Source organism: Bosea vestrisii, from assembly GCF_030144325.1.
Classification (GTDB): Bacteria; Pseudomonadota; Alphaproteobacteria; order Rhizobiales; family Beijerinckiaceae; genus Allobosea; species Allobosea vestrisii_A.
The window spans coordinates 2,639,711-2,696,183 of sequence record NZ_CP126307.1 but is presented as its reverse complement, the minus strand read 5'-3'; the positions used below and the strand labels follow the sequence as shown (position 1 = coordinate 2,696,183).

The 56,473-nt window shown below is 66.3% G+C and carries 49 protein-coding genes and 5 pseudogenes (2 of these 54 cut by a window edge); 32 read left to right on the top strand and 22 right to left on the bottom strand.

Features of this window, described 5'->3' with window-relative positions; translation table 11 throughout:
- Nucleotides 1-972, top strand: partial view of a TRAP transporter large permease gene (locus QO058_RS13375; RefSeq protein WP_284172893.1) — the 3' portion only. The gene continues 348 nt to the left of window position 1, outside the view; 972 of the gene's 1,320 nt are visible here — the last part of the coding sequence; its start codon lies off the left edge, out of view; its stop codon occupies nt 970-972.
- Nucleotides 973-976: 4 nt separating this feature from the next.
- On the opposite strand, the gene QO058_RS13370 is transcribed toward QO058_RS13375, so the two are convergent.
- Entirely contained in the window at nt 977-1,504 is a 528-nt protein-coding gene (locus tag QO058_RS13370) for a hypothetical protein (RefSeq protein ID WP_284172507.1), read from the bottom strand.
- 199 nt (nt 1,505-1,703) lie between these two features.
- On the opposite strand from QO058_RS13370, the gene QO058_RS13365 reads away from it, so the two are divergent.
- A complete protein-coding gene (locus QO058_RS13365; RefSeq protein WP_284172506.1) occupies nt 1,704-2,015 on the top strand; it encodes a hypothetical protein in 312 nt (103 codons plus the stop codon).
- A gap of 79 nt (nt 2,016-2,094) precedes the next feature.
- On the opposite strand, the pseudogene QO058_RS13360 reads toward QO058_RS13365, so the two are convergent.
- Nucleotides 2,095-3,520: pseudogene (locus tag QO058_RS13360) on the bottom strand (M20 family metallopeptidase).
- A 228-nt stretch (nt 3,521-3,748) separates the two neighbouring features.
- Between QO058_RS13360 and QO058_RS13355 the strand changes: the two are divergent.
- Together QO058_RS13355 and QO058_RS13350 are read left to right on the top strand one after the other, a co-directional pair.
- Nucleotides 3,749-4,966: a glycosyltransferase family 4 protein gene (locus tag QO058_RS13355; protein ID WP_432212046.1), complete on the top strand. Its 1,218-nt coding sequence runs from the start codon at nt 3,749-3,751 to the stop codon at nt 4,964-4,966.
- Nucleotides 4,963-5,634: a class I SAM-dependent methyltransferase gene (locus QO058_RS13350; protein WP_284172505.1), complete on the top strand. Its 672-nt coding sequence runs from the start codon at nt 4,963-4,965 to the stop codon at nt 5,632-5,634. The genes QO058_RS13355 and QO058_RS13350 overlap by 4 nt, the downstream gene beginning before the upstream one ends.
- 17 nt (nt 5,635-5,651) lie before the next feature.
- On the opposite strand, the gene QO058_RS13345 is transcribed toward QO058_RS13350, so the two are convergent.
- From QO058_RS13345 to QO058_RS13330, 4 genes are all read right to left on the bottom strand, one after another.
- Nucleotides 5,652-5,867, bottom strand: a complete 216-nt coding sequence (locus QO058_RS13345) for a DUF1059 domain-containing protein (protein ID WP_284172504.1) — start codon at nt 5,865-5,867, stop codon at nt 5,652-5,654.
- Between the two features lie 227 nt (nt 5,868-6,094).
- Nucleotides 6,095-6,805: a L,D-transpeptidase gene (locus QO058_RS13340; RefSeq protein WP_284172503.1), complete on the bottom strand. Its 711-nt coding sequence runs from the start codon at nt 6,803-6,805 to the stop codon at nt 6,095-6,097.
- A 140-nt stretch (nt 6,806-6,945) separates the two neighbouring features.
- Nucleotides 6,946-8,013 carry a patatin-like phospholipase family protein gene (locus QO058_RS13335; RefSeq protein ID WP_284172502.1) on the bottom strand — a complete coding sequence of 356 codons (1,068 nt, stop codon included), beginning with the start codon at nt 8,011-8,013 and terminating at the stop codon, nt 6,946-6,948.
- A complete protein-coding gene (locus QO058_RS13330) occupies nt 8,010-8,795 on the bottom strand; it encodes a 3-hydroxybutyrate dehydrogenase (RefSeq protein ID WP_284172501.1) in 786 nt (261 codons plus the stop codon). Before QO058_RS13330 ends, QO058_RS13335 begins: the two co-directional genes overlap by 4 nt.
- Before the next feature lie 117 nt (nt 8,796-8,912).
- Between QO058_RS13330 and QO058_RS13325 the strand changes: the two genes are divergently transcribed.
- The 3 genes from QO058_RS13325 (at nt 8,913) to QO058_RS13315 (ending at nt 12,928) form a co-directional block, all read left to right on the top strand.
- On the top strand, nt 8,913-9,446 hold the full coding sequence (locus tag QO058_RS13325) for a transcriptional repressor (RefSeq protein ID WP_284172500.1): 534 nt from the start codon (nt 8,913-8,915) through the stop codon (nt 9,444-9,446).
- 67 nt (nt 9,447-9,513) lie between these two features.
- Nucleotides 9,514-10,791 carry a flavodoxin-dependent (E)-4-hydroxy-3-methylbut-2-enyl-diphosphate synthase gene (gene ispG / locus QO058_RS13320; RefSeq protein WP_284172891.1) on the top strand — a complete coding sequence of 426 codons (1,278 nt, stop codon included), beginning with the start codon at nt 9,514-9,516 and terminating at the stop codon, nt 10,789-10,791.
- Between the two features lie 151 nt (nt 10,792-10,942).
- Complete coding sequence (locus tag QO058_RS13315) at nt 10,943-12,928, top strand: potassium transporter Kup (protein ID WP_284172499.1); 1,986 nt, start codon at nt 10,943-10,945, stop codon at nt 12,926-12,928.
- 183 nt (nt 12,929-13,111) lie between these two features.
- Here QO058_RS13315 and QO058_RS13310 read toward each other — a convergent pair whose 3' ends face one another.
- A complete protein-coding gene (locus QO058_RS13310; protein ID WP_432212045.1) occupies nt 13,112-14,065 on the bottom strand; it encodes a polyprenyl synthetase family protein in 954 nt (317 codons plus the stop codon).
- Between the two features lie 86 nt (nt 14,066-14,151).
- On the opposite strand from QO058_RS13310, the gene mtgA reads away from it, so the two are divergent.
- The gene (gene mtgA / locus QO058_RS13305; RefSeq protein ID WP_284172498.1) at nt 14,152-14,853 is read left to right on the top strand and encodes a monofunctional biosynthetic peptidoglycan transglycosylase; all 702 of its coding nucleotides are present in this window, start codon (nt 14,152-14,154) and stop codon (nt 14,851-14,853) included.
- Between the two features lie 153 nt (nt 14,854-15,006).
- A complete protein-coding gene (rpmF, locus tag QO058_RS13300; RefSeq protein WP_057189713.1) occupies nt 15,007-15,192 on the top strand; it encodes a 50S ribosomal protein L32 in 186 nt (61 codons plus the stop codon).
- A gap of 78 nt (nt 15,193-15,270) precedes the next feature.
- On the opposite strand, the gene QO058_RS13295 is transcribed toward rpmF, so the two are convergent.
- Complete coding sequence (locus tag QO058_RS13295) at nt 15,271-15,486, bottom strand: hypothetical protein (RefSeq protein WP_284172497.1); 216 nt, start codon at nt 15,484-15,486, stop codon at nt 15,271-15,273.
- Between the two features lie 165 nt (nt 15,487-15,651).
- Here QO058_RS13295 and QO058_RS13290 point away from each other — a divergent pair, with 165 nt between their 5' ends.
- Nucleotides 15,652-17,349, top strand: a complete 1,698-nt coding sequence (locus QO058_RS13290) for an EAL domain-containing protein (RefSeq protein WP_284172496.1) — start codon at nt 15,652-15,654, stop codon at nt 17,347-17,349.
- Nucleotides 17,350-17,403: 54 nt separating this feature from the next.
- Here the strand turns inward: QO058_RS13290 and phaR are convergent, their stop codons facing one another.
- A complete protein-coding gene (phaR, locus tag QO058_RS13285) occupies nt 17,404-18,042 on the bottom strand; it encodes a polyhydroxyalkanoate synthesis repressor PhaR (RefSeq protein ID WP_432212044.1) in 639 nt (212 codons plus the stop codon).
- Nucleotides 18,043-18,246: 204 nt separating this feature from the next.
- On the opposite strand from phaR, the gene QO058_RS13280 reads away from it, so the two are divergent.
- The 5 genes and pseudogenes from QO058_RS13280 (at nt 18,247) to QO058_RS13260 (ending at nt 23,932) form a co-directional block, all read left to right on the top strand.
- Nucleotides 18,247-19,425, top strand: coding sequence for an acetyl-CoA C-acetyltransferase (locus tag QO058_RS13280; protein ID WP_284172495.1), 1,179 nt, complete (start codon nt 18,247-18,249; stop codon nt 19,423-19,425).
- Between the two features lie 13 nt (nt 19,426-19,438).
- Complete coding sequence (locus QO058_RS13275) at nt 19,439-19,654, top strand: DUF1737 domain-containing protein (RefSeq protein WP_284172494.1); 216 nt, start codon at nt 19,439-19,441, stop codon at nt 19,652-19,654.
- Between the two features lie 40 nt (nt 19,655-19,694).
- Entirely contained in the window at nt 19,695-20,417 is a 723-nt protein-coding gene (gene phbB / locus QO058_RS13270) for an acetoacetyl-CoA reductase (RefSeq protein WP_284172493.1), read from the top strand.
- Nucleotides 20,418-21,239: 822 nt separating this feature from the next.
- Nucleotides 21,240-22,823 (top strand): annotated as a pseudogene (locus QO058_RS13265) (autotransporter-associated beta strand repeat-containing protein); the annotation flags it as partial.
- A 47-nt stretch (nt 22,824-22,870) separates the two neighbouring features.
- Nucleotides 22,871-23,932, top strand: a complete 1,062-nt coding sequence (locus QO058_RS13260) for an autotransporter family protein (protein ID WP_347976570.1) — start codon at nt 22,871-22,873, stop codon at nt 23,930-23,932.
- Between the two features lie 28 nt (nt 23,933-23,960).
- On the opposite strand, the gene QO058_RS13255 is transcribed toward QO058_RS13260, so the two are convergent.
- Both QO058_RS13255 and QO058_RS13250 read right to left on the bottom strand, forming a co-directional pair.
- Nucleotides 23,961-25,157, bottom strand: a complete 1,197-nt coding sequence (locus QO058_RS13255; RefSeq protein WP_284172492.1) for an MFS transporter — start codon at nt 25,155-25,157, stop codon at nt 23,961-23,963.
- Nucleotides 25,158-25,252: 95 nt separating this feature from the next.
- Nucleotides 25,253-25,924, bottom strand: coding sequence for a GntR family transcriptional regulator (locus QO058_RS13250; RefSeq protein WP_284172491.1), 672 nt, complete (start codon nt 25,922-25,924; stop codon nt 25,253-25,255).
- A 101-nt stretch (nt 25,925-26,025) separates the two neighbouring features.
- On the opposite strand from QO058_RS13250, the gene QO058_RS13245 reads away from it, so the two are divergent.
- Nucleotides 26,026-27,135, top strand: a complete 1,110-nt coding sequence (locus QO058_RS13245; protein ID WP_284172490.1) for a pyridoxal phosphate-dependent aminotransferase — start codon at nt 26,026-26,028, stop codon at nt 27,133-27,135.
- A gap of 61 nt (nt 27,136-27,196) precedes the next feature.
- On the opposite strand, the gene QO058_RS13240 is transcribed toward QO058_RS13245, so the two are convergent.
- A complete protein-coding gene (locus QO058_RS13240; protein WP_284172489.1) occupies nt 27,197-28,183 on the bottom strand; it encodes a GlxA family transcriptional regulator in 987 nt (328 codons plus the stop codon).
- Between the two features lie 121 nt (nt 28,184-28,304).
- Between QO058_RS13240 and QO058_RS13235 the strand changes: the two genes are divergently transcribed.
- A complete protein-coding gene (locus QO058_RS13235) occupies nt 28,305-29,135 on the top strand; it encodes an alpha/beta fold hydrolase (RefSeq protein ID WP_284172488.1) in 831 nt (276 codons plus the stop codon).
- A gap of 122 nt (nt 29,136-29,257) precedes the next feature.
- On the opposite strand, the gene QO058_RS13230 is transcribed toward QO058_RS13235, so the two are convergent.
- Nucleotides 29,258-29,419: a hypothetical protein gene (locus tag QO058_RS13230; protein ID WP_284172487.1), complete on the bottom strand. Its 162-nt coding sequence runs from the start codon at nt 29,417-29,419 to the stop codon at nt 29,258-29,260.
- Between QO058_RS13230 and QO058_RS13225 the strand changes: the two are divergent.
- Nucleotides 29,352-30,077 (top strand): annotated as a pseudogene (locus QO058_RS13225) (DMT family transporter); the annotation flags it as partial. The gene QO058_RS13230 and the pseudogene QO058_RS13225 sit on opposite strands and share 68 nt — an antisense overlap.
- Nucleotides 30,078-30,185: 108 nt before the next feature.
- Here QO058_RS13225 and QO058_RS13220 read toward each other — a convergent pair.
- Genes QO058_RS13220 through gloB form a run of 3 tightly spaced genes read right to left on the bottom strand, consistent with a single transcriptional unit; the run spans nt 30,186 to nt 32,191 of the window.
- The gene (locus tag QO058_RS13220; protein ID WP_284172486.1) at nt 30,186-30,962 is read right to left on the bottom strand and encodes a GNAT family N-acetyltransferase; all 777 of its coding nucleotides are present in this window, start codon (nt 30,960-30,962) and stop codon (nt 30,186-30,188) included.
- 2 nt (nt 30,963-30,964) lie between these two features.
- On the bottom strand, nt 30,965-31,420 hold the full coding sequence (locus QO058_RS13215) for a cupin domain-containing protein (protein WP_284172485.1): 456 nt from the start codon (nt 31,418-31,420) through the stop codon (nt 30,965-30,967).
- A gap of 6 nt (nt 31,421-31,426) precedes the next feature.
- The gene (gene gloB, locus QO058_RS13210; RefSeq protein WP_284172484.1) at nt 31,427-32,191 is read right to left on the bottom strand and encodes a hydroxyacylglutathione hydrolase; all 765 of its coding nucleotides are present in this window, start codon (nt 32,189-32,191) and stop codon (nt 31,427-31,429) included.
- A 123-nt stretch (nt 32,192-32,314) separates the two neighbouring features.
- Between gloB and QO058_RS13205 the strand changes: the two genes are divergently transcribed.
- From QO058_RS13205 to QO058_RS13190, 4 genes are all read left to right on the top strand, one after another.
- Nucleotides 32,315-33,085, top strand: coding sequence for a class I SAM-dependent methyltransferase (locus tag QO058_RS13205; protein ID WP_284172483.1), 771 nt, complete (start codon nt 32,315-32,317; stop codon nt 33,083-33,085).
- 109 nt (nt 33,086-33,194) lie between these two features.
- Nucleotides 33,195-34,148 carry an acetyl-CoA carboxylase carboxyltransferase subunit alpha gene (locus QO058_RS13200; protein ID WP_284172885.1) on the top strand — a complete coding sequence of 318 codons (954 nt, stop codon included), beginning with the start codon at nt 33,195-33,197 and terminating at the stop codon, nt 34,146-34,148.
- Between the two features lie 197 nt (nt 34,149-34,345).
- Nucleotides 34,346-35,758 (top strand): hypothetical protein, encoded by a 1,413-nt coding sequence (locus tag QO058_RS13195; protein WP_284172482.1) that lies wholly within the window; start codon nt 34,346-34,348, stop codon nt 35,756-35,758.
- A gap of 212 nt (nt 35,759-35,970) precedes the next feature.
- Nucleotides 35,971-36,885 carry a TorF family putative porin gene (locus QO058_RS13190; protein WP_284172481.1) on the top strand — a complete coding sequence of 305 codons (915 nt, stop codon included), beginning with the start codon at nt 35,971-35,973 and terminating at the stop codon, nt 36,883-36,885.
- Nucleotides 36,886-36,975: 90 nt separating this feature from the next.
- Here QO058_RS13190 and QO058_RS13185 read toward each other — a convergent pair whose 3' ends face one another.
- Both QO058_RS13185 and QO058_RS13180 read right to left on the bottom strand, forming a co-directional pair.
- Complete coding sequence (locus tag QO058_RS13185; RefSeq protein WP_284172480.1) at nt 36,976-37,401, bottom strand: helix-turn-helix domain-containing protein; 426 nt, start codon at nt 37,399-37,401, stop codon at nt 36,976-36,978.
- Between the two features lie 124 nt (nt 37,402-37,525).
- Nucleotides 37,526-37,798: pseudogene (locus tag QO058_RS13180) on the bottom strand (AraC family ligand binding domain-containing protein); the annotation flags it as partial.
- Nucleotides 37,799-37,902: 104 nt separating this feature from the next.
- Here QO058_RS13180 and QO058_RS13175 point away from each other — a divergent pair.
- Entirely contained in the window at nt 37,903-39,108 is a 1,206-nt protein-coding gene (locus QO058_RS13175; protein WP_284172479.1) for an MFS transporter, read from the top strand.
- Nucleotides 39,109-39,207: 99 nt separating this feature from the next.
- Here QO058_RS13175 and secA read toward each other — a convergent pair whose 3' ends face one another.
- Entirely contained in the window at nt 39,208-42,054 is a 2,847-nt protein-coding gene (gene secA / locus QO058_RS13170; protein WP_284172478.1) for a preprotein translocase subunit SecA, read from the bottom strand.
- A 306-nt stretch (nt 42,055-42,360) separates the two neighbouring features.
- Between secA and QO058_RS13165 the strand changes: the two genes are divergently transcribed.
- From QO058_RS13165 to mutT, 5 genes are all read left to right on the top strand, one after another.
- Nucleotides 42,361-43,209: a peptidylprolyl isomerase gene (locus tag QO058_RS13165; RefSeq protein WP_284172477.1), complete on the top strand. Its 849-nt coding sequence runs from the start codon at nt 42,361-42,363 to the stop codon at nt 43,207-43,209.
- A 135-nt stretch (nt 43,210-43,344) separates the two neighbouring features.
- On the top strand, nt 43,345-44,595 hold the full coding sequence (argJ, locus tag QO058_RS13160) for a bifunctional glutamate N-acetyltransferase/amino-acid acetyltransferase ArgJ (protein WP_284172476.1): 1,251 nt from the start codon (nt 43,345-43,347) through the stop codon (nt 44,593-44,595).
- Nucleotides 44,564-45,727, top strand: a complete 1,164-nt coding sequence (locus QO058_RS13155) for a DMT family transporter (RefSeq protein WP_284172475.1) — start codon at nt 44,564-44,566, stop codon at nt 45,725-45,727. The genes argJ and QO058_RS13155 overlap by 32 nt, the downstream gene beginning before the upstream one ends.
- A complete protein-coding gene (locus QO058_RS13150; protein WP_284172474.1) occupies nt 45,672-46,010 on the top strand; it encodes a peptidase associated/transthyretin-like domain-containing protein in 339 nt (112 codons plus the stop codon). The genes QO058_RS13155 and QO058_RS13150 overlap by 56 nt, the downstream gene beginning before the upstream one ends.
- The gene (gene mutT / locus QO058_RS13145; RefSeq protein ID WP_284172884.1) at nt 46,006-46,422 is read left to right on the top strand and encodes an 8-oxo-dGTP diphosphatase MutT; all 417 of its coding nucleotides are present in this window, start codon (nt 46,006-46,008) and stop codon (nt 46,420-46,422) included. The genes QO058_RS13150 and mutT overlap by 5 nt, the downstream gene beginning before the upstream one ends.
- 132 nt (nt 46,423-46,554) lie before the next feature.
- On the opposite strand, the gene QO058_RS13140 is transcribed toward mutT, so the two are convergent.
- Nucleotides 46,555-47,979 carry a glutamate synthase subunit beta gene (locus tag QO058_RS13140; protein ID WP_284172473.1) on the bottom strand — a complete coding sequence of 475 codons (1,425 nt, stop codon included), beginning with the start codon at nt 47,977-47,979 and terminating at the stop codon, nt 46,555-46,557.
- Nucleotides 47,980-47,983: 4 nt separating this feature from the next.
- Nucleotides 47,984-52,738 (bottom strand): glutamate synthase large subunit, encoded by a 4,755-nt coding sequence (gene gltB / locus QO058_RS13135; RefSeq protein ID WP_432212043.1) that lies wholly within the window; start codon nt 52,736-52,738, stop codon nt 47,984-47,986.
- 655 nt (nt 52,739-53,393) lie between these two features.
- Between gltB and QO058_RS13130 the strand changes: the two genes are divergently transcribed.
- Both QO058_RS13130 and QO058_RS13125 read left to right on the top strand, forming a co-directional pair.
- Nucleotides 53,394-54,452: a threonine aldolase family protein gene (locus QO058_RS13130; RefSeq protein WP_284172472.1), complete on the top strand. Its 1,059-nt coding sequence runs from the start codon at nt 53,394-53,396 to the stop codon at nt 54,450-54,452.
- A 102-nt stretch (nt 54,453-54,554) separates the two neighbouring features.
- Nucleotides 54,555-55,361, top strand: a complete 807-nt coding sequence (locus QO058_RS13125; RefSeq protein WP_284172471.1) for a hypothetical protein — start codon at nt 54,555-54,557, stop codon at nt 55,359-55,361.
- Nucleotides 55,362-55,450: 89 nt separating this feature from the next.
- Here QO058_RS13125 and QO058_RS13120 read toward each other — a convergent pair.
- A pseudogene (locus QO058_RS13120) lies at nt 55,451-55,911 on the bottom strand (Hsp20 family protein).
- A gap of 25 nt (nt 55,912-55,936) precedes the next feature.
- Between QO058_RS13120 and QO058_RS13115 the strand changes: the two are divergent.
- Together QO058_RS13115 and QO058_RS13110 are read left to right on the top strand one after the other, a co-directional pair.
- The gene (locus tag QO058_RS13115; RefSeq protein WP_284172470.1) at nt 55,937-56,062 is read left to right on the top strand and encodes a hypothetical protein; all 126 of its coding nucleotides are present in this window, start codon (nt 55,937-55,939) and stop codon (nt 56,060-56,062) included.
- A 27-nt stretch (nt 56,063-56,089) separates the two neighbouring features.
- Nucleotides 56,090-56,473, top strand: the 5' portion of a protein-coding gene (locus tag QO058_RS13110) for an alpha/beta fold hydrolase (protein WP_284172469.1). It continues 672 nt past the right edge of the window; 384 of the gene's 1,056 nt are visible here — the first part of the coding sequence; the start codon lies at nt 56,090-56,092; its stop codon lies beyond the right edge, outside the window.

The window sequence follows — 56,473 nt, the reverse complement described above, 5'->3', positions numbered from 1 at the left end:
GGCGCGGTAGTGACGCTGATGGGGCTGCTCGCCTTTCCGGCGATGCTGCGCGCCGGCTACGACGTCAGGCTCTCGGCCGGCGTGGTCTGTGCCGGCGGCTGCCTCGGGATCCTGATCCCGCCCTCGGTGATGCTGATCCTCTACGGCGCGACCGCCGGCGTCTCGGTGCCGAAGCTCTATGCGGGGGCGCTGTTCCCCGGCCTGCTGCTCGCCGGGCTCTACATGCTCTACGTGCTGATCCGCTGCTGGCTCAACCCGGCGCTGGCGCCCAAGCTGCCGAAGGAGCAGACCGACGTACCGTGGACGACGGTGGTCTGGGCGCTGCTGACCAGCTTCTTTCCGCTCACCATCCTGATCATGTCGGTGCTGGGCGCGATCTTCTTCGGCCTGGCGACCCCGACCGAGGCAGCCGCGATCGGCTCACTCGGCAGCCTGATCCTTGCCGCCGCCTACCGCTCGCTCTCCTTCACCAAGGTCAAGGAGTCGGTGATACTGACCGCGCGGACCTCGGCCATGGTCTGCTGGCTCTTCGTCGGCTCCTTCATCTTCTCGTCGATCTTCGCCATCCTCGGCGGCCACGAGCCGATCAAGAACCTGGTCACGGCGCTCAACCTCTCGCCGACCATGTTCCTGATCGTGGCACAATTGATCATCTTCGTGCTGGGCTGGCCGCTGGAATGGACCGAGATCATCGTGATCTTCGTGCCGATCTTCCTGCCGCTGCTCGAGTTCTTCAAGATCGACCCGCTGTTCTTCGGCATCCTGATCGCCCTGAACATCCAGACCTCGTTCCTGTCGCCGCCGGTGGCGATGGCGCCGTTCTACCTCAAGGGCATTGCGCCGCCACACGTCACCATCAACCAGATCTTCTCCGGCGTGATGCCCTTCCTCTGGATCGTGCTGGTGGCGATGGTGCTGGTCTATGTCTTCCCGGGCATCGCGCTCTGGCTGCCGAAATATCTCTACGGCTGAGAATTCAGTCCTCGGAGCGGGCGTCCTGGCCGCAGCGGAAGCTCGCAGACTTCTCGTCGGCGAGACGGCGAGCTGAGTTATTGGCGTCCGGCTTGCGGGCATCGACGCTGCCGACGATGCAGGAGGCACCGTCGGGTGCGAGCCGGTAGACGACGAGCCGGCTCCCATTGAGCTTACCGACGCTCGCGCCGGTCGCATAACGCACGATCGCCGCCAGGGGCCGCTTACCCTTCGGCCCACGCCATTCGATCGTCTTGCCGACCTCGAAGAAGGATGCCTTGTCGGAGATCGTCTCTTGCGTCGGGCTGGCGCCGAAGTCGACGGAGGAGGAATCGTCGCCGGCCGTCCAGATCACGATGATGCCCGCCTTGCCTGGGCAGCGGTGTATGGAGATCGGGTCGCCATTGCCCTTGTCCTTGCGGCATTTGGCGTAGTCATGGGCCGTGTAGCTGCTCGCCCATTGCTCGGCGCGGAGAGGCGCTGCGAGCAGGGTCGCAAAGCCGATGGCGAGAGCGAGCCGTCCGATCATCATGGTGCGGTTTCTCCATCCTGAAGCGCCCGATCCGGCGACATACGGCGCCAGCCAGCAAGCTGTCGTTCGTGAGCGCTGAGCGGAACCTGACGGCATTTCGAGAATTTTTTATGCGAGCCGCGCGATTCCGGTCCTGCGACCGACAAGTCCGCAGCATGGCGAACAGTTCGCCACCCGGCTATCCATTCGGAGAATGAACATGACCCGCACCAAGAAGAGCTTCGCCGCCGCCGTCGCCGCTTTGGCGCTGGGCGCTTCCGTCTTCGCCGCTGATGCCGAGGCGCGCCCGCGCTATTATCGCGGCGCTGCGGTCGGCGCCGGCATCGTCGGCGCCCTCGCCCTCGGCGCCCTTGCCGCCGGCGCGGCCAGCGGCCCGGCCTATGGCTACTACGACGACGGCTACGCCCCGGCTTATGCTCCCGCACCGGTCCGCCGCTGCCAGCTCGTCGACCGCGTCAACTATTACGGCGAATATATCGGCACCCGCCGCGTCTGCCGCACCTATTACTGAGCTTTCCGGGCCTTCCTCCCCGGCCCGACATCCTGGCCCGCCGGTTCGCCCGGCGGGCCTTTTTATGCCGGAAGACGGTTCAGCCGCCGGTCGACATGGTCAGCGGCGGCTTCACCTCGGGGGAACCGGCGAGGTATAGCCGCCATCGGCTGCGACGCGCTTCTGGAAGTCGGCCTTGGCCGCTGCCATCAGCTGGGGATCGGTCAGCACGGCCGCGCCGGTCGCCGCCATCGCCTTGGCGACCTGGACCATCGCCTTGTGCGCGGCCGGCATCTTGCCCTGCGCCACCACCTGCCAGGTGTGGAAGGGCGTGCCGATCGCGACGGTCGGCGCATGCGCCTGCACGGTCGGGACGACCCAGCTGACATCGCCGACATCGGTCGAGCCGATCGCCGGGTTGCGGGGCGCATCGAGCGGCACGGTGAAGTCGGCCAGTTCGGCATCGGTCTTCGGCAGGCCGATCGAGCGCCAGATCGCGTCGATGTCCTTCTGCGTCAGGGTCGAGCGGATCTGCCTGGCGAACTCCTTGTCGGCCTCGTCGAAATGCGGCGGGCCGAGATCCTCCATGATGCCCTGCAGCGCCTTTTCCAGCGGGCCGTTGCCGACGACATTGGAGACGGCGCTGACGATCTTCATCTCGACCGTCGTCTCGGTCATCAGCGCGGCGCCCTCGGCGATCTTTTTTTGACGCGGCCGACCAGCTCCAGCATGCCGGGCAGGTCGCGGGCGCGGATCGAATAGCGCACCCGGGCATGGGCCTGGACGACATTGGGGGCGATGCCGCCGGTGTCGAGCAGGGCGTAGTGGACGCGGGCGTCGCTCGGCATGTGCTCGCGCATGTAGTTGACGCCGACGCTCATCAGCTCGACGGCGTCGAGGGCGCTGCGGCCGAGCTCGGGCGAGGCGGCAGCGTGCGAAGCACGGCCGGTGAAGATGAAGTCGGCGCGGGTGTTGGCGAGCGAGAGCGGCGGGGTGACCTCCCAGAAGCTGCTGGGGTGCCAGGAGATGGCGATGTCGGCATCCTTGAAGGCGCCGGCGCGGACCATGAAGGCCTTGGCGGCGCCGCCTTCCTCAGCCGGGCAACCATAATAGCGGACGCGGCCGGGCAGCTTGTTCTCGGCGAGCCAGTCCTTCATCGCGGTCGCGGCGAGAAGGGCGGCCGAGCCGAGCAGGTTGTGGCCGCAGCCATGGCCGTGGCCGCCGGTCTCGATCTCGCTGTGCTGGGCGACACCGGATTCCTGGCTGAGACCGGGCAGGGCGTCATATTCGCCGAGGAAGGCGATGACCGGGCCGCCTTCGCCGGCCTCGCCGATCACCGCGGTCGGGATATCGGCGACGTTTTCGGTGATCCGGAAGCCCTGGTGTTGGAGCTCCGCGACATGTTCGGCGACCGAGCGCTTCTCGGTGTAGCAGACCTCGGGAATGGCCCAGACCCGGTCGCTGAGTTCGATGAAGCGCTCTTTGCTGGCGTCGACGTGACGCCAGAGGTCGTTGCGATTGTCCATGACTTGTCTCTCTGGAGGAGGAAGACTCGCCTCCTTTTCGCAAGCACGGAGGCAGGCGTCCAGCAACCGCAGGGCATGGCGGCCCTGTCCAAGGGCGTCAAATTCTCATGAGCCCTCATCCTGAGGAGCCGCGCAGCGGCGTCTCGAAGGATGCTCCAGCTATCCCGGGAGCCTCCTGGAGCATCCTTCGAGACGCGCTCCTGCGGAGCGCTCCTCAGGATGAGGGCCGTGGGGAGGGAGAAAGACGGCGAAGCGCTTGCATTTCGGCGCGGCATCGGCCTGATGCGCGGCATGGCCCGCCAGAAGCTGCTTTTTGTCGCCACCGAGGACTGGTTCTTCGCGTCGCATTTCCTGCCGATGGCGCGGGCCGCCGGCGAAATGGGGCTCGACGTCGCAGTGATCGCTAGGGAGCGCAATCATCGCAAAGCGATCGAGGCGACCGGCGCGCGATTGATTGCGCTTGAGGCGGAGCGGCGCTCGCTCTCGCCGGTTGCCCTCGTCAAGCAGGTCATGGCGCTGAAGCGCCTGATCCAGCGGGAGCGTCCGGACATCCTGCATTGCATCGCGCTGAAGCCGATCGCGCTCGCTGGCCTCGCCGGGCGCCTCGCCGGGGTCGAGCGGCGGGTCTACGCGCTGACCGGCCTCGGTTTCCTCGGAGCGCGCGAAGGTGGACTTGCTGATGCAGCGCGGTTGGGAGCAAAACTCTGGCTGCGCGAGGCCATCGACGGACCGCTGGTGCGCTTCCTGTTCGAGAACCCCGACGACCCGCTGACGCTCGGGCTCGATCCGGCTGATGCCGGCAAGGTCGCGATTGTCGGCGGCGCCGGGGTCGATCCGCTGATCCTGATGCCCGAGCCGATGCCGCTGCAGCCACCGCTCAAGGTCGCGCTCGTCGCTCGCATGCTCTGGTCCAAGGGCGTCGATCTTGCGGTCGAGGCGGTGACGCTGGCGCGCAAGCAGGGCGCGCGCGTCGAGCTGACGCTGCACGGTGCGCCCGATCCCTCCAACCCCAAGGCGGTTCCGGAGGCGACCTTGCGGGAATGGTCGGCGCGGCCGGGGATCAGCTGGGCCGGGCCGACGCGCGATATCGAGGATGTCTGGCGCAAGCACCATGTCTGCTGCCTGCCCTCGCGCGGCGGCGAGGGCCTGCCACGGACCTTGCTGGAGGGCGCTGCGTGCGGGCGGGCGCTGTTGACCACCGACGTGCCCGGCTGCCGTTCCTTCGTCCGCACCGGCCAGGACGGTTTCGTCGTGCCGGCCAACGATATCGTCGCGCTGGCGCAGGCGCTGATGACGCTTGCGGCTTCGCCCGGCCAGGTCGAGCGGATGGGCATGAGTGCGCGCGAGCGCCTGCTCGCCGGCTATACCGAGCGCGATGTCATGGACGGGGTGAAGGCGCTCTACCGTTCCCTGCTCGGGCAGCACCAGGCGGATCTGGTCGCGTGAGCGAGGCGGACGCGACGCTCGACCGGCTCGCCTTCATCCGCCTCCATACAAGGCTGCTGCCGGTGCCGCATGCGCCGGAGATTTCGCTGCATGTCGCTGAGGAGGCGACCGAGCTCTGGCAGAAAACCGAGGACGAGCTGGCGACGATCGGCCTGCCGCCGCCGTTCTGGGCCTTTGCCTGGGCCGGCGGGCAGGCACTGGCGCGCTATATTTGGGACCATCCCGAGGTCGTGCGCGGCCTGCGGGTGCTCGATTTCGCCAGCGGCTCAGGCCTCGTCGCGATCGCTGCGGCGAAAGCGGGTGCCGCGCAGGTGATCGCGGCCGATATCGACGCCTTCGCCACTGCCGCGATCGGCCTCAATGCCGAAGCGAACGGGGTGTCCATCGAGGCTCGCCTCGATGACCTCGTCGGCCTCGATCAGGGCTGGGAGATCATCCTTGCCGGCGACATCTGCTATGAGAGCGAGCTCGCGATGCGGGTGATCGACTGGCTCTCAGCCCTCTCCGCCCGTGGTGCGACCGTGCTGATCGGCGATCCCGGCCGCAGTTATCTGCCCAAGGACAGGCTCACCGAAGTCGCAACCTATCAGGTGCCGGTGACGCGGGCGCTGGAGGATGCCGAGATCAAGAAGAGCTCGGTGTGGCGACTGGCGGGCGAAGGGCGGTAGGCGGCGGGGGCTCTCGCTCAGGCGGCCCGGCTCGGCGCTTTCTCCGGGGGAATGCCGTCTTTGATGACGCTCCTGAGTTGACCCCGCAATTCGGGCGTATCCTGATGCCCGTGAACCGTAACGGCATGCTGGACGGCCGCCTCCAGCAGTTCGCCCTCAGTATCGGCGCCGATCGCGATTGAGCAGTTCATCTCGCTCGGGAATTCACGGCAGTCGATGAATTTGCGTCCCATGACGTCCTCCCCGATTGGAAGATCCGGCACCCTTCAGGCCGAAGGGCTGCTTGGTCCACAATACGCCCAGGCGCGATTGCCGCAAAAGCGATATGCAGCCCGACGATGGCGGCAAGCGCGACTATTCGGTCTATTGCGCCACTGACCGTTGGGCTCGGAATTGGGACGAGAGAGGAGCCTGTGCTGCCGAGACGGCAGCACCCTTCCCAAAAGCGTGATTCGCTGCCTCAGGCCGGCAGCACGACCACCTTCGTCTTGACCGGCGTGTTGTTGTACAGATGGATCATGTCCTGCGTGAGCAGGCCGATGCAGCCGCTGGTGATGCCGTTTCCGATCGATTCCGCGTCGAGGGACGCATAGATCGTGTAGAGCGTGTAGGCGCCGTTCTGGTAGAGATGGAGCGTGCGCGCGCCGAGCGGGTTGTCGAGGCCGCCCGGCATGCCGCGGGCGTATTTAGCCGCCTCGGGCTGGCGCTTGATCATCTCCCTGGGCGGTGTCCAGGTCGCCCATTCGGACTTGCGCCCGACATAGGCGTCGCCGGTCCAGCGGAAGCCGTCGCGGCCGACATTGGCGCCATAGCGGGTCGCGTTTCCGCCGTCCTCGACGCGATAGACATGGTAATTGCCGGGATCGACGATGATCGTGCCAGGCGCTTCCTTGGTCTCGTAGCGAACGGTCTTGCGGAAATATTTCGGATCGACGTGGGTGACATCGATCGCCGGGATCGGGAACTTCTCCTCGGGCACCGGTCCGTAGAGCTTCTGCGCCTCGGCGAGGCTCATGCCGTCGGAGGTCGCGCAACCGCCGAGCCCGAGCGCGCCGAGGCCGGCGGCCGAGCTGGCCAGGAACGAGCGGCGGCTGAGAAGGCCCGCCCGGCGCCCGAGCAGGGCGATCTCATGCATCTTGCGGGCGTCGGCATTGCTATCGTCGATGATCATGGTCCTGGACTTCCCTTGTCCTGCTGCCGACGAGACGACACTGCGGCATCCACCCGTTGAACGTCTTGGCCGGGCCGAGATTGCCGTCATGCGTCTTGGCTTGCAAGCTCGCGCCTTTACCGCATTAGCGGCCTCACGTCTTACGAAATCGCTTCCTTCAGATCCAAGGTCCCCTGGACTCCGATGGCGGCATAGTTGCGCTTGAGCCAGCGCTTCGCCGCGGTGCGGCCCATGTCGCGCAGGCTGAGCAGGAAGCTCCATTCGGAATTGAGGCGCGAGGAGGAGGTCAGCTGCGCCAGCGGCAGGCCGCCATCGATGCGGTGCATCAGCACGCGCTTGTAGTCGCCGGTCGAGAGCTTGCCGTCGTCGAGCAGGCGGTTGACGAAGTCGATGGCGCGCAGTTCGCGCAGCAGCGAGGCGTTGAAGGTGACCTCGTTGAGCCGGTCCTGGATCGCCCGCGCATTGGTCGGCAGGTCACGACGCTCGAGCGGGTTGATCTGCACCAGCATGATGTCGTCGCCTGCAGCCTCGTAGAACAGCGGGAAGAGCGGCGGATTGCCCATATAGCCGCCATCCCAATAGGCCTGCCCGTCGATCTCGACCGCCTGGAACAGCATCGGCAGGCAGGCGGAGGCCATCAGATGGTCGGCGGTCAGCTCCTGCCGGGTGAAGATCTTGATCTTGCCGGTGCGGACATTGGTGGCCGAGATGAACAGGTTCACGTCGGCGCAACCCTGGACTTTGTCGAAGTCGATCAGGTCGGCGATCACGCCGCGCAGCGGGTTGATGTTGAGCGGATTGACGTCGTAGGGGCTCGCCACCTTCGAGAGAAGCTCGAACCAGATCAGCCCCGGCGGGCGCCCATCGGTCCAGGCGCCGAGCATGGTATCGAGCAGCGAGCGCTCCGAGCCGCCATATTTGCCGTCGACGCTGATCCGCCGCCAGAAATTCTCCAGCGCCGTGCGGGCGCCGTCGATGCCGCCATCGAGCCAACCCTCGGTCAGCACCACCGCATTCATCGCGCCGGCGCTGGCGCCGGTCATCGCCTCGATCGCGAGGCGGCCATCGGCGAGGATGGCGTCGAGCACGCCCCAGGTGAAGGCGCCGTGCGCGCCGCCGCCCTGGAGCGCGAGGTTGACTGACTTCTCGGCCTTCGGCCCCGCCAGGCCCTTGACCTGAGGAACGCGCCGGCGCTTGCGGCCGGTCATGCCGCGGTCCAGCCGCCATCCATCGGCAGGGTCGTGCCGGTGATCGATTTGGCCGCATCGGTGCAGAGGAAGATGGCGAGGGCCGCGACCTGCTCGACGGTGACGAATTCCTTGGTTGGCTGGGCCAGCAGCAGCACGTCGTTGATGACCTGCTCCTTGGTCATGTTGCGGGCCTTCATCGTGTCGGGGATCTGCTTCTCGACCAAAGGCGTCCAGACATAGCCGGGCGCGATCGCGTTGACGGTGATGCCGTTGGTCGCGACCTCGAGCGCCACCGTCTTGGTGAAGCCGGCGATGCCGTGCTTGGCGGCGACATACGCGCTCTTGAACGGCGAGGCGACGAAGGCGTGGGCGGAGGCGGTATTGATGATGCGGCCCCAGCCCTTCGCCTTCATCTTCGGCAAAGCGGCGCGGGTGGCATGGAACGCCGAGGACAGGTTGATCGCGATGATCTGGTCCCATTTCTCGATCGGGAACTCGTCGACCGGCGCGACATGCTGGATGCCGGCATTGTTAACGAGGATGTCGATCGCGCCGAACTCCTTTTCGGCCTCGGCGACCATGGCGGCGATCTCGTCGGGCTTCATCATGTTGGCGGCCGAGTAGCGCGCCTTGACCTTGAAGTCCTTCTCGATGCCGGCGCTCTCCTTTTCGATCGCGTCCGCTTCGCCGAAACCGTTGATCACGACATTGGCACCCTCTGCGGCGAGCGCGCGGGCGTAGGCGAGGCCGATGCCGGAGGTGGAGCCGGTGATAAGGGCAGTACGATCTTTGAGGAACATGGGGCGGCTCCTGACATTTGGCCCGAGAACGCTTAACTTACCGGCGGAGGCTGGCATTGCGCCAGCGAAGGAGCGTCGGTCACCAGGACGGTGCCCGATGAGCTATTGCAACGCAACATGACGAAAATGCAGCCTGCAAGCGACCATCACGATCACGACCATGCGCATGGCCAATGCCAGCACGCCCACGATCATTCGCGCCACGCCGCCGCCGGCCTGGCGCGGGCCGAGGCGGTCTGCCGCGAGCGCGGCCTGCGGCTCACGCCGATCCGGCGCAAGGCGCTGGAAGCGCTCTACGCCGACCACAAGCCGGTCGGCGCTTATGATCTCGCCGACCGGATCTCGCCGCCGGGCGGGCGCCGGCTGGCGCCGATCTCGATCTACCGGGCGCTCGACTTCCTGGTCGAGCAGGGCTTCGTGCATCGCCTGAGCTCGCGCAACGCCTTCATTGCCTGCCCGCACGGGCATGGCGCCAACGAGGCGGTCGCCTTCCTGATCTGCGAGGTCTGCGGCGGCGTCGACGAGGATGCATCATCCGCCATGCGCGCCGCGATCAAGGGCATGGCCGAGGGCCGGCGCTTCCAGACCTCCTACCAGGTGGTCGAGATCGTCGGGCGCTGCGAGCACTGCCGCGATGCGGCTGCGGCTTGACGACTACGAGGCGAGGGCGCAGTGCAACCGCGACGTGCCGCTGCCGGCGAAGGATCCGGACCATTCCATGAGTGAACAGCCGCTGACCTGCCTGCCCGAGGGGCCCGAGGCCGCGCCAGCCCCGCGCAAGCGTACCGTGCCTGTGATGGTCGGCCATGTGCAGGTCGGCGGCGGTGCGCCGATCGTCGTGCAGTCGATGACCAATACCGACACCGCCGACATTCCGGCGACGGTCGGGCAGGTCGCAGCGCTGGCGCGGGCAGGTTCGGAGCTGGTGCGCATCACCGTCGATCGCGACGAGGCGGCGGCGGCCGTGCCGCATATCCGCGAGCGACTCGACATCCTCGGCATCGACGTGCCGCTGATCGGCGATTTCCATTATATCGGCCACAAGCTGCTGACCGACCATCCGGCCTGCGCCCAAGCATTGGCGAAATACCGGATCAATCCCGGTAATGTCGGCTTCAAGGACAAGAAGGACAAGCAGTTCGGCCAGATCGTCGAGCTCGCGATCAGGCACGGCAAGAGCGTGCGGATCGGCGCGAACTGGGGCTCGCTCGACCAGGAATTGTTGACGTCGCTGATGGACATCAACGCCGGGGCGCCAAAGCCGCTCGATGCGCGTGCGGTGATGCGCGAGGCGATGGTGCGCTCGGCTCTCTTCTCGGCCGAGCGCGCCGAGGAGATCGGGCTCGGCAAGGACAAGATCATCCTCTCCGTCAAGGTCTCGGGCGTGCAGGATCTGATCGCGGTCTACCGCATGTTGGCGCAACGCGGCGACTATGCCATCCATCTTGGCCTGACCGAGGCTGGGATGGGCTCCAAGGGCCTCGTCGCCTCCTCGGCGGCGCTCGGCGTGCTCCTGCAGGATGGAATCGGTGACACCATCCGCTTCTCGCTGACGCCGGAACCGGGCGGTGATCGCACGCTCGAGGTGAAGGCCTCGCAGGAATTGCTGCAGACCATGGGCTTTCGTGCCTTCGTGCCGCAGGTTGCGGCCTGTCCGGGCTGCGGGCGGACCACCTCGACGGTGTTCCAGGAGCTGGCGATGGACATCCAGAGCTGGATCACGACCTCCATGCCGGAATGGAAGACGCGCTATCCCGGCATCGAGGCGCTCAACGTCGCGGTGATGGGCTGCATCGTCAACGGTCCCGGCGAGTCGAAGCATGCCGATATCGGAATATCGCTGCCGGGCACCGGCGAGGTGCCGACCGCGCCGGTCTTCGTCGACGGCAAGAAGGTCGCGACCTTGCGGGGGCCTGCGATCGCGGCCGAGTTCAAGACCATGGTCGAGGATTACGTCGAGCGGCGCTACGGCGCCCGGGCTGCGGCGGCCGAATAGGCGCTCTCGCCAATCTAATCGATTCAAGGTGATCGCCGACCGAAAGTGGCTCCCCCATTGCGGCATATGCTCTAGCGTCTTTGCCTGTGAGACATGCCGTGCTAGAGGCCCCGGCCTTTTCGCTGCATTGCAGCACCCGCGGAGCGCCCTGATGGGTCATGACCAGCAGCACCCACCGGCCGCCAAGCCGGACGGTGATCGCTTCGGGCTCGATGAGCCGGCCGGCAACGGTCATTCCACGCAAAGCTATGCCGCGCTGGCGCTCGGCGCGCTCGGTGTCGTCTATGGCGATATCGGCACCAGCCCGCTCTATGCGCTCCGCGAGACGATCCTGGCTGCGACCGGTGCCGCCTCCGGCGGACATGGCGGCGGTGTGGCGGTTGCGCTGGCGGGCCCCTTGCCGCGTGAGGTGGTGATCGGCGTGCTCTCGCTGATCCTGTGGTCGCTCGTCCTCGTGGTGACGCTGAAATATGTCGTGCTGCTGCTGCGGGCCGACAACAACGGCGAGGGCGGCACGCTGACCCTGGTGGCGCTGGCGCAGCGCGCGCTCGGGCGCACCCGCGGCGGCATCGTGCTCTTTCTCGGCATGGCCGGCGCTGCGCTGTTCTACGGCGACGCGGTGATCACGCCGGCGATCTCGGTGCTCTCGGCGGTCGAGGGCCTGAAGCTGGTGACACCGGTGCTCGACGACTATGTCATCACCATCGCCTCTGTGATCCTGATCGCCCTGTTCCTGGTGCAGAGCCGCGGCACCGGCAAGGTCGCCAACTTCTTCGGGCCGGTGATGACGGTCTGGTTCCTGACGCTCGCGGGCCTCGGCATCTATCACATTTCGGACGATCTCGGCGTCTTCGCCTCGATCAACCCCTATCATGGGGTCCGCTTCTTCATCGACCATTCCGGGCTTTCGCTCGCGGTGCTCGGCAGCGTCTGTCTCGCGGTGACCGGGGCTGAGGCGCTCTATGCCGATATGGGCCATTTCGGCCGCGGGCCGATCCGCAGCGCCTGGATTTTCCTGGTCTTCCCGGCGTTGTGGCTGAACTATCTCGGCCAGGGTGCGCTGATCCTGTCGGACCCGACCGCGATCGATAATCCCTTCTACAAGCTCGCCCCACCGGCATTGATCCTGCCGCTGGTGATCATGGCGACGCTCGCCACCATCATCGCCAGCCAGGCGGTGATCACCGGCGCCTATTCGCTGACCCGTCAGGCGATCCAGCTCGGCCTCCTGCCGCGCCTCGAGATCCGCCACACCTCCGAGCACACCTCCGGGCAGATCTACATCCCGCGCATCAACGTGCTGCTGCTGTTCACCGTGCTGCTGCTGGTCTGGACCTTCAAGACCTCGTCCAACCTCTCGCACGCCTACGGCATCTCGGTGTTCGGGGCGATGCTGGTCGACTCGCTGCTCGCCTTCATCGTGATCTGGCGTGGCTGGCGCTGGGGACTGGTTGCCGCGGTGGCCGTGATCCTGCCATTCCTCATCATCGACGTCGCCTTCTTCTCGGCGAACCTCTTGAAGCTGCTCAGCGGCGGCTATGTGCCGGTGCTGTTCGCGATGGCGCTGGTCCTCCTGATGTGGACCTGGGTGCGCGGCACGAAGATCCTGTTCGACAAGACCCGCAAGACCGACGTGCCGCTGCTCGAATTGGTCGGGATGCTGACCAAGAGCCCGCCCTACCGGGTCAAGGGCATGGCGGTGTTCCTGACCAGCGATCCGGAGACGGCGCCGGCCTCGCTGCTGCACAACCTCAAGCACAACAAGGTGCTGCACGAGCGCAACGTGATCTTGACCGTGCGCTCCGCCGATACCCCGCGCGTCGCCGAGAGTGAACGGGTCAGGCTCTCGCGCATCACCGATGATTTCTGGCGCGTCGAGATGGTCTACGGCTACATGGAGAGCCCGAACGTGCCGAAGGGCCTGGCCATCCTGCGCAAGCAGGGCTTCAAGTTCGACATCATGTCGACCTCGTTCTTCCTGTCGCGCCGTTCGATCAAGGCTTCCCCGCAATCGGGCATGCCGATCTGGCAGGACAACCTCTATATCGGCCTGACCAAGAGCGCGACCGACGCCACCAACTTCTTCCAGATCCCGACCGGGCGCGTCGTCGAGGTCGGCACGCAGGTCACCGTCTGAGGGGTGATCAGAGCGTTCAGGCTCTTCGTCATTCCGGGGCAGGCCGCAGGCCTGAGCCCGGAATCCATGAACATTGTTGTCGACAGAATGGGCACCGACACCGAGGCATGGCTCGGCAGCGTCGTGTTCATGGGTTCCGGGCTCGCTGCTGCGCAGCGCCCCGGAATGACGGAAGGCGCGCTTTCAACTCCTGCGCTGCGCAGTGAACTGCGCCGCCGCGCGCAGCATCGCCGCCTCCGGTCCGAAATCGGCGAGCGCGGCGATCGCCTCCTGGCTGAGCCGGTCACGCTCGCGCCGGGCCGCGTCGAGGCCGAGCGCCATGACCAGCGTGGCCTTGCCCTTGGCATCGTCCTTGGCGGTCGCCTTGCCCATCTGCTCGGGACTCGCCTCGATGTCGAGAATGTCGTCAGCGACCTGGAAGGCGGCGCCGAGCGCCTTGCCGTAACGCTCCAGCGCCATCATCCGCGTCGCATCGGCCTGGCCGAGGCGAGCGCCGATCAGGACGCTGCCGGCGAGCAGGGCACCGGTCTTCATCGCCTGCATCCGCCGGATCTCGGCCTCGCTGAGCCTGGCTGGAGCGCCGTCGCCGGAAAAGCGCCCTTCGGCAGCGAGATCGAGCATCTGGCCACCGACCATGCCGCCGAGGCCAAGCGAACGGGCGAGCTGCAGGATGATCGCGGCGCGCGTCTCGCCGTCCGGATGCGTCCTTTGATCGGCGATGACGTCGAACGCGAGCGTCAGCAGGCCGTCGCCGGCGAGGATCGCGGTCGCTTCGTCGAAGGCCTTGTGCACGGTCGGGCGACCGCGACGGATATCGTCGTCGTCCATGGCCGGCAGATCGTCATGGACCAGCGAGTAGCAATGGGCGAGCTCGACCGCGGCGCCAGCCCGCAGTGCCTGCTCGACCGGCGCACCGAAGAGCCTGGCTGTCTCGCCGACGAGGAAAGGCCGAAGGCGCTTGCCGCCGGCGAGCGCGCCATGGCGCATCGCCGCGAGCAGCCGGGCCGGGCGATGAATCTCGCCGGTCTCCGGCGCGTCCTGCAGCAGTGCTTCGAGCAGCGCCTCGATCGCCATCGCCGTTTCCGACAGGGCGCTGGCCAAAGCCGCGGCGGGGGCGGTCCGTTCCACGGAACTCATGATCACTTCTCGCGTTGGCTGGCGGAGTTTGGCGCGCGGGGCTTGCCGGAGGCGGTCGTAATCGTCAAGCGTGGGGGATGACGCGCATGGCTGATACTCCGGCTCCGCGACGCGGGAGTCTCGCGGGACGGATCGTCCGTGCGCTGATCCGGCTGGTGATGGCGCTGGTGCTGGTCTTCGCCGCCTTGCTGCTGCTCTATCGTTTCGTGCCGCCGCCTTCGACCCTGATGCTCGGCCGCTGGCTGACCTTCCGCTCGGTCGAGCGCGATTGGGTGCCGCTGACGCAGATTTCCCCGCATCTGGTCCGCGCCGTGATCGCCTCCGAGGATCAGCGCTTCTGTTCGCATAACGGGGTTGACTGGGGCGAGCTCAACGCGGTGCTGCAGGATGAGGACGGACCGAGCCGCGGCGCATCGACGCTGACCATGCAGGCGGCCAAGAACCTTTTTCTCTGGCCGAGCCGCTCCTATCTGCGCAAGGGGCTGGAATTGCCGATGGCCATGGCGATCGATCTGGTCTGGCCGAAGCAGCGGGTGATTGAAGTCTATCTCAACATCGCTGAATGGGGCGACGGCATCTTCGGTGCGGAAGCTGCGGCTCAGCGCCATTTCGGCAAGTCCGCCTCGCGTTTGACCCCAGCTGAGGCCGCCAGGCTCGCAGGCGCGCTGCCGAACCCGATCCTGCGCAATCCGTCGCGGCCGAGCCGCGCGCTGCAGGCGGCGGCCGGACGGGTACAGCGACGAATGAACCAGCTCGGGCCGCTCGGTAACTGTGCGCTTCCTTCCTGAGGAAGCGGTCGGGTGCCACTTTTTCCGCAGCATGGTCTAGCCAGGCCGCGCGCGAGCGTGTAAAGGCCAGCCCTCATCACGAATGTGACGTCGTCGCGACTGTGGTGCGGGTGAGAAGCCCCGCCTCGCGCGAAGGCATGATGGAGAGTACCGATGGCCGTTCCGAAGAGAAAGACCTCGCCGTCGAAGCGCGGCATGCGCCGCTCGGCCGACGCGCTGAAGCAGCCCACTTATATCGAAGACAAGAATTCGGGCGAGCTGCGCCGTCCGCACCATATCGACCTGAAGTCCGGCATGTACCGCGGTCGTCAGGTGCTGAAGGCCAAGACCGAGGCCTGATGCGACGGGCCCGTCTGGGCCGTCCGCTTCCATGACCGAAGAGAGCCGGCCGCGAGGCCGGCCTTTTTCGTTCGGGCTTCAGGTCGAGCGAAGAAGCCTGCAGGGCAGGCGACGCTGCGCCATGACTTCGTAATAACGACGGGCGCCGATGAAGGGTGTCTCGCGGTCACGGCCGGCGAACGGGCCGATTCCGGCCTGGCTGGCGGCGAGCTGGACGAGGAAGGCAGCGGGGACGCGCGATGTGCCCTCCTCTCCATCGGCAAAGGCCGCCTCGGATCTTTCTGGCTCGATCATTGTACCGCTCCGGAACATTCGAGGGTTCGGGAGCTAATCCTTGCAATCAGGGCGCCAGACTTAACCCTGCGTTAACGCAGGTACATGCATCGTTTCGGGACATTCCCAGCCACCCGCCGTGAAAAACGGGGCGGTTTCTTCCCATCTCCCGAGGCAGTCGCACCCATGCCTGCGCCGTCCCTGTTCGGTTCCCGCGGCGAGAGGATCGTCGAGCCGCGCAGCCTGCTCTCCTCGATCGGCGAAGTTGCCTACAGCTGGGACATCGGCAGCGACACGCTGAGCTGGGGACCTAACGCAGCGGAGGTACTGGGGCCGGTGCCGGCTGCGGTGCTGGAACGTGGCTTGGCTTTCGCGGGGCTGGTCGAGCCCGGCAGCGGCCGCAGCCGCTATGACGCGATCTTCTCTTCGGGCGGACAGGATCTCGGCGATGGGGCGATCTATCGCACGCGCTACGCTGCCGATCTCGCCGGCCGCAAGATGTGGATCGAGGATGCGGGGCGGTGGTTCGCCGGCATCGACGGCCGCCCGGCAAGCGCGCGCGGCGTGCTCAGGTTGGAGCGCGCAGTGCGGCCTGAGGAACTCGCAATGGCCGGCAGCGATCTCTGCGATCGCGATGCCCTGGTCGAGCGTGTCGACGAGGCTCTGGCGGAGCATCTTCCAGCTGAGCGATCCGTCGTCGTGCTGGTCGCGTCGATCGGCGATCTTGCGAAGCTCAACCACGATTTCGGCCATGAGGGGACCGAGGAGATCATCGAGGAGGTCAGGCAGCGCCTGCATTCGGTGATGCGCCGGCGCGACCAGCTGATGCACTATGCCGGCAACCGTTTCGCCATCCTTCTCGGTGCCTGCCCCGCCAATCAGATCGAGGCAGCAGCGCAGCGCTTCATCAAGGCAGTGGCGCGCTCGGCGGTCGAGACCTCGCGCGGGATCGCGCTGGCGCGGCTGCACGTCGGGGCCGCGATTGCGCCCGATCTATCCCGCCACGGCTCGGTGCTGGTCGAGGCCGCCGAGAATGCGCTCGCCGGAGCCGAGGCGGGCGCCCGCGATGCTGCCGTGATCGCGCGGCGCCCTGTCGCGGCCGAAGCGAGCGAGGCAGCACCGCGTCTCGATCTCGAGGCTGTCGCTGCACTCAACGAACGCAAGGTGAAGCTGGCCTTCCAGCCCGTGGTGACGGCCAAAGGCCGTGCCCTCGCCTTCAGCGAGGCGCTGTTGCGGGTCGAACGTCTGCAGATCGGCGGCTTCCTCGCCGCAGCGGAGCTGGTGCCGCTGCTCGAAAGACGCGGGCTGGTCGGCCTGTTCGACCATCGCGTGTTCGAGCTTGCCATGTCGTTTCTGGCGGAGCGGCCGGACGCGGTGCTGTCGATCAACGTCTCGCCGCGTTCGCTCGCCGATCCGGATTGGATCGAGGGTTTCGAAGCGGGAGTCGCTGCGAGCCCCGCCGCCGCGAAGCGCCTGATCGTCGAGGTCACCGAGACGGCGACGATCGAGGATCCGGCGCGCATGGCGAAGCTGCTCAGCCGGATCAAGCAGTGTGGCCCCCGCATCGCGATCGATGATTTCGGAGCGGGTCACACCTCGCTCAGGCATCTTCGGGCCTTTCCGATTGATATCCTCAAGCTCGATGGCGCCTTCACGCAGAATCTGCGGCGCTCGACCGATGATCGCTTCTTCGTCCGCACCCTGCTCGAACTCGCCCACCATCTCGGCGTCGAGACGGTCGCCGAATGGGTCGACGACGAGCTGCAGGCGTCAATGCTGTGCGATTGGGGCGTGACCTATCTGCAAGGCCACTTGGTCGGTAAAGCCGAGCTCTGGCTCCCGGACGACGCGTCCGACAGGACATTGCTGCAGGCAGCGAGCTGACGCCTCTTTCCGCCCGGCGGTTCAGCCGAGCGGAAGGAGGCGGCAAGGGGCCTGTCATTTGTCCTTGGCGAGCCGGTCCAGCCGTTCGCGCATTTCACTGAGCTCGCGCTTGAGATCGCCGAGTTCGCCGTTCTCGCCCTGCGCAGACGGAGTTTCGCTGCGTGCTTTTGCTGCCGCGGCGGCGGCGAACGGGTTGAACAGCCGGAAGGCCTCGGTGAACATCGTCATGTTGGCGCGCGTCTGGGCCTGAAGCGCGTCGATCGCGCCCGTGCCGAAAGTGCCGCCGCCGAAGGCCTTGCCCATCTGCTCGCGGAACTGATTCTGGTCCTTGGTCAGATTGTCCATCGAGAATTCGAGATAGCGCGGCACCAGCGCCTGCATGCTGTCGCCGTAAAAACGGATCAGCTGACGCAGAAAGGCGATCGGCAGCAGGTTTTGCCCGTCCTTGCTCTCTTCCTCGAAGATGATCTGAGCCAGCACCGAGCGGGTGATGTCGTCGCCGCTCTTGGCGTCATAGACGACGAAATCCTCGCCGTTGCGCACCAGGCCGGCCAGATCCTCCAATGTGACGTAGGAGCTCGTACCCGTGTGGTATAGCCGGCGATTGGCGTATTTCTTGATGACAGTCGGTTCTTTGTCGCTGGCCATCGACACCCACGCGGCTGTTGCGGCCATAACCCGGGGATCGGGCAAGGCCGGAAATCGGTCCCGAACGCGACGATAGCTCTTCGGCTGCCTGCTGCAAGTTTTTTGAGCGCAAGGCGGGACTGCGCCGAGTTTGCCTCGATGATGGGCTTAGCCGTCTCGCCGTCTTGACGGCGCCGTCAGCCCCTTCGAAGGTGGGTGGGACATACCGTACGGCCGGATGGCCGGCGGAAGAGAACCGGAGGATGGCCCATGGCTGAGAATGACATCGTGATCGTCGGTGCGGCGCGCACCGCCGTGGGCGCCTTCAGCGGCGCGTTCGCCAACACGCCGGCTCACGATCTCGGCTCGGCAGTGATCAAGGACGTTCTGAAGCGCGCCAAGGTCGAGGCCGGCGAGGTCGACGAGGTCATCCTCGGGCAGGTGCTGACGGCGGCGCAGGGCCAGAATCCGGCCCGCAAGGCGGCGTTCGACGCCGGCGTGCCGCAGGGCGCGACCGCCTGGGGCCTCAATCAGGTCTGCGGTTCGGGCCTGCGCGCGGTGGCGATCGGCATGCAGCAGATCGCCAATGGCGACGCCAACATCATCGTCGCCGGCGGCCAGGAATCGATGTCGCTCTCGGCCCACGCCGCCCATATGCGCGCCGGCACCAAGATGGGCGACGTCAAGTTTATCGACACGATGATCAAGGACGGCCTTTGGGATATCTTCCACGGTTACCACATGGGCACCACGGCCGAGAACGTAGCGACCAAATGGCAGATCAGCCGCGAGGAGCAGGATCGCTTCGCGGTCGGCTCGCAGAACAAGGCCGAGGCGGCCCGGAAGGCCGGCCGGTTCAAGGACGAGATCGCGCCCGTGACGGTCTCGACCCGCAAGGGCGACACCATCGTCGACACCGACGAGTATATCCGCGATGGCGCGACGCTTGAGGCGATGGCCAAGCTCAGGCCCGCCTTCTCGAAGGACGGCACGGTGACCGCGGGCAACGCCTCGGGCATCAATGACGGCGCCGCCGCGCTCGTCCTGATGACGGCGAAGGAAGCGAGCAAGCGCGGGCTCACCCCGCTCGCCCGCATCGCATCCTGGGCGACGGCTGGCGTCGATCCGGCGATCATGGGCTCGGGCCCGATCCCGGCGACGCGCAAGGCGCTGGAGAAGGCGGGCTGGAAAGTCGGCGATCTCGATCTCGTCGAGGCCAACGAGGCCTTCGCGGCGCAGGCGCTGGCGGTGAACAAGGATCTCGGCTGGGATCCCGACATCGTCAACGTCAATGGCGGCGCGATCGCGATCGGCCATCCGATCGGCGCCTCCGGCGCGCGCGTACTGGTGACGCTGCTGCACGAAATGGCCAAGCGCGACGCCAAGAAGGGGCTCGCGACGCTGTGCATCGGCGGCGGCATGGGCATCGCCCTGGCGGTGGAGCGCTGAGTAGCGCCTCGCCATGCCGAAGCAGACCACGCTCTACCGCTATCTGACCGGTCCCGATGACGCCTCGTTCTGTCATCGGGTCTCGGTGGCCCTGAGCCAGGGCTGGGTGCTCTACGGGCACCCGACCCTGACCTATGACGAGAAGGCGGGGCGGGTGATCTGCGGCCAGGCGATCATCAAGGACGTGGACCGGACCTACGAGCCCGGTCTCGATCTCAGCAAAGAATAACGCGGCCTCCATAGCCGCGTCTAAGAGGGAGAAGACGACGATGGCTAAGGTTGCATTGGTTACGGGGGGCACGCGCGGCATCGGCGCGGCGATCTGCAAGGCATTGCAGGCGGCCGGCTATACGGTCGCGGCGAGCTATGCCGGCAATGACGAGGCTGCCGCCAAGTTCAAGGCCGAGACCGGCATACCCGTCTACAAATGGGATGTCGGCGATTACGACGACTGCGCCGCCGGTATCGCCAAGGTCGAGGCCGAGGTCGGGCCGGTCGACATTCTCGTCAACAATGCCGGCATCACCAAGGACGGCTTCTTCCATAAGATGACCAAGGACCAGTGGTCGGCGGTCATCCGCACCAATCTCGATTCGCTGTTCAACATGACCCGGCCGGTGATCGAGGGCATGCGCGGGCGCGGCTTTGGCCGGATCATCGTGATCTCCTCGATCAACGGCCAAAAGGGCCAGATGGGCCAGGTCAACTATTCGGCGGCCAAGGCCGGCGATATCGGCTTCGTCAAGGCGCTGGCCCAGGAGAATGCCAACAAGGGCATCACGGTCAACGCGATCACGCCGGGCTATATCGGCACGGACATGGTCGCGGCGATGCCGGAGGAGGCACTGAAGCGTGTCGTCGCCGGTATCCCGGTCGGGCGCCTCGGCAAGCCGGAGGAGATCGCCCAGACAGTGGTCTTCCTCGCCTCCGACAACGGGGCCTTCGCCACCGGCGCGACCTTTGCGGTCAATGGCGGGCAGTACATGGCCTGAGCCTTTCAGACCACCACGCCGCATGCCTCGGCACGCGGCGTGGTAGCTGCATGGCTGGCGCGACCAGTGCAATCTGGTCGTGTTTTGACAGCGTCATATTTCAAATGCGTGCATGTCGGCCATGCCCTGAGCGCAGTCCGGTTTCAGTTGACCGGGTCGAGGGGCACTTAAAAATTTAAATATCTCAGGGTCTTCCCGCATTGTCGAGCCTGCCTCAGGTACTGGGCCCTTAATGCTCCCTTAATCATCCCACCGAAACTTTGCTGGACCCGGAGCGAGAATCGCTTCGACTATCAAAGTGCGATCGACGTTGCCTGTCGTTTCTGAAAACAAGCTTCGGCAAGTCGTTCCACACGCGAGGTTATTGGGAGAAGGCCGGTGAAGTCTGCAAAGGCGCGCTGTCTCGCACTGCTGTCGACCTCGTCGCTGGTCATCTACGCACTCCACACAGATGCCGCCTTGGCAGGCTGCGGAGCGACCACTGCCGGGAATGACATTGTCGTCTGCGACGCGGGCACGGCGCCCGATCCGACCGCTGCGCCGGTCAATCTCCAGGCCGGCGACGACACGCTGACCGTCAACAGCGGTACCTATAGCGGTGGCATCACCGGCGGCACCGGAACCAAGACCGTCACCTTCGCGGGTGGCACCATCGCGAACTACACGAACACCGTCGGCACCAGCCTGATCACGCTGCCCGGCGGCAGCACGGTCACGGTAACGGGCGGTGTTACGACCGATGTTGGCGCCGACCGCTTCGAGATCAATGCCGGAACGGTCAATGGCGCCGTCAGCCAAGGCTTGGGCATCGACATCTTCATCATGAATGGCGGTACGATCGGCTCGCTGGCGCAGGGCGACGGGCGCGATACGTTCCTAATGACCGGTGGCACCATCGTCGGCGCCTTCGAGGATGGCGACGTCGCGACGATGACCGGAGGCACGATCGGCCGCGTCGACATGAAGCTCGACAACAACATCTTCGACATGTCGGGCGGCCGGATCATCGGCAATTTGGTGACCGGCTTCGGCAACGACACGATCATCGTCTCGGGCGGCTCGATCGGCGGCAATATCAGTGTCAGCGGCGGCACCGACAGCGTCACCGTGACGGGCGGGGCGATCGGTGGCGAGATCCGGATGAGCACCGGCACCGACACCTTCCTCTGGCAGGGCGGTGGCACGATCGGCGGCCTGATCGACATGGGCACGGGCGACGACACCGCCACGCTGCGCAATCTCGGCGACGCCCAGGTCTCGGCCACACAGCGGATCACCGGTGGCGACGGCACTGACCTCCTGGTGCTAGCCGGCGCCGGTCCTACGGCGATGAACGCGAGCCTGGTCACCGGTTTCGAGCGGCTGAACAAGATCGAGGCCGGCACCTGGGCTCTGAGCGGCTCTCTGACCGATTTCCAGCTCGTCAACGTGCAACAGGGCACGCTGCGCCTGACCGGCGACAACTCTGCCTTTGCCGGGCTGACGATCGTCGATCCGGCCGCCATCCTCGAAGGTCCGGCGCTGGGCATCACGCCGACCGTCACCAATAACGGCCTGGTCCGCTTCACCCAGCCGGATGTCGGCACCTATGCCGGTACGATCAGCGGCGTGGGCGCGGTCGAGAAGACCGGCGCCGGCACGACGATCCTGACCGGCGCCAATACATACACCGGTGGCACGACCATCACTCAGGGGACACTGCAGCTCGGTGCTGGCGGCACGAGCGGCAGCATCGTCGGCAATGTCGCCAACAACGGCACGCTCGCCTTCAACCGCTCCGATTTGGTCACCTTCGCCGGTATCATCTCCGGGCCCGGCGCGGTCACGCAGGATGGTTCCGGCACGACGGTGCTGACCAGCGTCAATATCTATACCGGTGTGACGAATGTCACGGCTGGCACGCTCGCGATCGGCGATGCGGCCAGTCGTGGTGCGGCGCTGGTGGGGGGTGGACTTGTCTCAGTCGCTGCAGGCGCGACATTCGGCGGTTATGGCCGCGTCGCGAGCTCTGTGATGAACAACGGCACGATCGCGGTGGCCGATGCGGTGGCCGCCTTTGCCGGCGGCGGCACGGGCAATTTCACGATCGCAGGCACGCTGACCAATGCCGGCCTTGCACAGGTCGGCGGCGCCGGCATCGGCAATACCCTGACCGTGTCCAATTATGTCGGGCAGGGCGGCACTGTCGGGCTCAACACCTATCTCGGCAGCGACGGCTCGCCGTCTGATCTGCTGGTGATCAACGGCGGCACGGCAAGCGGAAGCTCGCGGCTCGCCATCACCAATATCGGCGGACCGGGCGGCGCCACGGCCGGGGACGGCATCCTGGTGGTCGATGCCATCAACGGCGCGACGACGAGCGCTAGCGCTTTCTCGCTGGCTGGACCAGTCGCGGCCGGCGCCTACGAGTATATCCTGTTCCACGGCAGCACCACTGGCGGGTCGGGCGAGAACTGGTATCTGCGCAACACGCTCGTTGCGGAGACGGGAGGCTCGGACACGGAAGCCGCACCGGGCTCGCCGGCGCTGCCCGATGTGCCAGCGGGTTCGGATCCGATTCCGCTGTATCGGCCGGAGGTCGCCGCCTACGCCGCCGTGCCGGCCATGGCGCGACGCCTTGGTGTAGCGACACTCGGAACCTTCCATCAGCGCCGTGGCGAGCAGGGTCTGCTGGACGGGCAGGGCAACTTCGCCGCCGGCTGGGGCGCGTCTTCGGCGAGCGGACGGAGCAGCGCTGGTCGGGAACCGTCGACCCTGAATTCGACGGCCGCATCTGGGGGCTCCAGACCGGTCTCGACCTCTATGGCATCGACCGCCCGAGCGGCCACCGCGACCGGTTCGGCCTGTTCTTCGGCTATGGCCGCGCCGACGGCGACATCCGCGGCTATGCCATCGGCCAACGGCGCAGCCCGGTCGGCAAGCTCACGCTCGATTCAAAGAGCCTCGGAGCCTATTGGACGCATCTGGGCCCCACGGGGTGGTATGTCGACGCCGTGCTGATGCACAGCTGGCTCGATGGCGATGCTCGGTCCAACCGCGGCGTGAGCGGCGACATCGGCGGCAGCTCGGTGAGTGCCTCGCTGGAAGGTGGCTATCCGATCGCGCTCGGAGCGGGATTCGTGCTCGAACCACAGGCGCAGCTCATCTGGCAGCATTTGTCGCTCGACCGGACCCGCGACAGATTCTCGGCAGTGAGCTTCGACAATGGCGACAGCCTCACGGGGCGGGTCGGTGCCCGTCTGCAGACCAGCCTCCTGCTGGGTGGTGCCGAGCTCCAGCCCTATCTGACGGCGAACCTCTGGCACAATTTCAGCCGCACGGACAAAGTCCTGTTCGATGCGACCGATGTGATCCCGACGCGGTTCAAGGGAACTTCGCTCGAGGTCGGCGGCGGCGTGATCGCCAAGATTACCGCCAATGTCAGCCTCTATGCGACCGGCGGCTATGTGACGGCGCTCGGCGACGACAAGGGGCACAGCGTGCGCGGCAATCTCGGGCTGCGCGTCATCTGGTAAGATCACGCCGCTGCAGGGCGGTGGACGGTCAGCTCCGCGCGCCCTTCGGCAGCAGGAAGGTCAGCAGCCCGAAGGCCGGCAGCCAGGCGCAGAGCGCGAAGACCTGGATGATGCCGATCTTATCGGCGAGCGCGCCGAGCCCCGCTGCCGCCACGCCGCCGAGGCCGAAGGCGAGACCGTAGAACAGCCCGCCGACCAGCCCGACCCGGTGCGGCACCAGGTCGATCGCGTAGATCAGGATCGCCGAGAAGGCGCTCGCCATGATGAAGCTGATCACCACGCTCAGGATCACGGTCCAGGTGAGGTCGGCATAGGGCAGAGCGAGCGCGAAGGGCAGGCTGCCCAGGATCGACAGCCAGATCACGCGGTGGCGGCCGATGCGATCGCCGATCATGCCGCCGATGATCACGCCGGCGGCGCCGACGACGAGATAGAGGAAGAGCAGGATCTGCGAGAGCTGCAGCGGCACCTGGAAGCGCTCGATCAGATAGAAGGTGTAGTAGGAGGTGAAGGAGGCCGTATAAGCGTTCTTCGAGAACAGGATGACGATCAATACCGCCATCGCCAGCAGGACGCGGCGGCGCGGCATGCCATGCGAGGCGACATCGTCGGTATGGCTTTTCGAGGCGACCTGCTCGCGGCGGAAGGCGGTATAGCGCGCGCCGATCCAGGCCATCAGCAGCATCGCGACGAGCACGATGCCGGAGAACCAGGACAGGCTCTGCTGGCCGTTCGGCACGACGACGGCGGCGGCGAGCAGCGGGCCGATCGCATAGCCGGCATGGCCGCCGACCTGGAAGACACCCTGGGCCAGCCCTTGCCGGCCGGCGGCGGCATGGCGGGCCATGCGGGTCGCCTCGGGGTGGAAGACGGCCGAGCCGGTGCCCACCAGCGCTGCTGCGATCAGCACCATCGGATAGCTGTGGGCGAAGGCGAGCGAGAGCAGGCCGGCCAGCGTCGCGCCCATGCCGGCGACCATCGCATAGGGCCATGGCTTCTTGTCGGTCAGGTAGCCCAGGACGGGCTGCAGCAGCGAGGAGGTGACCTGGAAGGCGAGCGTGATCAGGCCGATCTGCACGAAATCGAGCTGATAGGTCTCCTTGAGCAGCGGGTAGACCGCCGGGATCATCGACTGGATCAGGTCGTTGAGCAGATGGGCGACGCTGAGGGCCGCCAGGACCGGCATCAGCGGGCGGGAGGCGCTCGGCAGGGGGATCGTGGTCATGCCACGACGCTTGCCTCCGCATGTCGGCGCGGTCAATCGCCTGGCGAAGCACCCGGCGCATGCCGGCCATCACGCCGAAGCTGGGCGGCACCAGCCTAGCGCGAGGGGACGGGACCGCTCTGGAGCTTTTCGGCCAAAGCCTGGCCGGCATTGAGGATGTGCGCTTCCAGGGTCCGCGCCGCCTCCTCGATCCTGCCCGCCAGAAGATGATCGAGAATCTGCCGGTGCTCGGCATCCGAGCGCGGCTGCCAAGCCAGGTCCCGCCAGGTCGCGAACAGGAAGCGCGCCGAGGTGCGATGCAGGTCGTCGATGGTCGCGAGCAGGCGCTTCATGCGGCAGGGTGCCGTGATCGCGCGGTGGAAGCGTTCGTTCGCGCGCTGCCAGACCAGCAGTTCTCCACTCGCTTCAGCTTCGGCAAGGGCCGCGGTGGCCTCATCCAGATCGGCCGCCGTCAATCGTGCAAAACCCTGGCGCATCGCCAGCGCTTCGAGCGCCGCCCGCATCGTCGTGACTTCGAGCACGAGGTCGGGTTCGAGCGGGGCGACGCGAACCCCGCGGCGCGGCTCGCTGACCAGCAATCCTTGCGCCTCTAGGGTGCGGAAGGCCTCGCGGACCGGGACATGGCTCGCGCCGAACTCGGCGGCGACATGGTCCTGCCGCACCGGCGCGCCGGGTGCCAGCGTCCCCGTGACGATGCGCTGCGCCAGGCTGCGCGCGATGCGCCCCGCGAGCGAGTGGTCGCTGTCGGTCTGGTCTTGCAAGCTCATAGCCGGTGTGATTTCATAGATAATATATGATTTGAGGTATCCATATGCCCCGCCAACGACCGTCACGCCTGCGCAATATCGCCGGAATCGGCGTCGATCGCATGGGATCAATCGCTGATGCTTCGGGCAAGGATTTCCTGCGGCTCGAAAACCTCGACACCGATATCCTGCCCGACGCCGAGGCGATCGCGCGTACGATCCGTGCCGCCAGCGAGGATGCCGACAACAGCTATCTGCCCTTCGTCGGCCAGGCGCATCTGCGCGATGTCGCGGCCCGCCATGTTTCGGCGATCTCCGGTGTGAATTATAGCGGCGAGCGCAATTGCGTGATCTCGGCCGGCGGTCTCTCCGGCATCCTCAATGTGCTGCTGGCGACAATCGAGGTCGGCGACGAGGTGATCGTCACCGATCCGACCTATGCCGGCCTGATCAACCGGGTGCGGCTCGCCGGCGGCGTGCCGCGCTTCGTGCCCCTTACCTTTGAGCCGGACGGCGAATGGCGCCTTGACCGCGAGGCATTACGGGGGAGCATCGGCCCGAAGACCACCGCGATGCTGCTCATGTCGCCGTCGATGCCGTCGGGCGGCTGCCTCGACGCAGGCGACTGGGCGCTCGTTACCGAGCTCTGCGTCGCGCATGACCTGCTGCTGATCATCGACACGGCAATGGAACGGCTGATCTTCGACGGTCGGCCGGTGCTCCATCCAGCGGGGCTGCCGGGCATGGCGGAGCGGACGATCACCGTCGGCTCGTCGGCGAAGGAACTGCGCATGATCGGCTGGCGGGTCGGCTGGATCGTTGCGCCTGAGGCTTTCATGCCCGATCTCGTCGCCGTCTCGCTCGCCAATGTCGTGGTGCCGGTCGGCATCGGGCAGGATGCGGTCGCGGTCGCGCTCGAGAACTCGGCGACGACGCTCGCGCCCTATGTCGACGAATTGCAGGCACGGCGCGACTGTGTGCTCGAGGAGCTGCGCGGGCTTCCGGTAGGGGTGCCGGGCGGCGGCTGGTCGCTGCTGCTGCGGGTCTCGGATTTCGGGTTGGACGGGGCGGCCATGTCGGAGCGGCTGCTGGAGCAGCGCGTCTGCGCCACTGCCATGGCCGGCTGGGGCGAGAGCCATGGCGCGCAATATATCCGCTTCGTCTATGCCAACGAGCCGGTTGGACGCCTGCGCGGGCTTGGTGACCGCGTTCGCGCGGCGCTCGGCCTGTAGGGGCTAGTAGATTGCATTCGATCGGCGGGGGCGCGGATGACGGAACTGGTCGGGTGCCTCTTCAGGCGCCGGCCACTCCGAAGCGGCGGCGGTAATCGGCCGGGGCGAGCCCGGTGATGCGCTGGAACAGCTTGCGGAAGGCCGAAGCATCCTCGTAGCCGACATCCCAGGCGATCTGTGCGACCGGGCGGCGGCTCAATTCCAGCGCCTCGCGCGCCTTGGCGATGCGGATTTGCTGGGCGTATTCGGTCGGCCGCAGGCCGGTCGCCTTGCGGAAGCGGCGCAGGAAAGTGCGCTCCTCCAGCCCTGCCCGCTTTGTCAGCGCCGGCACGTCGTGATCCCGGGCCCCGCTCGCCTGCAGCCAGTGCTGCACTTTCAGGATCGCCGCGTCGCCATGGTCGAGCCGCGGCACGAAATGACTGTAGGGCTGCTGCGTCCGTCCGGGCGGATCGACCAACAGGAAGCGCGCGGTCTCCAGCATTATGCTGGATCCGAGCAAGCGCTCGACCAGCGTCAAACCAAGATCGGTCCAGGCCAGGATGCCGCCTGCGGTGATGATGTCGCCATCGTCGATCACCATGCGGTCGGTATCGACCCTCGCGGCCGGAAAGCGCGCCGCCAATTCCTTGGCGAAGGCCCAATGCGTCGTCGCCGCGCGGCCTTCAAGCAGCCCGGCTTCGCCGAGCAGGAAGGCGCCGGCGCAGACCGAACACAACGTCGTGCCCGCGCCATGGCGCTCGGCCAGCCAGGTCGCGAAGCCGCTCATCGGCTGCATCTTCGCCGGCATGATCAGGCTCGGCGGCGCGATGAGATGGCTCGGATCGTGCGCAGGGCCAGGATGGCTGTCGAAGACGCAGTCCACACCCGCGCCGGCTGCCCCTTGGCGCCAATGGCTGACGCGGATCGCGGGCGCCTCCGGCCCAGCTCTATCCCGGCTCATCTCGCCCGCGATCCGGAACAGGTCGGTCAGGCCGTAAACGGCCGCGAGCTGCACATCCGGGTAGAGCAAAAGCCCGATTTCTGCGATCGTCTTCTTCCCTATCGTCATCTTGTCAGTTTTGCCCCGCTGAATGTCAGTTCCGCCAAGCGGCACCATGCAACGCTGCGCCTATAACCGTCCACATCGAAGGGCGACGCTCCTGCCGCCCGCAAGCCGAAGGAAGCGACAGATGAGCACGATCACCACCAGGGACGGCACCGAGATCTTCTACAAGGACTGGGGCTCGAAGAACGCGCAGCCGATCGTCTTCCACCATGGCTGGCCGCTCAGCGCCGACGATTGGGACAACCAGATGCTGTTCTTCCTGCATCAGGGCTTCCGGGTGATCGCGCATGACCGCCGCGGCCATGGCCGCTCCAGCCAGACCGCGACCGGCAACGAGATGGACACCTACGCTGCCGACGTCGCCGAACTCGCTGCCCATCTCGACCTCCGGAACGCCATCCATATCGGCCATTCCACCGGCGGCGGCGAGGTCGCTCACTATGTCGCCCGCGCCGAGCCCGGCCGCGTCGCCAAGGCGGTGCTGATCGGTGCGGTGCCGCCGGTCATGGTCAAGTCCGAGAAGAACCCGGGCGGCCTGCCGATCGAGGTTTTCGACGGTTTCCGCGCCGCGCTCGTCGCCAACCGCGCCCAGTTCTACATCGATGTCCCTGCCGGTCCGTTCTACGGCTTCAACCGCGAGGGCGCGAAGGTCTCGCAGGGCATCATCGACAATTGGTGGCGGCAGGGCATGATGGGCGGCGCCAAGGCGCATTACGACTGCATCAAGGCCTTCTCGGAAACCGACTTCACCGAGGATCTCAAGACGATCGCGGTGCCGGTGCTGGTGATGCATGGCGACGACGACCAGATCGTCCCCTATGCCGACTCCGCCCCGCTTTCCGTCAAGCTGCTCAAGAACGGCACGCTGAAGACCTATGCCGGCCTGCCGCACGGCATGTGCACCACCCATCCCGACGTGATCAACGCCGACCTGCTCGCCTTCATCAAGGGCTGACGCGACCGATGAGACTGCCGGCACCGCCGCTGCTGCGGCCTGCCGGCAGTTTTCTGCGTGAGACTCGGGCGATATGCCGGTGGCAAGCGGCGAACGGGGCTGGCGATGACGCAGCGGAGCGCTTAACGGGTCTTCGGTCGCAATTCCGAAGTTCGCCCCATGACCTCCCGCACCGCCACCGCGACCGGTTTCGTCGCCATCCTGCTCTGGTCGACGCTGGCGCTGTTCACCGCCATGTCCGGGCGGGTGCCGCCGTTCCAGCTCGTCGGCATGACCTTCGTCATCGGCGGCATCTTCGTGCTGGCGATCGCGGCGACACGGGGCCGCTTGCATCTGGCGCGGCCGACGCCGGCCTCCTTCCTGCTCGGGCTCTACGGGCCCTTCGGCGACACGGCGCTGTACTATGCTGCGGTGAAGACGGCGCCGGCGGCCGAGGCAAATCTGATCCATTATCTCTGGCCGCTGCTGATCGTGCTGTTCGCGGCGCTGCTTCCGGGCGGAGGGCTCAAGGCCCGCCATCTCATCGGGGCGCTGATCGGCCTCGTCGCGACGGCGATGCTGATCTCCGGCAGCCTCGGCTCGGGCGGTGCCGGCATCCAGCTCGGCCATGTGCTGGCGGCGCTCGGTGCCTTCGTCTGGGCGAGCTATTCGGTGCTGTCGCGGCGCTTTGCCGGGGTGCCGTCGGAGAGCCTCGCCATCACCATGCTCGGCTGCGCCATTCTCGCCTTCGCCTGCCATCTCGCCTTCGAGACGACCTTGTGGGCGCCGAGCGCCGTCGAATGGGGTGGTGTCCTCGGCCTTGGCCTCGGCTCGATCGGCCTCGCCTTCATCTGCTGGGATGTCGGCATGAAGAAGGGCGACGTTGCCTTGCTCGGCGTCGCCTCCTATGCCGCGCCGGTGCTCTCGACCGTAGTCCTGGTCATCGCGGGCTACGCGCCGGCGAGCTGGCTGTTGGCGATTTCCTGCGTCCTCATCGTCCTCGGCGCGCTGGTAGCGAGCTTCAGTCGGCGGCACGGACCGCTGTACCGAAGGCCGCCGAAAGCTGAGCGCTCAGACGTCGAGAATACGCGTCTCGTAGGCGTAGACCGTTCGGAAGCCGAGCCGGCGATACATCTCGAAGGCGAGGCCATTGCTCTGGTCGACCTGGAGATAGGCCTGGCTGCAGCCCTGCGCCGCCGCCCAGCCCATCAGCCCCAGCATCATCTGCTTGCCGAGGCCCTTGCCGCGCAGGGCTTCGTCGACGATGACCGCACCAATCTCGGCCATGCCGCGCTCGGCGACGCTCATGGCGTAGGCCGCCGGGCGGCCTTCATGCATCAGCGTGGCGAAGGCAGCGGGCAGGCGCACGCCGGAGACGATCGCGGACAGGTGGTCGCGGTTGCGCTTGTTGCCGGTCTGATGGCCGCAGACGCCGTCGATCCAGGCATCGTCTGCCTGTGCGGTCGTGATCATGCCGGGATCGGTCATGTGCAGCCCGGGATCGAGCTCGGCGACCATGCCGAAGGAGGCGGTCTCGACCCTGTAGCCGCGGTCGGCGAAGCGCTGGCGAGCGCTCTCGGCGACCAGCGGCGTAAAGCGAATGCGCGGCGGCAGGCCGGCCCGGCGATAGAGATCCTCGATGAAGGCGAGCGTCGCCTCGTCCATGTCGCCGCCTTCGCGCAGCGAGGAGGCCGAGTTGGCGCGGCCGGAATAGCCGTTGGCGAAGCGCACGACCCATTGGTCGACGACGAGCGTGGTCGGCGCCGGCCAGGCGTTGACGATCCGGGTCTCGCAAGCGCCGACCAGCGCCAAATCGATTGCAAGGATGTCGGTAACGGGCTTGTCCACGTTCAGCCTCCAGCCGGACGCGGTGTCGGCCGCCAGTCGGGCGGCGCCATTTCGAAGCCGGAGAAGGCAAAACCCGGTGCGACCGTGCAGCCAACCAGCGTCCAGGCGCCGAGCGAGGTCGCGCTCTGCCAGTGTCCCGCCGGAACGACGATCTGCGGCCGTTGCCCGGCGGCGAGGTCCTTGCCGAGATGGTGGGCCGAGGCGTCGTGCCCGTTCGGCGAGAGCGTGATCACCAAGGGCGCGCCGGCGTAATGGTGCCAGATCTCGGCCGCATCGACGCGATGCCATTCGGAGGTCTCGCCGACGTCGAGCAGATAGTAGATCGCGGTCGAAAAACCGCGTCCCTCCGGCCCGGCGGGATCGCGGAAGGTCTCGCGATAATGCCCGCCTTCGGGATGCGGCTTCAATTCGAGCAGGCGGATGACCTCGGCGGCGCTGAGACCGTTCAACGTGCTCATCGCAGATCAGAACCTGTTCTTGGCCTCGCGCAGCGCCGTAAAGACCTCCCCGGCAGGCTTGCCGACGATGCCGAGCGTCGCGGCGAGCGCCGGCTCGCCGGCGCGGAAGAAGGGGTTGGTCGCCTTCTCCTCGCCGACCGTGGTCACGGCCCAGAATCGGCCCTCAGCCTTGGCCGCTTCTGCTTCGGCGAGGCGCGCGGCGACGGTGGGGTTGCTCGGGTCCATGGCCGCGGCGAAGCGAGCATTCGAGAGTGTGTAATCGTGGCCGGTGATCAGCGTGGTCGCGTCCGGCAGCGCCATGATGCGCGTCAGCGAGGTCCACATCGCTTCCATCCGGCCGGGCATGACGCGGCCGCAGCCCATGACGAAAACGACGTCGCCGACCAGAGCGAGACTGGCTTTCTTGCTGATGAGGCTGACATGGCCCTCGGCATGGCCGGGCGTCGCCCAGGTCTCGAAGTCGTAGCTGCCGACAGCGACGCGGTCGCCCTCGCCGAGGACGACGTCGACCGGTGTGCCGGCGCGCGCGGCTTCTGGAGCGAACACCTTGGCGCCGGTCGCCTGCTTCAGCGCGGCGATGCCCTGGACGTGGTCGGCGTGCTCATGCGTCACCAGCACCTGGCTGATCGTCCAGCCCTTGGCCTTGGCGGCGGCGAGCACCTCACCCGCATCGGGAACGTCGACGGTGGCGCAGGCTCCGGTACCGGGGTCGCGCAGCAACGCGCCGGCATTGTCGCTGAGTGTGCGGAAGACATGAATGTCGAGCGGCATGGGAAGCTCCGGCAATCGGCAGTCGAGACGCCTGCTTGAAGCAAGCTCGCGCCGGGAGCAAGCCGATCATGCCACCAAGGGCCGCTCTTGCGCTCGCGCTGCCGCTGCGCCATCTCCGTTGGCATGGCCTTGGACGTCGTCGACCTGCGCACCTTCTATGCCAGCCCGCTGGGGCATGTGGCGCGCCGGGTCGTCGGCAAGGTCATGCTCAAGCTCTGGCCCGATTGCCGGCGCCAACGCCTGCTTGGCCTGGGCTTCGCAACGCCCTATCTGCCGCTGCTCGGCGGCGAGGCCGAGCGGGTCATCGCCTTCATGCCGGCGGCGCAGGGCGTGGTGAACTGGCCCTCGCCCGGGCTCTCGGCTTCGGCTCTGGTCGAGCCGACTCTGCTGCCCTTGCCCACCGCTTCGATCGACCGCGTGCTGATGGTGCACGCTCTGGAAGAGACCGAGAGCCCCGAGGATCTGCTCGAGGAAATCTCGCGGGTGCTCAGCCCGGGCGGGCGCCTGATCGTCGTCGTTCCGAACCGGCGCGGCCTGTGGGCGCGGATGGATACGACGCCGTTCGGCCATGGCAGGCCGTTCAGCCGCTCGCAGATCGAGGCGCTGATGCGCCGTGCCATGTTCTCGCCCGAGCACTGGGCCGAGGCTCTTTACGTGCCGCCGCTGCGCCGGCGCCTGTTCATGCGCTCGGCCATGGCCTGGGAGAAGGTCGGTGCGGGCCTGTCGCTGCCTTTCGCCGGTGTCTACGTCATCGATGCGACCAAGCAGTTCTACCGGCGTGCGCCCCTGCGCGCGACGCGGCGCAGCATCGCCTTCCGGCCGGTGCTGCTACCGCAGGCTCACTCCTCGTCGCACCTGCCGCGGCAGGATGATGGGGGCGGGCCGGCGGGTTGACAATTTCGCCGGGGCGCGGCCAAGGTCCGCCGCCTTTTTTGACCGTTCCGTCGCCGCGGCCCGTGCCGTCGCCTTTTCCCTGGGAAAGCGGGACCAGATCTGGATGTCGATGCGAAGCTATCTCGATTTCGAAAAGCCGGTCGCCGAGCTTGAGGCGAAGGCGGATGAACTGCGTGCGCTCGACGGCAAGGGCGATGGCTATTCGCTTGCCGAGGAGATCGCCAAGCTCGAGGCCAAGGCCTCGCATGCGCTGAAGGACCTCTACGGCGCCCTCACGCCCTGGCAGAAGACGCTGGTGGCGCGCCATCCGCAGCGTCCGCATTTCCTCGACTATTGCTCGGCGCTGATCGACGAGTTCACGCCGCTCGCGGGCGACCGCGTCTTCGGCGAGGACGAGGCGATCGTCGGCGGCTTCGGCCGCTTTCGCGGCGAGCCGGTCTGCGTCATGGGCCAGGAGAAGGGCAACTCGACCGAGACCCGCATCAAGCACAATTTCGGCATGCCGAAGCCGGAGGGCTATCGCAAGGCGGTTCGCCTGATGGAACTGGCCGACCGTTTCGGCTTGCCGGTGCTGAGCTTCATCGACACCGCTGGCGCCTATCCCGGCATCGAGGCCGAGGAGCGCGGCCAGGCCGAGGCGATCGCGCGCTCGACCGAGACCTGCCTGGCGCTACGCACGCCGAGCGTCGCGCTGGTGATCGGCGAAGGCGGCTCCGGCGGGGCGATCGCCATCGCCGCCGCCAGCAAGGTGCTGATGCTGGAGCATGCGATCTATTCGGTGATCTCGCCGGAAGGCGCGGCCTCGATCCTCTGGCGCGACACGGCCCGCGCCCAGGACGCCGCGACCGGCATGAAGATCACCGCCCAGGACCTGCTGCGCTTCGGCGTGATCGACCGGATCGTCACCGAGCCGACCGGCGGCGCCCATCGCGACCCCCACGCTGCGATCGAGCGAGCCGGTGCCGCGATCGAGGCGGCGCTCTCGGATCTCGCGGGCCTTAGCGCCGACGAGATCATCGACCGGCGGGCGCAGAAGTATCTGGCGATCGGCCGGACGCTCTAGCCGGACGATTTGTGCGTAATCATGCACTTGGTCAGGCGGAGGCTTTACCGCGGCTTCACCATATGGCCATCTGCAGACCCCCTGTGGTAAGGAACGGTCAAGGCTAACGGTCCTACAACCGGGCAACGGGCATAATTTGGCCTTGTTGCGTGGTGAATTGTCGGCTTGACGCGTCCGCGCGAGATGGGATTGACGACGTGGCTGTGAGACATTTCGCGCTGGCGGCGCTCCTCGGCCTCACTTTGGCAGCTTGCGAAGAGGAGCGTCATCGCGGCTCCGCGCGCCATAACATCCCGATTCCGTCCGCGACCTATACGCTGATGTCCGAGAAAGGCATGAGCAAGAGCCAGCCGATCGTGATTCGCTCCTACAAGAAGGAGTCAGAGCTCGAGGTCTGGAAGAAGCGCGCCGACGGTAAGTATGCGCTGCTCAAGACCTTCCCGATGTGCCGCTGGTCGGGCCAGCTCGGCCCGAAGGTGCGCGAAGGCGACCGCATGGCGCCGGAGGGCTTCTACGCCATCAGCCCGGCGCAGATGAACCCGAACTCGTCGTTCTACGTCTCGTTCAACATGGGTTACCCGAACGCCTATGATCGCGCGCATGGCCGCACCGGCGCGCATCTGATGGTGCACGGCGCCTGCTCCTCGGCCGGCTGCTATTCGATGACGGACGACCAGATCGGCGAGATCTACGCCCTGGTGCGCGAGGCCCAGAATGGTGGCCAGCGGGCCGTGCAGATGCAGGCTTACCCCTTCCGGATGACGCCGGAGAACCTCGCCAAGCACCGGCTCGACCCGAACATCGCCTTCTGGAAGAATCTGAAGGAAGGCTCGGACTTCTTCGAGGTGGCCAAGGATGAGCCGTCGGTTTCCGTGGCGGGTGGGCGCTATGCCTTCAACCGTGACGGCACCCAGGTCGACCCGTCGCTGACGCAGGCGCTTTCGGAGAAGCGCCAGCAGGACGAGATCCAGGTCGCGGCGCTGGTCTCGAAGGGCACGCCCGCGGTCAAGCTGATCTATGACGACGGCGACCAGCACTCCTCATTCAAGCGCCAGCTGGCCCAGTCCGGCGCTGATTCGCTGAACAGGTCGGTCGCCTGGGGCTCGCGCGATGTCGGCATCAGCCGCGTCGATTCGCTGATCGGCCCGCGCGTCGTCGTGCTCGACGACAAGGGACGGACCAAGGCGACTGTCCGAGCCGAATCGGCTGACAATGATGCCGTGCTCGCCGCGGTCAGCAGCGCGCAGGCGGAGGAAGCCAAGCCAGTGGTTGCTGCTGCGCCGGCCAAGCCGGCGGCTCAGCCTGCCCGGGCGACGACGAGCGATGCGGCGACGCAGGTCGCCAAGGCGACGCCGGGCGCTGCTACGCCTGCGCCGATCCAGACGGCCGCTGCCGAGCCGTCGCAGCCTTCCTTCTACCAGAGGGCGCTGAGCTTCGTGCCGCTGCTCGGTTCTTCCTCCGAGCCGAAGGAGCAGGCGCCGGTCGTGTCGGTCGTGCCCGAGACGCCGCAGACAGTGAAAGCACCGCTGCCGCCGCGCCGGGCTTCGACCCTGCGGACGTCCCAGCTGCAGCCCGACGCCTCCTATGCGAGCCAGCCTGCCGTCCGCTGATCGCCCAACAATCATTTGATGTAAAAAGTCACGCCCGCGGCCAGCGATGGCTGCGGGCGCTTTTGTAGGCGTCTAAACAGCGAAATCGGCCGGTATTGCCCATTGCGCGGGCAGGTTGCAAAAAACCTCGCCTTGCCGATATTGCGCCCGCGCAGGCTTAATCATGGCGAATGCATGACGAGAATCGTGCAGGAACCTCGATGGAGTTCGCGATGGCGCTCAAGACCTCTGGCCTGCTCACCGGCTTTGCGCTTTCACTGGCGCTCACAGCTTCTGGCGCTTCGTTCGCCTCGGACCTGCCGAGCCGCAAAGGTGCGCCACCGGTGCCGGTCGCGCCGAGCATCACCTGGTTCGACATCGCCGTCAGCGTGAAGGGCATGACGGACTATAATTTCCGCGGCATCTCGCAGACCGACCGCAAGCCGGCGATCCAGGGCGGCGCCGAACTGCAGATCTACGACAATCTGTTCTATGTTGGCGTCTACGCCTCGAATGTCGATCTGGCGACCAGCCCGCCGGCCGAAATCGACTTCTACGGCGGCATCCGGCCCAAGTTCGGTCCGGTCACCGTCGATCTCGGTGTCTGGCAGTACTACTATCCGGGTGAGAAGGCCTATATCGACACGGCGGGCGTGTTCTGGACGCCGAAAAATACCGATTTCACCGAGGTCTACGGCAAGGTCAGCTATAATTTCGAGGACAAGCTGATCCTCGGCGCCAACCTGTTCTACGCCTGGGACTGGCTCGGCACCGGCGCGACCGGCACCTATGCCTCGGTGACGGCGAAGTACAACCTGCCGTTCCTGGAGGGTCTGTCGGTCTCAGGCGAGCTCGGCCGCTACTGGCTCGGCACGACCAATCTCGCGATCTGGTCGACGCTGCCACCGACCGACCTGCCGGACTACACCTACTGGAACGCCGGCCTGTCCTACACCTACAAGAACCTGACGGCGGATGTGCGCTACCACGACACCAGCCTGTCGAAGAGCGAGTGCTTCCTGCTGACGGCCGATCCGCGCGGCATTACCGCTGGCACGGGTCGCTCGAAGTGGTGCAACCCGACCGTGGTGGCGACGCTCTCCTTCGACATCACGGCGAGCAGCGTCGGCATCTTCGCGCCGAAGTAAGCGCTTCGATCGCGCCGGTTCGTTTGGTAAGGCCGCTCGTGAGAGCGGCCTTTTCCGTTCATGGGACCCGATGGCCAGGCGCTCGAGCGGCTACCGCGCCAGCGCGGCCTTCATGTAGCTGCGCGGCGTTGTGCCGAGGCGCCGTCTGAACATGGTCGTGAACGCCGCGACATTGTCATAGCCCGCCAGCATGGCGACCTCCGTGACCGAGACACCTTCCGCCAGCCGAGGCAGGCAGGCGAACAGGCTGGCCTGCTGGCGCCAGGCGACGAAGCTGAGGCCGGTCTCGCGCTGGAAAAGCCGTGTGAAGGTCCGCCGGCTCATCGCCAGCTTCGTGGCCCAATCGTCGAGGCGTTCGGATACTGATGGCGCCGCCATGTAGGCGCGACAGAGGGCAGCGAGCCGCTTGTCGGCCGGGAAGGGCAGGCCGAGCGGCTGGATCGGCAGCGCGGCGATCTCGGCCGTCAGCAGCTCCAGAACGAGCTCGAGCTTGCGGTTGCCGGGCGGGGGCGCCACTCAGGCGGATCGCTTCGGTGATCAGCGCATGGGCCAGATCGGTGACGCCGAGCACCTGCAGCATGCGCAGAGCCAGGTCGTCATGGCCGGCGAGGAGATAGACCGACTTGATGCTGACATCGCTCAGCATCTCCACGGAATGCTGCAGCCGGGCGGGGATGAGCAGGGCATGCCCCGGCGGGATCATCCAGCAGCCGCGTTCGGTCTCGATCAGCACGACGCCGGAGAAGGCGCAGAGCAGCTGGATATGGCGATGGCAGTGCGACGGGATCCTGTACCCGGCCGGGTTGTCTGAGATGCGGACCAGAATATCGCCATCCGAGTCAGAAACCCGGCCGTGAAGACGGCGATGGTCGGCATGAAGGGCATCGACCTGTTGCTGCGGCAGCTTTTTCACCGAATGGCCCAAACGCGAAACAATTAGACCGAAACACGAAAGCAGGTCACGAACAAGCCCTGTAGAAGGAGCGCCGAGACAGGTTTGCGCGCAGGGATACCGCAATGGTTGCAACGATGGAGGGGAGCCGCCCCCGCTTCGAGAAGACGACGATTTCCGTTCTGCTGGCGGTCAGCTTCTGCCACCTGCTGAACGACGTCATGCAGTCGTTGCTGGCCTCGCTCTATCCGCTGTTCAAGGCCAATTACGCGCTGGATTTCGTCCAGATCGGCCTGCTGACCATGGCCTTCCAGGTCACGGCCTCGCTGCTGCAGCCGGTCGTCGGCCTGGTGACCGATCGCTGGCCGATGCCCTATTCGGCGCCCGCCGGAATGGCCTCGACCTTTGGCGGCTTGATCCTGCTCGGCAACGCCCACAACTTCGCGGTGCTGGTCGTGGCCGCCTGCCTGATCGGCCTGGGATCGGCGATCTTCCATCCGGAGGCATCACGGGTCGCGCGGCTGGCCTCGGGCGGGCGCCATGGCCTGGCGCAGTCGCTGTTCCAGGTCGGCGGCAATCTCGGCTCGGCGCTGGGGCCGCTGCTTGCCGCCTTCATCGTCCTGCCCTTCGGCCAGGGCAGCGTCGCCTGGCTCTCGGTCATTGCGATGGCGGGCGTCATCGTCCTGACCCGGGTCGGACACTGGTATGCGGCGCATCGCCGGGAGCATGCCGGCCGCCCAGCCGCCAGCCGCGCCTTGCCGCTGCCGGGGCGGCGTGTCGCTTTCGCCCTGTCCGTCCTGGTGCTGCTGACCGCGACGAAGAACGTCTACATGGCGAGCATCTCGAGCTATTTCACCTTCTACGTCATCGAGCAGTTCCAGCTCGGCTTCCGCGATGCGCAGCTGATGCTGTTCCTGTTCCTGGGCGCGGCCGCGGTCGGCACCTTCGTCGGTGGACCGATCGGCGACCGCTTCGGGGCGCGCTTCGTGATCTGGTTCTCGATCCTGGGCGTCATCCCGTTCGCGCTGCTGCTGCCTTACGCCAACCTGTTTTGGACCGGCGTGCTGAGCGCGGTGATCGGGCTGATTTTCGCCTCGGCCTTCTCGGCCATCGTGGTGTTCGCGCAGGAGCTGGTTCCCGGACGCGTCGGCCTGATCGCCGGCATGTTCTTCGGTTTCGCCTTCGGGGCGGGCGGGCTCGGTGCCGCCTTCCTCGGCGGATTCGCCGACGCCTATGGCATCACCTTCGTCTACCGCGTCTGTTCCTATCTGCCGTTGCTGGGGCTATTGACGATCCTGCTGCCGCGCTTGCCGCAGCACAGGCGGGGCTGAATAAGCGCACGCCGTCGGCGCGGGCAGATCAGATACGAAAAAGGCTCCGCCACCGGCGGAGCCCCTTCTCATGCGCTGGATAAACGAAAGCTGCCGCGGTCAGACGAACTGGCCGTGGCAGTGCTTGTACTTCTTGCCGGAGCCGCAGGGGCAGAGCTCGTTGCGCCCGACCTTGCCCCAGCTCTCGGGGTCGGTCGGATTGCGCTCGGCGATGGCGAGATCGCCATCGGTCGCGGCGAATTGCGGCTGGCCACCAAGGAAGCCGGCGGGCGGGGGCGGCAGGGCGCCGCCGCTGCCCTGGGCAAGGTCCAGGCCGTCTTCCGGCGGCGCATCGAAGCGGACCTCGACCCGCATCAGATTGCCGGTGACCTGCTCGCGCAGGCGGCCGATCAGACTGTCGAACAGCTCGAAGGCTTCCTGCTTGTACTCGTTCAGCGGGTCGCGCTGGGCATAGCCGCGCCAGCCGATGACCTGCCGCAAATGGTCGAGCGTGACGAGGTGCTCGCGCCAGAGATGGTCGAGCGTCTGCAGCAGCACCTGCTTCTCGATATAGGTCATCACCTCTTCGGTGTTGCGCTCGATGCGCGCCGTGTAGTCGTCATCGGCGGTCTTGCGGATGCGCTCGCGCAGTTCGGCGTCGGCGATGCCCTCTTCCTTGGCCCAGTCCTCGATCGGCAATTCGAGATTGAGATAGGTCGTGACATCCTCGCGCAGGCCCGCGGCATCCCATTGCTCGGGATAGGCGTCCTCCGGGATGCGCCGCGAGACGGTGTCCTCGACGACGCCGTGACGCATGTCGTCGATGGTCTCGCGCACGCTCTCCGCCCGCATGAATTCGCGGCGCTGCTCGAACACGACCTTGCGCTGGTCGTTCATGACGTCGTCGTATTTCAGAATGTTCTTGCGGATGTCGAAATTGCGCGCCTCGACCTTGCCCTGCGCCTTCTCGACCGCCTTGTTGATCCAGGGATGGACGATCGCCTCGTCCTCCTGCAGGCCGAGCTTCTGCAGCATGCCGTCCATCCGGTCGGAGCCGAAGATGCGCATCAGGTCGTCCTGCAGCGACAGGAAGAACTTCGAGCGGCCCGGATCGCCCTGGCGACCACCGCGGCCACGCAGCTGGTTGTCGATGCGCCGGCTTTCATGGCGCTCCGTGCCGATGATGTAGAGGCCGCCGGGGCGGGTCATGGTCTTGGCCGGGCGTGAGCCCTTGGCCGGCTCGAGCTCGATGGTCTCGGAGGCGTTGAGCACGATCTCGCGGAAGCGCGCGACTTCCTCTTCGATCGCCTTGATTTTCGCCTGCTTCTCGGGCCCGTCCTCCATGCCGGCGGTTTCGTGCGCGACGCGCATCTCGACATTGCCGCCAAGTTTGATGTCGGTGCCGCGGCCTGCCATGTTGGTCGCGATGGTGATCGCGCCGGGTACGCCGGCCTCGGCGACGATGAAGGCCTCCTGCTCGTGGAAGCGAGCGTTCAGAACGGCGAACTGCTTGGCGCTCTTGCCCGAGCGGGCGGCGGCGTAGAGCTTGTCCAGTGCGTCGGGCTGAGCGAAGTCGATCTGCTTGAAACCAGCCTCCACCAGCATCTCGGCGACGAGCTCGGACTTTTCGATCGAGGCGGTGCCGACCAGCACGGGCTGCAGGCGCTCGCTGGCGCGGTCGAGTTCCTTGATGATCGACTTCACCTTCTCCGGGAAGCTGCGATAGACCTCGTCGTCGTCGTCGATGCGGGCGACCGGGACATTGGTCGGGATCTCGACGACCTCGAGCTTGTAGATCTGCTCGAACTCGTCGGCCTCGGTGGCGGCGGTGCCGGTCATGCCGGCGAGCTTCTTGTAGAGGCGGAAATAGTTCTGGAAGGTGATCGAGGCCAGCGTCGCGTTCTCGGGCTGGACGGTGACGTTTTCCTTGGCTTCGAGCGCTTGGTGCAGGCCTTCGGAATAGCGGCGGCCCGGCATCATGCGGCCGCTGAACTCGTCGATGATGACGACCTCGTCATTGCGGACGATGTAGTCCTTGTCGCGGCTGAACAGGGCGTGCGCCCGCAGCGCCTGGTTGACATGGTGCACCAGGGTGACATTGGCGGAATCGTAGAGATCGCCCTCCTTGAGCAGCCCGGCTGCCCTCAGCAATTCCTCGATATGTTCGTTGCCGGCCTCGGTCAGCGCCACAGTGCGCTGCTTCTCGTCGACGTCGTAATCGGTCTTGACCAGCCCAGGCAGAACCTTGTCGATCGCGACATAGAGGTCCGACTTGTCGTCGAGCGGGCCGGAGATGATCAGCGGCGTACGCGCTTCGTCGATCAGGATCGAGTCGACCTCGTCGACGATTGCGTAATGGTGGCCGCGCTGGCTCATCTGCGCGACCTCGTACTTCATGTTGTCGCGCAGATAGTCGAAGCCGAACTCGTTGTTGGTGCCGTAGGTGATGTCGCTGGCATAGGCGCGCTGGCGCTCCTCGTCGTCGAGGCCGTGCACGATGATGCCGACGGAGAGGCCGAGGAAGCTGTAGATCCGGTTCATCCACTCGGCGTCGCGGCGGGCGAGGTAGTCGTTGACGGTGACGACATGGACGCCCTTGCCGGCAAGCGCGTTGAGATAGACTGGCAGGGTAGCGACAAGCGTTTTGCCCTCGCCGGTCTTCATCTCGGCGATGGCGCCCTCATGCAGTACCATGCCGCCGATCAGCTGGACGTCGAAATGGCGCTGGCCGAGCGTGCGCTTGGCGGCCTCGCGCACGGTGGCGAAAGCCGGCACGAGCAGGTCGTCGAGCTTGGCGCCGTCGGCGAGCTGCTGCTTGAAGGTTTCGGTACGGGCGCGAAGAGCTTCGTCGGAGAGCTGGGAGACCTCGGCTTCGAGCGCGTTGATCGCGGCGACGCGGGGTTGGTAGCCCTTCACCCGCCGATCGTTCGACGAGCCGAAGAGTTTCTTTGCAAGCGCGCCAAGCATGTCTGGCCTTTCAATGGCGAATCCGGCCGGCGCCAGGAGGCGCGGCCGAAAGCGGTAGCTCTCAGAATTTCACGCGCGTGTTTAGACGGGCGCAGGCGCGTGGTCCAGCACGCGCTCATCCGCGCGCATGTAAGATCCGGCCAGGCCGGTTCCAAGAGGCTCTGTCCGGCGCCGCGGCGCTGCGGCGCATTGAACCATGCCTGCCGGCTCGCGTTGATGTGCGAGGCGTCGTCTTGCCAAGGCCGCGTTCTGCTGGCACTCAGCCTGCGAGATTCATTTCCGCGCCGTTCATCGAAAGGCCGATCCATGGTTTCGTCCCGTCTCGCCACGCTGTCGCTCGGCCTCGTGCTCGCCGCTACCGCGCCGGCCCTCGCGCAGCAGGACAAGCCCGTCGCCAAGGTCGACGGCATCACCATCACCGAAGGCGACCTCAAGCTCGCCGAAGACGATCTCGGCGAGCGCACCGCGCAGATGCCGGAGGAGCGCAAGCGCGAGGAGCTGATCAACTATCTGGTCGACCTCAAGCTCGGCGCCAAGACCGCGGCGGCCGCCAAGATCGGCGACGGGCCGGAATTCGCCAAGCGCCTCGCCTATAACCGCGACAAGCTGCTGCTCGACGAATACCTGACGACCGAGGCCAAGAAGGCGGCGACGCCGGAGGCGGCGAAGAAGCTCTTCGACGATACCGTCAAGGCGATGAAGCCCGAGGAAGAGGTGCACGCGCGCCACATCCTGGTGCCGGAAGAGGCGGAGGCCAAGGCAGCGCTGGAGCGGGTGAAGAAGGGCGAGGACTTCGCCAAGGTCGCGGCCGAGCTCTCCAAGGATCCCGGCTCCGGCAAGGAAGGCGGCGATCTCGGCTGGTTCGCCAAGGACCGGATGGTGCCGGAATTCGCCGAAGCCGCCTTCAAGCTCGAAAAAGGCCAGGTCTCCGAGCCGGTGAAAAGCCAGTTCGGCTGGCATGTCATCAAGCTCGAAGACAAGCGCAGCAAGCCGCTACCGAGCTTCGACGAGGTCAAGCCGCAGATCGACCAATACCTGGTCCGCAAGGCACAGCAGGACCTCATCGTCGCGCTGCGCGAGAAGGCCAAGGTCGAGCGCCTCGACAAGCCAGCCGCTCCGGCGACGCCGGCTCCGGCCGAGCCGAAGAAGCCCTGATCGGGGCACGGCTTTCACGATATTGTCGCGATGCGCCCGGGCCATGCCCGGGCGTTTCGTTTTGGCGGGGCTGAGACCCTTGTCTTCGTCCCGCGGCTGCGGCACATCGGGCGAGCTTTTTCGAGGAGACGCTCCATGGCCGGCAAGGATGTTCCCGTTTCCCCGCTTGCGCCGAAGCGCCAGCCCAAGGTTCCGGCTGTGCCGGGCGTGCGCTTCGCTACCGCGGAAGCCGGCATCCGCTACAAGGGCCGTACCGACGTGCTCCTCGTCCTGCTCGATGAGGGCTCGCAGGCCGCCGGCGTCTTCACCCGCTCGAAATGCCCGTCGGCACCGGTCGACTGGTGCCGGGCCAATCTGGCTCAGGGCAAGGCGCGCGCCATCGTCGTCAACTCCGGCAACGCCAACGCCTTCACCGGGCTGAAAGGCCGCGACTCGGTCGCGCTGACGGCGAAGATTGCGGCCAAGGCGGCGGGCTGCAAGGCGGAAGAAGTCTTCATCGCCTCGACCGGCGTGATCGGCGAGCCGCTCGACGCGACCAAGTTCGAGGGCGTGCTGGCTGATTGTGCCAAGCGTGCCGCCGACGGACCCTGGTCGGACGCCGCCAAGGCGATCATGACCACCGACACCTTCCCGAAGGCGGTCTCGCGCAAGGCCAAGATCGACGGGCACGAGGTCGTCATCGCCGGTATCGCGAAGGGCGCCGGCATGATCGCACCTGATATGGCGACGATGCTCTCCTTCGTCTTCACCGATGCGCCGATCGCAGCCCCGGTGCTGCAGGCCCTGCTTTCGAAGGGTGTGAAGGGCTCGTTCAACGCGATCACGGTCGACAGCGATACCTCGACCTCCGACACGCTGATGCTGTTCTCTACGGCTAAGGCCAAGGCACGCGGCGTGCCGGAGATCACCGATCCCGGCGATAACCGGCTCTCCGGCTTCAAGCGGGCGCTGAACGCACTCCTGCTCGAGCTCTCGCATCTGGTCTGCAAGGATGGCGAGGGCGCCCGCAAGTTCGTCGAGGTGCGTGTCGTCGGAGCGCAGTCGTCGCGCTCGGCCAAGAAGGTCGCGCTCTCGATCGCCAACTCGCCGCTGGTCAAGACCGCGGTTGCCGGCGAGGACGCCAATTGGGGCCGCATCGTCATGGCGGTCGGCAAGGCCGGCGAGCCGGCCGATCGCGACAAGCTCGACATCTCTTTCGGCGCGATCAAGGTCGCGGAAGCCGGTGCACGCGCCGCTGCTTACGACGAGCAGGCCGTCTCCGACTACATGAAGGGCGAGCACATCGTCATGACCGCCGATCTCGGCCTCGGCCGCGGCAAGGCCACCGTCTGGACCTGCGACCTGACCAAGGCCTATGTCGAAATCAACGGCGACTATCGCTCCTGAGCCTGCCGGTCCGGCGGGGCCGAGCAAGGCTTTCATCGTCGGCAACCTCGCCGCCTGCTCCTTCCTCTGGGGCAGCAGCTACCTGTTCATCAAGCTGATGGCCGGCGAGGTCTCGCCCTGGGCGATCGCCGCCGGCCGCGGCCTGCTCGGCGCCGCCACGTTGGCGCTTTTCGTCGCGGCGCGCGGGCAGAGCCCGCTGCCGCGCCGCCATGAGATCCGCCACTGGCTCGTGCTCGGCACGGCCAATGGCTGGCTGCCGAACGTGCTTGTCGCCTATGCGCTGATCCAGCTCGCCAGCGGGCCGGCGGCGATGATCCAGGCGGCGGGGCCGCTGGTCACGGCGCTGTTCGCGCATCTCCTGTTCGCCGAGGAACGTCTCGGTCGGCGCCGCCTCACTGGTATCGCCACAGGTATGGCCGGCGTTGCCATCCTGATCGGGCCGCGCCTGGCCGAGGGTGGCGGCACGGCGCTCAGCCTCCTGGCCATGGTCGGCGCGACCCTCTCTTATGCTTGCGCCAATCTCTACGTCCGTGCGGTGCCGCCACAGTCGGGCGATCCGATCCGGCTCGCGCTCGGCCAGCAGATGATCTCCGGCTCGGGGGCGCTGCTGCTGACCCTGGTGTTTTCCGGTTGGGGCGCACTCTCGGCCCTGACGCTGCACTGGCAGGCCGTGCTGGCGCTCGGGGTGCTCGCGACGGCGCTGCCGGTGACGTTCTTCATGCGGCTGATCCGCGCCGCCGGGCCGACGCGGGCGGCGATGACCGGCTATCTGGTGCCGGCGGTCGCTGCCGTCATGGGTGTGCTCGTCCTCGGTGAAACGCTGGAGTTGCGGCAAGTTATCGGAGGTTGCATCATCCTCGCAGGCGTCTTTCTGGTATCGACGGCGCCTGCGGGGGACGAGCCAGATGAAGAGGATCGCATGCGTGCTGGGCCTTGCGGCCCTGCTGGGTGCCTGTATGGCGCAGGAGCCGTCAACCACGTCATCCTTCTCGGCCGAGGAAGCGGCCGTGATCCGAAAACCCGGAACCGGCACCATCGTCGGCCACGCCTTCCGGACGCGTTCAAAAGGTCAGGTCGTGAACGCGGCAGGCGAGGTGGTCAGGCTGATCCCGGCGACGGCCTATGCCCGTGAGCGCTTCAGCAGCATCTTCGAGAAGACCAAGTTCCTGCCGCACTGGCGCTATCCGAACGGCCAGATCGATCCGCTCTACGCGCAGTTCACTCGGACGACGAAAACGACGGCGAGGGGGCGCTTCAGCTTCGACAAGGTCGCGCCCGGGACCTATTTCGTCTCGACCCAGGTGATCTGGGGCGAGGAAGATGCGATTTTCCGCGAGGGCGGTTCGGTCTATGACGAGGTCACGCTGACCGGCAAGGAAACCGAGCCGGTCGAGGTCATCCTCTCAGGACATTAGCTTTCTTGTGAAACTGCTGCTCGTCGTCGCCTGCGCGCTGGTCGATTCCGACAACCGCGTGCTCGTCACCCAACGTCCCGAAGGAAAAGCCTTGGCGGGTCTGTGGGAGTTTCCCGGCGGCAAGCTGGAGCCCGGCGAGCGGCCGGAGCCGGCGCTGATCCGCGAGCTTTCCGAGGAGCTCGGCATTACCGTCAAGGAAGCCTGCCTGGCACCGCTGACCTTCGCCAGCTACGCCTATCCCGAATTCCACCTGCTGATGCCGCTCTATATCTGCCGGCGCTGGGAGGGGACGGTAATTTCAGGCGAGGGGCAGGCGCTGAAATGGGTTCGCCCCGGCAAGTTGAGCGAGCTCGCCATGCCGCCGGCCGACGAGCCGCTGATCCCGCCGCTGGTGGATCTGCTGGGCGTGTGAGGCCGTCATTCTCGGGCGAAGCGAAGCGCAGACCCGAGAATCTCAAGACGAGAAGGCGCGTATTGGAGCCTCATCTTGCCTGAGATGCTCGGGTCTTCGCCCGAGCATGACGCTAGTCGTTCCCTCTGCCGCTCAGCGCGGCAGGATGGTCTCGCCCATCAGGTGCTTGTCGATCGAATGGGCCATCTGGCGGCCCTCGCGGATCGCCCAGACCACCAGCGACTGACCACGGCGCATGTCGCCGGCGGCAAAGACCTTCTCGACCGAGGTCTTGTAGGCCAGCATGTTGGCCGCGACATTGCCGCGCCCGTCGATGTTGACGCCGAGCTTGGCGATGAGGCCGTCGTGCACTGGCGAGACGAAGCCCATGGCGAGGAGGACGAGATCGGCCTTGAGCTGGAACTCGCTGCCCTCGATCGGCTTGAAGGAGGCATCGACCTTGGCGCAATGCAGCGTCTTCACCTTGCCGTTCTCGCCGGTGAACTTGACGGTGCCGACGGCGAAGTCGCGCTCGGCGCCTTCCTCATGGCTGGACGAGGTCCGCAGCTTCAGCGGCCAGTTCGGCCAGGTCAGCTGCTTGTTCTCCTTCTCGGGAGGCTGCGGCATGATCTCGAGCTGCGTGACCGAGAGAGCGCCCTGGCGTACCGAAGTGCCGATGCAGTCGGAGCCGGTGTCGCCGCCACCGATGACGACGACATGCTTGCCGCCGGCCAGGATCGGACGGGCATTGCCCGTCGTGTCCGGCTCGCCGCCATTGCGGCGGTTCTGCTGTGGCAGGAAGTCCATGGCGAACTGGACGCCGTCGAGGTCGCGGCCTTCGATCGGAAGGTCGCGCGGCTTCTCGGCACCGCCGGTCAGGCCGATCGCGTCATATTGCGCGAGCAGCTCCTGCGGCTCGATGTCGACGCCGACATTGACGCCGTAATGGAAGACGACGCCTTCGCCCTCCATCTGGGCGACGCGCCGATCGACATGCGACTTCTCCATCTTGAAGTCGGGAATGCCATAACGCAGCAGGCCGCCGGCGCGCGCCTGACGCTCATAGACATGGACTTCATGGCCGGCACGAGCGAGCTGCTGGGCAGCTGCCAGGCCCGCAGGGCCGGAACCGATGATCGCGACCTTCTTGCCGGTCTTGGTCGAGGCCGGCTCGGGTACGATCCAGCCCTGCTGCCAGCCCTTGTCGACGATCGCGCATTCGATCGACTTGATGGTGACCGGGCTGTCCTCGAGGTTCAGCGTGCAGGAGGCCTCGCAAGGGGCGGGGCAGACACGGCCGGTGAATTCGGGGAAGTTGTTGGTCGAGTGCAGATTGGTGAGCGCTTCCTGCCACTTGTCGTTGTAGACGAGGTCGTTCCAGTCGGGGATCTGGTTGTTGACCGGGCAGCCATTGTGACAATACGGGATGCCGCAATTCATGCAGCGCGCCGCCTGGTCGCGGGTCGCTTCCCGGCCGAGCGGGATGATGAATTCCTTGTAGTTGCGAATGCGGTCCGAGGCCGGAAGATACTTCCGGTCGCGGCGGTCGATCTCGAGGAAGCCGGTTACCTTGCCCATCGTCTCACTCCGCCGCGACCGAGATGCCGGCCTGGGCCCGCTCGATTTCCAGTAGTGCGCGCCGGTACTCGACCGGCATGACCTTGACGAACTTGGGCAGGTACTCCGCCCAGTTCTCCAGAATGGTCTGCGCCCGCGCCGACCCGGTGTATTTCAGGTGGTTGACGATGAGCTGGTGCAGCCGCTCGGCGTCGTAGCCCGACATGTTGGCCATGACGTCGATGCGGCCCTTGAACTCGAGATCGCCGCCATGGTGGTAGAGGCGCTGGGTCAGCTCCTCTTCCTCCGGCACCGGCTCGAGATCGACCATGGAGAGGTTGCAGCGCTTGGCGAAGCTCTTGTCCTCGTTGAGCACATAGGCGATGCCGCCCGACATGCCGGCCGCGAAGTTGCGGCCGGTCTGGCCGAGCACGACGACGACGCCGCCGGTCATGTATTCGCAGCCATGGTCGCCGGTGCCCTCGACCACCGCGATTGCGCCGGAATTGCGCACGGCGAAGCGCTCGCCGGCGACGCCGCGGAAGTAGCATTCGCCCGAGATCGCGCCGTAGAGCACGGTGTTGCCGACGATGATCGCCTCCTCGGCCAGCGCCCGCGACCTGGGGTCGGGCCGGATGATCAGCTTGCCGCCCGACAGGCCCTTGCCGACATAGTCGTTGGCCTGGCCGGTCAGATCGAGCGTCACGCCCGCCGCGACCCATGCGCCGAAGCTCTGGCCGGCGGTACCGGTGAGCTTCACCGTGATCGCATCCTCCGGCAGGCCGGCCGAACCGTGGCGCTTGGCGATCTCGCCGGAGATCATCGCGCCGGTCGAGCGATCGACATTGCGGATCGCGCTCTCGATCACCACCGGAGCGCCGGTATCGAGCGAGGCGCCGGCCTTGGCGATCAACGTGCGGTCGAGCACCGATTCGATCGGGTGGACCTGGCGCTCGACATTGCGGATAGCGACGCCCGGACCTGGCTCCGGCTTGTGGAAGATGCGGGCGAAATCGAGCCCCCTGGCCTTCCAGTGGTCGATGGCCTCTTTCTTGTCGAGCCAGTCGGAGCGGCCGACGAGCTCGTCGAAGCTCTTCACGCCCATCTCAGCCATGATCTCGCGCACGTCCTCGGCGAGGAAGAAGAAGAAGTTGATGACGTGCTCGGGCGCGCCCTTGAAGCGCTTGCGCAGCACCGGATCCTGCGTCGCGACGCCGACCGGGCAGGTGTTGAGATGGCACTTGCGCATCATGATGCAGCCGGCGGCGATCAACGGCGCGGTGGCAAAGCCGAACTCGTCGGCGCCCAGCAGCGCGCCGATGATGATGTCGCGCGCCGTGCGCAGCCCGCCATCGACCTGCAAGGCGATGCGGCCGCGCAGCTTGTTCATCACCAGGATCTGGTGGGTCTCGGCGAGGCCGATCTCCCAGGGCGAGCCGGCATGCTTGATCGAGGTCAGTGGCGAAGCGCCGGTGCCGCCCTCGTAGCCGGCGATGGTGATGTGGTCGGCGCGCGCCTTGGCGACGCCGGCGGCGACGGTGCCGACACCGAGCTCGGAGACGAGCTTGACCGAGACGTCGGCCGCCGGGTTGACGTTCTTCAGGTCGAAGATCAGCTGGGCGAGATCCTCGATCGAATAGATGTCGTGATGCGGCGGCGGCGAGATCAGGCCGACGCCCGGGGTCGAATGCCGGACCTTGGCGATGCGGGCATCGACCTTGTGGCCAGGCAGCTGGCCGCCCTCGCCGGGCTTGGCGCCCTGCGAGACCTTGATCTGCATCATCGCCGAGTTGACGAGGTATTCGGTGGTGACGCCGAAGCGGCCCGAAGCGACCTGCTTGATCGCCGAGCGCATCGAGCGCCCGTCCGGCAGCGGCTTGAAGCGCTCCGGCTCCTCGCCGCCCTCGCCGGTGTTCGACTTGCCGCCGATCGCGTTCATCGCCAGCGCCAGGGTCGAATGCGCCTCGTGGCTGATCGAGCCGAAGGACATGGCGCCGGTCGAGAAGCGCTTGACGATCGAGACCGCGCTCTCGACCTCGTCGAGCGGCACGGGCGTGCGGCCGAGTTCCTGCGCCATCTTGACGTGGAACAGGCCGCGAATGGTCGAGAGCTTCTCGGTCTGGTCGTTGACCAGCTCGGAATAGGCCTTGAACTTGTCGCGGGCATTGCCGCGCACGGCGTGCTGGAGCAGCCCAATATTCTCCGGTGTCCAGGCATGGGCTTCGCCGCGGATCCGGAAGGCGTATTCGCCGCCGATATCGAGCGAGTCGCGATAGACCGGCGAGTCGCCGAAGGCGTCGCGGTGGCGGCGCACGCTCTCCTCGGCGATCTCGGCGAGGCCGACACCCTCGATCGAGGAGATGGTGCCGGTGAAATAGGTCTCGATCAGGTCGCTGCGCAGGCCAACCGCGTCGAAGATCTGGGCGCCGCAATAGGACTGGTAGGTCGAGATGCCCATCTTGGACATGACCTTGAGCAGGCCCTTGCCGACCGACTTGATGAAGCGCTTGACCACCTCGTAGCGGTCGACCTCCGGCGGGAACTCGCCGGCCTCGAACAGCGCTTCGAGTGTCTCGAAGGCGAGATAGGGGTTGATCGCCTCGGCGCCGAAGCCGGCGAGCAGGGCGAAATGGTGGATTTCGCGCGGCTCGCCGGATTCGACGACGAGGCCGACCGAAGTTCGTAGACCCTTGCGGATCAGGTGATGGTGGACGGCGGCCGTCGCCAGCAAAGCCGGGATCGGGATGCGGTCGGAGCCGACCTGCCGGTCGGAGAGGATGATGATGTTGTAGCCGCCATGGACGGCCGCTTCGGCGCGCTCGCACAGGCGGGCGATCGCCCCCTCCATGCCGGCCGCGCCTTCGCGGGTCGGGTAGGTGATGTCGAGCGTCTTGGTGTCGAAGCGATCCTCGTAGTGACCTATGCAGCGGATCTTCTCGAGATCGTCATTGGTCAGGATCGGCTGGCGCACTTCCAGGCGCTTGCGGCGCGAGGTGCCTTCGAGGTCGAGGATGTTCGGCCGCGGCCCGATGAAGGAGAGGAGGCTCATCACGAGCTCCTCGCGGATCGGGTCGATCGCCGGGTTGGTAACCTGGGCGAAGTTCTGCTTGAAATAGGTGTAGAGCAGCTTCGACTTCGAGGAGAGCGCCGAAATCGGCGTATCGGTACCCATCGAGCCGACCGCTTCCTGGCCGGTCACCGCCATCGGCGCCATCAGGATCTTGGTGTCTTCCTGGGTGTAGCCGAAGGCCTGCTGGCGATCGAGCAAGGCGACGTCGGTGCGCGAGGCGCGCGCCTCGACCGGCGGCAGCTCCTCGAGCACGATCTGGGTGCGCTTCAGCCAGTCCTTGTAGGGGTTGGCGAGGCAGAGCGTGCTCTTGATCTCGTCATCGCCGATGATCCGGCCCTGGTCGAGGTCGATCAGCAGCATCTTGCCGGGCTGGAGCCGCCACTTTTGGACGATCTTCTCCTCCGGGATCGGCAGCACGCCGAATTCGGAGGCGAGCACGACGAGCCCGTCATCGGTGACGAGATAGCGCGCGGGGCGCAGGCCGTTGCGGTCGAGCGTCGCGCCGATCTGGCGGCCATCGGTGAAGGCGATCGCGGCGGGGCCATCCCACGGCTCCATCAGCGCGGCATGGTATTCGTAGAAGGCGCGCCGGCTGTCATCCATCAGCGGGTTGCCGGCCCAGGCCTCGGGCACCAGCATCATCATGGCATGGGCCAGCGAATAGCCACCCTGGATCAGGAATTCGAGGGCGTTGTCGAAGCAGGCGGTGTCGGATTGGCCTTCATAGGAAATCGGCCAGAGCTTCGAGATGTCGGCCCCGAACAGGTCTGAATCGACAGAGGCCTGACGCGCCGCCATCCAGTTGACGTTGCCGCGCAGCGTATTGATCTCGCCGTTATGGGCGACCATCCGGTAGGGGTGGGCGAGGCGCCAGGACGGGAAGGTGTTGGTGGCGAAGCGCTGGTGGACGAGGGCGAGCGCGCTTTCGAAGCGTTCGTCGGTCAGATCCTTGAAATAGGCGCCGAGCTGGGTGACCAGCACCATGCCTTTGTAGACGATGGTTCGGCAGGAGAAAGAGACCGGATAATAGGTCGCGGTCGCCCGGTCATGGCGCTTGTAGACCTTGTTCGAGACCGACTTTCTGAGGACATAGACTTGGCGCTCGAACTCGTCTTCGTCAGTGATCTCGGCCGGTCGGCCGACGAAGATCTGGCGATGGCAGGGCTCGGTCTCCTTGACGGCTTCACCGAGATCGCTGTTGTCGACCGGCACATCGCGCCAGCCGAGGAAGACCAACCCTTCCTCCTCGATCGTCTGGGCGACGATCTCCTCGCAGGTCGCGCGGTTGTCGGCCTCCTGCGGCATGAAGAACTGGCCGATGGCGTAGTGGCCGGGTTCGGGCAGCTCGATACCGATCCTGGCGCACTCCTCCTTGAAGAAGCGGTGCGGGATCTGGGTGAGGATGCCGCAGCCGTCGCCGAGCTTGGGATCGGCTCCGACCGCGCCGCGATGGTCGATATTGTGCAGGATCTGCAAGCCCTGCGCGACGATCGCGTGGCTCTTGCGGTTCTTCATGTCGGCGATGAAGCCGACGCCGCACGAGTCCTTCTCATAAGACGGATCGTAGAGGCCTTGGCGTGCCGGCATGGCCGGGTCGCGCACGTCGGGGAAACGCTCGAAAGCGGTCGTGGTCGTAGCAGTGGTAGCCACAGCAGTGGTCTTGGCCATCGCGCTCGCCTTCCTGCCTTCGCTCATCGTCACCTCCGCCATCCGCCGCCTTGGGCCCCGCAGCATCCGCCGGGAGCCAGCCAAAGTCACCGCCGCACCGGCTGCCACCTTGTCGAGCAAGGATCGGGCCGGTTCGGCTTTATTCTCGGTTTGCGAAGGTTGCTTGCGCTGGTTTGGTCTTGCGCCCGCGTCCTCCGCAGGCGCCTCGGGCTCTTCGAGCCCTGCCGCGCCTGGTTACGCCGCCGTTTTGCGGGCGGCGCGCGTCGTACGGTTGGCTTTGGCTTTGTTTGCCGTACCTCCCGTCATCGTCCGCTCCATCCGCCTGCGCCGGGGCCTCGGCGAGGCCCACTCCGAAAATGGGACAGTATCACTGTCCTAATGCCTTGACCTTGCCAGAATTCCAATCTGGGCACAAGCGTCGTTTTTGCGTCGCAGCGACATTTTGTTGCTATCTGTGTCCGGGTCTCGACATTTTCACATCACTGCGGCCGGCAAGCCAAGCCGGAAGTTGTTGGTAGCCGAGATCGGGGCTGCCCTGCGTCATCGATGAATCCGTCTCTCACTTTTGATTAGAGATCGTTTTACCGGTCGGCTTGCACTGCAAGCAGACCGGAACGGGCTCTGGCATCAATTGCGCCATGGCAGGAGCGTGCTTATCCGTCAGGGCCTACGCAGCGGTCCGCCGGATATCAGCTCCATGAATTTCATCAGCGACAACCTGGCCGGAGCGAGCGCGCCGGTGATGCAGGCGATGGCGGAGGCCAATGACGGCTTCGCTGTCGGCTACGGCAATGATGCCTGGACGAAGCGGGTCGAGGCCCTGTTCGCGGAGTTGTTCGAGCGCGAGGTCGCGGTCTTCTTGGTCACGACCGGCACGGCGGCGAATGCACTTGCACTGGCGAGCCTGGTCCAGCCCTGGGGCGCGGTGCTCTGCCATCACGAGGCGCATATCGCCGCTGACGAGTGCGGTGCGCCCGAGTTCTTCACCGGCGGGGCCAAGATCGTCGGATTGCCAGGTGACGGCTGCAAGCTCGTTCCCGAAGTCGTCACCGACCAGCTCGCGCGCATGCGGGAAGGCGCCGTGCATCAGGTCCAGCCGCAGATGCTCTCGATCACGCAGGCGACCGAATGCGGACTGGTCTACACGCCCTCCGAGGTCGCGGCGCTGAAGCAGGCGATCGTGCCGCGCGGCCTGAAGCTGCACATGGACGGCGCCCGCTTTGCCAATGCCGTCGTCGCGCTCGGCTGCACGCCGGCAGAGATCACCTGGAAGGCGGGTGTCGACGTACTCTCCTTCGGCGGCACCAAAAACGGCGCCTTCGCCGCCGAGGCGGTGGTCGTCTTCGATCCGGCCAATGCAGGAGAGATACCCTGGCGGCGCAAGCGAGCCGGGCACACGCTGTCCAAGGGCCGGTTGATCGGGACCCAGTTCGAGGGGCTGCTGGCGGACGGCCACTGGCTCGATCTTGCCCGGCATGCCAATGCGATGGCCTCTCGTCTCGCCCGAGCCGTCGAGGCCGAAGGCAAGTTGAGGTTGGCCTGGGCCTGCGAGGCCAACGAGGTCTTCCTGGTGCTGCCGCCGCAGGCGCAAGCGGCACTGGCGGCGCAAGGCGCGCAGTATATCGCCTGGTCTGACGGTGCGCTGCCTGTGGGACAAGAGCTTCAGATGGGCGAGGTCGTTGGCCGCTTCGTCTGTTCCTTCGCGACGCGGCAGGACGACGTCGACCGGCTCGCGGCCGTTCTGGTTGCCGTCTGAAGGCCGAAAAGGCCTATTCCCCAGCGGATTCACGCCGCAAGCGCGCCGCAATCCTTACCGAGAACTGAAGACTGCGAATTTCGTCTCAAGAGGATAGAGACCATGGCAGTCTTCGTTTCGCCCGTCGCGCCGCGCACCCTGCGCCACCGGCTGGCAGGCTTTGTCGTTCTGGCCGCGATGGCCGGTGCGAGCAGCCCGGCTTTGGCGCAGCTCGACGATTACGGCGGCGGCTATGCCCGTTATGGCTACGGCTATGACTACGACGATGATTACGGTCCGCGCTACGATTACGCGCCGCGCAGGGCAGCACCGATCCCGCCGCGGGCAATCGAGCGGACCGCCGTACAGGAGTTCGGTTTGCGCGAGGTACAGCGGACGGTGCGAACGAGCTCGGCCATCATCGTCGATGGCCTCGCGGCGAACGGGTCGCGGGTGCGGCTCGTCATCGACCGTTTCAATGGCGAGCTGATCGACCGCATCGTGCTGCAGCCGCCGCCGCGGACCGTCAGGCTCGACCCGCGCGAGGAGGAGCGTCCGGCACCGAAGAAGCTGACGCCGCGTCCGCCGGAGCGGCCAGCCGCCTTGAAGCCGGCCCAGCCGCCGGCCGAGGCCAGTGCGCCCGCGACCATCGCCCCGCCGTCGCCTGCAGCCCCGAAGCCTGATGCGCCAGTGGCAAAACCCGCTGCCGTGCCGTCGGTCGCGCCGGCGGACATCGGCAAGCCGAAGCTGGTCAACCCGCAGGATGTCCGTGGCGCCGATGAGCCCGATCGTCTGCCGCCTTTGGCGCGAGCGCATCCGAGCGGCATTCCGACGCCGGACACGACCCTGCCGCCCGTGCAGATCGAGGAGATGAAGACAGCGCAGCCGAAGCCCGAGACGTCGATCGCGCCAGTCAATCCGCCGAACTGAGAGCTGCGGGGCGCATAGACAAAGAGCCTCCCCGGTTTCCCGGGAAGGCTCTCGCGTTTCAGGCTTGCAGTGCTTTCACACGATATCGGTTACGCGGCCTTCCTGGCCTCGATCACCTTGGCGCCCTGCGCGCCGATCGGAATCAGGCGCGGCTTCTTGGCCTCGGGAATCTCGCGGACGAGGTCGATATGGAGCAGCCCGTTCTCGAGGCTGGCGCCAGTGACCTGGACGTAATCGGCGAGTTGGAAGCGACGCTCGAAGGCGCGGGCGGCGATGCCCTGATGCAGGACCTCGCGCTTCTCGCTATCCTCGGCGGTCTTCTTCTCGCCGCGAACGGTCAGCGCGTTCTCCTTGCTCTCGATCGAGAGGTCGGATTCGCCGAAGCCGGCGACCGCGATCGAGATGCGATAGGCGTTCTCGGCGGTGCGTTCGATATTGTAGGGGGATAGCTTGGCGTATTCTCGACACTGGTGGCCTGGTCGAGCAGCGAAAACAGGCGGTCGAAGCCGACGGTCGAGCGATAGAGCGGGGAAAGATCGTAGGAACGCATGATTGTCCTCCAAAGGAAGCGACAGTTGATCACCCGCCTCGTCATGAGCGCGGGCTTAAGGGGTAGGCTCGCGCAGCCGCTTGATGGCCTGCGCAGCAATGATCTGGGTTACGTTTTCCAGCTTTTCAAGACCGGGTTCGGCTGGGCATAACGGAGCAATGAGCCAGCCGGAGCGCCAATGACGCAGGCCGAATTCTTTAACCAGCGGGATTATCCGGTGCCCGGTCACGGCAAGGTCTGGTTTGCCGGGGCCAGCGATGGCGCGCGCCTGCGCCTGGCGAGCTGGCGTCCGAGCGTGCGTCGGGAGAAGGGCACGGTCCTCGTCGTACAGGGGCGTGCCGAGTTCATCGAGCGCTATAGCGAGGTGATCGCCGAATTGCGCCGGCGCGGCTTCCATGTCCTGACCTTCGACTGGCGCGGGCAGGGCGGCTCGCAGCGTTTCACCAGCCGGCAGCGCCGGGGACATGTCGGCCGACTTAGCGACTACGAGCGTGACCTCGCTTTGGTCGTGGGGCAGATGCAAGACCATTTCCCGGCGCCGTATTTCGCGCTGGCCCACTCG

Coding starts and splice junctions, on each gene's coding strand:
- QO058_RS13235 (WP_284172488.1), top strand. CDS start 28,305: ATGAGCACGATCACCACCAGGGACGGCACCGAGATCTTCTACAAGGAC.
- QO058_RS13240 (WP_284172489.1), bottom strand. CDS start 28,183: ATGACGATAGGGAAGAAGACGATCGCAGAAATCGGGCTTTTGCTCTAC.
- QO058_RS13290 (WP_284172496.1), top strand. CDS start 15,652: ATGCCTGCGCCGTCCCTGTTCGGTTCCCGCGGCGAGAGGATCGTCGAG.
- QO058_RS13315 (WP_284172499.1), top strand. CDS start 10,943: ATGGGTCATGACCAGCAGCACCCACCGGCCGCCAAGCCGGACGGTGAT.
- gloB (WP_284172484.1), bottom strand. CDS start 32,191: ATGCCGCTCGACATTCATGTCTTCCGCACACTCAGCGACAATGCCGGC.
- QO058_RS13340 (WP_284172503.1), bottom strand. CDS start 6,805: ATGATCATCGACGATAGCAATGCCGACGCCCGCAAGATGCATGAGATC.
- QO058_RS13345 (WP_284172504.1), bottom strand. CDS start 5,867: ATGGGACGCAAATTCATCGACTGCCGTGAATTCCCGAGCGAGATGAAC.
- QO058_RS13205 (WP_284172483.1), top strand. CDS start 32,315: ATGGCCTTGGACGTCGTCGACCTGCGCACCTTCTATGCCAGCCCGCTG.
- QO058_RS13200 (WP_284172885.1), top strand. CDS start 33,195: ATGCGAAGCTATCTCGATTTCGAAAAGCCGGTCGCCGAGCTTGAGGCG.
- QO058_RS13365 (WP_284172506.1), top strand. CDS start 1,704: ATGACCCGCACCAAGAAGAGCTTCGCCGCCGCCGTCGCCGCTTTGGCG.
- ispG (WP_284172891.1), top strand. CDS start 9,514: ATGAGTGAACAGCCGCTGACCTGCCTGCCCGAGGGGCCCGAGGCCGCG.
- QO058_RS13280 (WP_284172495.1), top strand. CDS start 18,247: ATGGCTGAGAATGACATCGTGATCGTCGGTGCGGCGCGCACCGCCGTG.
- mtgA (WP_284172498.1), top strand. CDS start 14,152: ATGGCTGATACTCCGGCTCCGCGACGCGGGAGTCTCGCGGGACGGATC.
- QO058_RS13255 (WP_284172492.1), bottom strand. CDS start 25,157: ATGACCACGATCCCCCTGCCGAGCGCCTCCCGCCCGCTGATGCCGGTC.
- QO058_RS13130 (WP_284172472.1), top strand. CDS start 53,394: ATGAATTTCATCAGCGACAACCTGGCCGGAGCGAGCGCGCCGGTGATG.
- secA (WP_284172478.1), bottom strand. CDS start 42,054: ATGCTTGGCGCGCTTGCAAAGAAACTCTTCGGCTCGTCGAACGATCGG.
- QO058_RS13140 (WP_284172473.1), bottom strand. CDS start 47,979: ATGGGCAAGGTAACCGGCTTCCTCGAGATCGACCGCCGCGACCGGAAG.
- QO058_RS13230 (WP_284172487.1), bottom strand. CDS start 29,419: ATGACGAAGGTCATGCCGACGAGCTGGAACGGCGGCACCCGCCCGGAC.
- QO058_RS13190 (WP_284172481.1), top strand. CDS start 35,971: ATGGCGCTCAAGACCTCTGGCCTGCTCACCGGCTTTGCGCTTTCACTG.
- QO058_RS13275 (WP_284172494.1), top strand. CDS start 19,439: ATGCCGAAGCAGACCACGCTCTACCGCTATCTGACCGGTCCCGATGAC.
- QO058_RS13325 (WP_284172500.1), top strand. CDS start 8,913: ATGACGAAAATGCAGCCTGCAAGCGACCATCACGATCACGACCATGCG.
- QO058_RS13310 (WP_432212045.1), bottom strand. CDS start 14,065: ATGAGTTCCGTGGAACGGACCGCCCCCGCCGCGGCTTTGGCCAGCGCC.
- QO058_RS13155 (WP_284172475.1), top strand. CDS start 44,564: ATGTCGAAATCAACGGCGACTATCGCTCCTGAGCCTGCCGGTCCGGCG.
- QO058_RS13245 (WP_284172490.1), top strand. CDS start 26,026: ATGGGATCAATCGCTGATGCTTCGGGCAAGGATTTCCTGCGGCTCGAA.
- QO058_RS13335 (WP_284172502.1), bottom strand. CDS start 8,013: ATGACCGGCCGCAAGCGCCGGCGCGTTCCTCAGGTCAAGGGCCTGGCG.
- rpmF (WP_057189713.1), top strand. CDS start 15,007: ATGGCCGTTCCGAAGAGAAAGACCTCGCCGTCGAAGCGCGGCATGCGC.
- gltB (WP_432212043.1), bottom strand. CDS start 52,738: ATGGCGGAGGTGACGATGAGCGAAGGCAGGAAGGCGAGCGCGATGGCC.
- QO058_RS13215 (WP_284172485.1), bottom strand. CDS start 31,420: ATGAGCACGTTGAACGGTCTCAGCGCCGCCGAGGTCATCCGCCTGCTC.
- QO058_RS13250 (WP_284172491.1), bottom strand. CDS start 25,924: ATGAGCTTGCAAGACCAGACCGACAGCGACCACTCGCTCGCGGGGCGC.
- QO058_RS13370 (WP_284172507.1), bottom strand. CDS start 1,504: ATGATGATCGGACGGCTCGCTCTCGCCATCGGCTTTGCGACCCTGCTC.
- phbB (WP_284172493.1), top strand. CDS start 19,695: ATGGCTAAGGTTGCATTGGTTACGGGGGGCACGCGCGGCATCGGCGCG.
- QO058_RS13125 (WP_284172471.1), top strand. CDS start 54,555: ATGGCAGTCTTCGTTTCGCCCGTCGCGCCGCGCACCCTGCGCCACCGG.
- argJ (WP_284172476.1), top strand. CDS start 43,345: ATGGCCGGCAAGGATGTTCCCGTTTCCCCGCTTGCGCCGAAGCGCCAG.
- QO058_RS13295 (WP_284172497.1), bottom strand. CDS start 15,486: ATGATCGAGCCAGAAAGATCCGAGGCGGCCTTTGCCGATGGAGAGGAG.
- QO058_RS13165 (WP_284172477.1), top strand. CDS start 42,361: ATGGTTTCGTCCCGTCTCGCCACGCTGTCGCTCGGCCTCGTGCTCGCC.
- QO058_RS13175 (WP_284172479.1), top strand. CDS start 37,903: ATGGTTGCAACGATGGAGGGGAGCCGCCCCCGCTTCGAGAAGACGACG.
- QO058_RS13330 (WP_284172501.1), bottom strand. CDS start 8,795: ATGTTCCTCAAAGATCGTACTGCCCTTATCACCGGCTCCACCTCCGGC.